At 40.5% G+C, this 56,287-nt stretch carries 48 protein-coding genes and 6 tRNA genes (1 of these 54 running past the window's edge); 28 read left to right on the top strand and 26 right to left on the bottom strand.

Annotation, left to right across the window (positions count from 1 at the left end; all coding sequences use genetic code 11):
* Window positions 1–134 precede the first annotated feature (134 nt).
* Window positions 135–839: a YggS family pyridoxal phosphate-dependent enzyme gene (locus BKG94_RS00790; RefSeq protein ID WP_077433271.1), complete on the bottom strand. Its 705-nt coding sequence runs from the start codon at window positions 837–839 to the stop codon at window positions 135–137.
* Window positions 840–1,145: 306 nt separating this feature from the next.
* Here BKG94_RS00790 and thrA point away from each other — a divergent pair, with 306 nt between their 5' ends.
* The 8 genes from thrA (at window position 1,146) to BKG94_RS00750 (ending at window position 9,198) form a co-directional block, all read left to right on the top strand.
* A complete protein-coding gene (thrA, locus tag BKG94_RS00785; RefSeq protein WP_077433269.1) occupies window positions 1,146–3,593 on the top strand; it encodes a bifunctional aspartate kinase/homoserine dehydrogenase I in 2,448 nt (815 codons plus the stop codon).
* A gap of 11 nt (window positions 3,594–3,604) precedes the next feature.
* The gene (gene thrB, locus BKG94_RS00780) at window positions 3,605–4,549 is read left to right on the top strand and encodes a homoserine kinase (RefSeq protein WP_077433267.1); all 945 of its coding nucleotides are present in this window, start codon (window positions 3,605–3,607) and stop codon (window positions 4,547–4,549) included.
* 79 nt (window positions 4,550–4,628) lie between these two features.
* Entirely contained in the window at window positions 4,629–5,903 is a 1,275-nt protein-coding gene (gene thrC / locus BKG94_RS00775; protein WP_077433265.1) for a threonine synthase, read from the top strand.
* A 48-nt stretch (window positions 5,904–5,951) separates the two neighbouring features.
* Window positions 5,952–6,659 (top strand): 4'-phosphopantetheinyl transferase family protein, encoded by a 708-nt coding sequence (locus BKG94_RS00770; protein WP_077433283.1) that lies wholly within the window; start codon window positions 5,952–5,954, stop codon window positions 6,657–6,659.
* 124 nt (window positions 6,660–6,783) lie between these two features.
* The gene (gene hflK / locus BKG94_RS00765; protein ID WP_077433263.1) at window positions 6,784–8,004 is read left to right on the top strand and encodes an FtsH protease activity modulator HflK; all 1,221 of its coding nucleotides are present in this window, start codon (window positions 6,784–6,786) and stop codon (window positions 8,002–8,004) included.
* The gene (gene hflC / locus BKG94_RS00760) at window positions 8,004–8,891 is read left to right on the top strand and encodes a protease modulator HflC (RefSeq protein ID WP_077433261.1); all 888 of its coding nucleotides are present in this window, start codon (window positions 8,004–8,006) and stop codon (window positions 8,889–8,891) included. Before hflK ends, hflC begins: the two co-directional genes overlap by 1 nt.
* A 142-nt stretch (window positions 8,892–9,033) precedes the next feature.
* Window positions 9,034–9,109 (top strand) — tRNA-Gly (locus BKG94_RS00755).
* Window positions 9,110–9,111: 2 nt separating this feature from the next.
* Window positions 9,112–9,198: transfer RNA gene (locus BKG94_RS00750), tRNA-Leu, on the top strand.
* Window positions 9,199–9,478: 280 nt separating this feature from the next.
* On the opposite strand, the gene BKG94_RS00745 is transcribed toward BKG94_RS00750, so the two are convergent.
* The 10 genes from BKG94_RS00745 to yiaK form a co-directional block, all read right to left on the bottom strand.
* Window positions 9,479–10,927, bottom strand: coding sequence for an FGGY-family carbohydrate kinase (locus BKG94_RS00745; RefSeq protein WP_077433259.1), 1,449 nt, complete (start codon window positions 10,925–10,927; stop codon window positions 9,479–9,481).
* 12 nt (window positions 10,928–10,939) lie between these two features.
* Window positions 10,940–11,827 carry an SMP-30/gluconolactonase/LRE family protein gene (locus tag BKG94_RS00740; RefSeq protein WP_077433257.1) on the bottom strand — a complete coding sequence of 296 codons (888 nt, stop codon included), beginning with the start codon at window positions 11,825–11,827 and terminating at the stop codon, window positions 10,940–10,942.
* A 132-nt stretch (window positions 11,828–11,959) separates the two neighbouring features.
* The gene (locus BKG94_RS00735; protein WP_077433255.1) at window positions 11,960–13,069 is read right to left on the bottom strand and encodes an ABC transporter substrate-binding protein; all 1,110 of its coding nucleotides are present in this window, start codon (window positions 13,067–13,069) and stop codon (window positions 11,960–11,962) included.
* Window positions 13,070–13,086: 17 nt separating this feature from the next.
* Complete coding sequence (locus BKG94_RS00730; RefSeq protein WP_077433253.1) at window positions 13,087–14,133, bottom strand: ABC transporter permease; 1,047 nt, start codon at window positions 14,131–14,133, stop codon at window positions 13,087–13,089.
* A 60-nt stretch (window positions 14,134–14,193) separates the two neighbouring features.
* Window positions 14,194–15,702, bottom strand: a complete 1,509-nt coding sequence (locus BKG94_RS00725) for a sugar ABC transporter ATP-binding protein (RefSeq protein ID WP_077433251.1) — start codon at window positions 15,700–15,702, stop codon at window positions 14,194–14,196.
* A gap of 169 nt (window positions 15,703–15,871) precedes the next feature.
* Window positions 15,872–16,858 (bottom strand): TRAP transporter substrate-binding protein, encoded by a 987-nt coding sequence (locus BKG94_RS00720; RefSeq protein ID WP_077433249.1) that lies wholly within the window; start codon window positions 16,856–16,858, stop codon window positions 15,872–15,874.
* A gap of 72 nt (window positions 16,859–16,930) precedes the next feature.
* Window positions 16,931–18,211, bottom strand: coding sequence for a TRAP transporter large permease subunit (locus tag BKG94_RS00715; protein WP_077433247.1), 1,281 nt, complete (start codon window positions 18,209–18,211; stop codon window positions 16,931–16,933).
* The gene (locus tag BKG94_RS00710) at window positions 18,208–18,690 is read right to left on the bottom strand and encodes a TRAP transporter small permease (protein ID WP_077433245.1); all 483 of its coding nucleotides are present in this window, start codon (window positions 18,688–18,690) and stop codon (window positions 18,208–18,210) included. The genes BKG94_RS00715 and BKG94_RS00710 overlap by 4 nt, the downstream gene beginning before the upstream one ends.
* Before the next feature lie 9 nt (window positions 18,691–18,699).
* Window positions 18,700–19,164, bottom strand: a complete 465-nt coding sequence (locus BKG94_RS00705; RefSeq protein WP_077433243.1) for a NanQ anomerase/TabA/YiaL family protein — start codon at window positions 19,162–19,164, stop codon at window positions 18,700–18,702.
* Between the two features lie 89 nt (window positions 19,165–19,253).
* Entirely contained in the window at window positions 19,254–20,252 is a 999-nt protein-coding gene (yiaK, locus tag BKG94_RS00700) for a 3-dehydro-L-gulonate 2-dehydrogenase (RefSeq protein WP_077433241.1), read from the bottom strand.
* Window positions 20,253–20,481: 229 nt separating this feature from the next.
* Here yiaK and BKG94_RS00695 point away from each other — a divergent pair, with 229 nt between their 5' ends.
* Window positions 20,482–21,276 carry an IclR family transcriptional regulator gene (locus tag BKG94_RS00695; protein WP_077433239.1) on the top strand — a complete coding sequence of 265 codons (795 nt, stop codon included), beginning with the start codon at window positions 20,482–20,484 and terminating at the stop codon, window positions 21,274–21,276.
* A gap of 130 nt (window positions 21,277–21,406) precedes the next feature.
* On the top strand, window positions 21,407–23,047 hold the full coding sequence (locus BKG94_RS00690; protein WP_077433237.1) for a phosphoethanolamine transferase: 1,641 nt from the start codon (window positions 21,407–21,409) through the stop codon (window positions 23,045–23,047).
* 105 nt (window positions 23,048–23,152) lie between these two features.
* On the opposite strand, the gene ycaO is transcribed toward BKG94_RS00690, so the two are convergent.
* Window positions 23,153–24,916, bottom strand: a complete 1,764-nt coding sequence (ycaO, locus tag BKG94_RS00685; RefSeq protein ID WP_077433235.1) for a 30S ribosomal protein S12 methylthiotransferase accessory factor YcaO — start codon at window positions 24,914–24,916, stop codon at window positions 23,153–23,155.
* A 92-nt stretch (window positions 24,917–25,008) separates the two neighbouring features.
* Window positions 25,009–25,737: a class I SAM-dependent methyltransferase gene (locus BKG94_RS00680; protein WP_077433233.1), complete on the bottom strand. Its 729-nt coding sequence runs from the start codon at window positions 25,735–25,737 to the stop codon at window positions 25,009–25,011.
* A 20-nt stretch (window positions 25,738–25,757) separates the two neighbouring features.
* Here BKG94_RS00680 and gloB point away from each other — a divergent pair, with 20 nt between their 5' ends.
* The 7 genes from gloB (at window position 25,758) to BKG94_RS00645 (ending at window position 29,138) form a co-directional block, all read left to right on the top strand.
* On the top strand, window positions 25,758–26,459 hold the full coding sequence (gene gloB, locus BKG94_RS00675) for a hydroxyacylglutathione hydrolase (RefSeq protein WP_077433231.1): 702 nt from the start codon (window positions 25,758–25,760) through the stop codon (window positions 26,457–26,459).
* A gap of 133 nt (window positions 26,460–26,592) precedes the next feature.
* Window positions 26,593–27,915 carry a glutamyl-tRNA reductase gene (hemA, locus tag BKG94_RS00670; RefSeq protein WP_077433281.1) on the top strand — a complete coding sequence of 441 codons (1,323 nt, stop codon included), beginning with the start codon at window positions 26,593–26,595 and terminating at the stop codon, window positions 27,913–27,915.
* 4 nt (window positions 27,916–27,919) lie between these two features.
* Window positions 27,920–28,630 (top strand): phosphodiester glycosidase family protein, encoded by a 711-nt coding sequence (locus BKG94_RS00665; protein WP_244156992.1) that lies wholly within the window; start codon window positions 27,920–27,922, stop codon window positions 28,628–28,630.
* 120 nt (window positions 28,631–28,750) lie between these two features.
* Window positions 28,751–28,827: transfer RNA gene (locus tag BKG94_RS00660), tRNA-Met, on the top strand.
* Window position 28,828: 1 nt separating this feature from the next.
* Window positions 28,829–28,913, top strand: a tRNA-Leu gene (locus BKG94_RS00655).
* 29 nt (window positions 28,914–28,942) lie between these two features.
* Window positions 28,943–29,017: transfer RNA gene (locus tag BKG94_RS00650), tRNA-Gln, on the top strand.
* A gap of 46 nt (window positions 29,018–29,063) precedes the next feature.
* Window positions 29,064–29,138: transfer RNA gene (locus BKG94_RS00645), tRNA-Gln, on the top strand.
* Window positions 29,139–29,226: 88 nt separating this feature from the next.
* On the opposite strand, the gene prfC is transcribed toward BKG94_RS00645, so the two are convergent.
* Entirely contained in the window at window positions 29,227–30,807 is a 1,581-nt protein-coding gene (prfC, locus tag BKG94_RS00640; protein WP_077433228.1) for a peptide chain release factor 3, read from the bottom strand.
* Between the two features lie 175 nt (window positions 30,808–30,982).
* Here prfC and BKG94_RS00635 point away from each other — a divergent pair, with 175 nt between their 5' ends.
* Complete coding sequence (locus BKG94_RS00635; protein WP_077433226.1) at window positions 30,983–31,849, top strand: phosphoribosylaminoimidazolesuccinocarboxamide synthase; 867 nt, start codon at window positions 30,983–30,985, stop codon at window positions 31,847–31,849.
* 187 nt (window positions 31,850–32,036) lie between these two features.
* A complete protein-coding gene (gene argG, locus BKG94_RS00630) occupies window positions 32,037–33,371 on the top strand; it encodes an argininosuccinate synthase (RefSeq protein ID WP_077433224.1) in 1,335 nt (444 codons plus the stop codon).
* A gap of 49 nt (window positions 33,372–33,420) precedes the next feature.
* Here the strand turns inward: argG and ribA are convergent, their stop codons facing one another.
* A complete protein-coding gene (gene ribA / locus BKG94_RS00625) occupies window positions 33,421–34,080 on the bottom strand; it encodes a GTP cyclohydrolase II (RefSeq protein ID WP_077433222.1) in 660 nt (219 codons plus the stop codon).
* 69 nt (window positions 34,081–34,149) lie between these two features.
* Here ribA and BKG94_RS00620 point away from each other — a divergent pair, with 69 nt between their 5' ends.
* The 3 genes from BKG94_RS00620 to BKG94_RS00610 all read left to right on the top strand — a co-directional run bounded on the left by BKG94_RS00620 (window position 34,150) and on the right by BKG94_RS00610 (window position 37,455).
* Window positions 34,150–34,869 carry a phosphatase PAP2 family protein gene (locus tag BKG94_RS00620; protein ID WP_077433220.1) on the top strand — a complete coding sequence of 240 codons (720 nt, stop codon included), beginning with the start codon at window positions 34,150–34,152 and terminating at the stop codon, window positions 34,867–34,869.
* Window positions 34,870–34,930: 61 nt separating this feature from the next.
* The gene (gene nagK / locus BKG94_RS00615) at window positions 34,931–35,845 is read left to right on the top strand and encodes an N-acetylglucosamine kinase (RefSeq protein WP_077433218.1); all 915 of its coding nucleotides are present in this window, start codon (window positions 34,931–34,933) and stop codon (window positions 35,843–35,845) included.
* 176 nt (window positions 35,846–36,021) lie between these two features.
* Window positions 36,022–37,455, top strand: a complete 1,434-nt coding sequence (locus BKG94_RS00610; protein ID WP_077433216.1) for an alanine/glycine:cation symporter family protein — start codon at window positions 36,022–36,024, stop codon at window positions 37,453–37,455.
* A gap of 29 nt (window positions 37,456–37,484) precedes the next feature.
* On the opposite strand, the gene BKG94_RS00605 is transcribed toward BKG94_RS00610, so the two are convergent.
* From BKG94_RS00605 to BKG94_RS00595, 3 genes are all read right to left on the bottom strand, one after another.
* Window positions 37,485–38,678 (bottom strand): Bcr/CflA family multidrug efflux MFS transporter, encoded by a 1,194-nt coding sequence (locus BKG94_RS00605; RefSeq protein WP_077433214.1) that lies wholly within the window; start codon window positions 38,676–38,678, stop codon window positions 37,485–37,487.
* A 1-nt stretch (window position 38,679) separates the two neighbouring features.
* Complete coding sequence (gene rsuA / locus BKG94_RS00600; protein ID WP_077433212.1) at window positions 38,680–39,378, bottom strand: 16S rRNA pseudouridine(516) synthase RsuA; 699 nt, start codon at window positions 39,376–39,378, stop codon at window positions 38,680–38,682.
* Window positions 39,379–39,483: 105 nt separating this feature from the next.
* Window positions 39,484–40,107, bottom strand: a complete 624-nt coding sequence (locus BKG94_RS00595; protein WP_143538876.1) for a DUF1919 domain-containing protein — start codon at window positions 40,105–40,107, stop codon at window positions 39,484–39,486.
* A gap of 191 nt (window positions 40,108–40,298) precedes the next feature.
* Here BKG94_RS00595 and BKG94_RS00590 point away from each other — a divergent pair, with 191 nt between their 5' ends.
* Window positions 40,299–42,569: an NADP-dependent malic enzyme gene (locus BKG94_RS00590; RefSeq protein WP_077433210.1), complete on the top strand. Its 2,271-nt coding sequence runs from the start codon at window positions 40,299–40,301 to the stop codon at window positions 42,567–42,569.
* Window positions 42,570–42,629: 60 nt separating this feature from the next.
* Here BKG94_RS00590 and cmoB read toward each other — a convergent pair whose 3' ends face one another.
* A complete protein-coding gene (cmoB, locus tag BKG94_RS00585; protein ID WP_077433208.1) occupies window positions 42,630–43,595 on the bottom strand; it encodes a tRNA 5-methoxyuridine(34)/uridine 5-oxyacetic acid(34) synthase CmoB in 966 nt (321 codons plus the stop codon).
* Window positions 43,596–43,763: 168 nt separating this feature from the next.
* Between cmoB and rng the strand changes: the two genes are divergently transcribed.
* A complete protein-coding gene (gene rng / locus BKG94_RS00580) occupies window positions 43,764–45,239 on the top strand; it encodes a ribonuclease G (RefSeq protein ID WP_077433206.1) in 1,476 nt (491 codons plus the stop codon).
* 69 nt (window positions 45,240–45,308) lie between these two features.
* On the opposite strand, the gene BKG94_RS00575 is transcribed toward rng, so the two are convergent.
* Window positions 45,309–45,806, bottom strand: a complete 498-nt coding sequence (locus tag BKG94_RS00575) for a YbhB/YbcL family Raf kinase inhibitor-like protein (RefSeq protein WP_077433204.1) — start codon at window positions 45,804–45,806, stop codon at window positions 45,309–45,311.
* A gap of 173 nt (window positions 45,807–45,979) precedes the next feature.
* Entirely contained in the window at window positions 45,980–46,972 is a 993-nt protein-coding gene (gene rsmC, locus BKG94_RS00570; RefSeq protein ID WP_077433202.1) for a 16S rRNA (guanine(1207)-N(2))-methyltransferase RsmC, read from the bottom strand.
* Between the two features lie 110 nt (window positions 46,973–47,082).
* Between rsmC and BKG94_RS00565 the strand changes: the two genes are divergently transcribed.
* Genes BKG94_RS00565 through rimI form a run of 3 tightly spaced genes read left to right on the top strand, consistent with a single transcriptional unit; the run spans window position 47,083 to window position 48,516 of the window.
* Window positions 47,083–47,661, top strand: coding sequence for a hypothetical protein (locus tag BKG94_RS00565; RefSeq protein ID WP_077433200.1), 579 nt, complete (start codon window positions 47,083–47,085; stop codon window positions 47,659–47,661).
* A 5-nt stretch (window positions 47,662–47,666) separates the two neighbouring features.
* Window positions 47,667–48,071 (top strand): DNA polymerase III subunit psi, encoded by a 405-nt coding sequence (locus BKG94_RS00560; protein ID WP_077433198.1) that lies wholly within the window; start codon window positions 47,667–47,669, stop codon window positions 48,069–48,071.
* 4 nt (window positions 48,072–48,075) lie between these two features.
* Entirely contained in the window at window positions 48,076–48,516 is a 441-nt protein-coding gene (gene rimI / locus BKG94_RS00555) for a ribosomal protein S18-alanine N-acetyltransferase (RefSeq protein ID WP_077433196.1), read from the top strand.
* A 38-nt stretch (window positions 48,517–48,554) separates the two neighbouring features.
* Here the strand turns inward: rimI and fdhE are convergent, their stop codons facing one another.
* The 4 genes from fdhE to fdnG all read right to left on the bottom strand — a co-directional run bounded on the left by fdhE (window position 48,555) and on the right by fdnG (window position 54,244).
* Window positions 48,555–49,466, bottom strand: coding sequence for a formate dehydrogenase accessory protein FdhE (gene fdhE / locus BKG94_RS00550; RefSeq protein WP_077433194.1), 912 nt, complete (start codon window positions 49,464–49,466; stop codon window positions 48,555–48,557).
* 64 nt (window positions 49,467–49,530) lie between these two features.
* Complete coding sequence (locus BKG94_RS00545) at window positions 49,531–50,241, bottom strand: formate dehydrogenase subunit gamma (protein WP_077433192.1); 711 nt, start codon at window positions 50,239–50,241, stop codon at window positions 49,531–49,533.
* Window positions 50,234–51,157, bottom strand: coding sequence for a formate dehydrogenase subunit beta (gene fdxH, locus BKG94_RS00540; RefSeq protein WP_077433190.1), 924 nt, complete (start codon window positions 51,155–51,157; stop codon window positions 50,234–50,236). The genes BKG94_RS00545 and fdxH overlap by 8 nt, the downstream gene beginning before the upstream one ends.
* 3 nt (window positions 51,158–51,160) lie before the next feature.
* The gene (gene fdnG / locus BKG94_RS00535; RefSeq protein WP_143538875.1) at window positions 51,161–54,244 is read right to left on the bottom strand and encodes a formate dehydrogenase-N subunit alpha; all 3,084 of its coding nucleotides are present in this window, start codon (window positions 54,242–54,244) and stop codon (window positions 51,161–51,163) included.
* 269 nt (window positions 54,245–54,513) lie between these two features.
* On the opposite strand from fdnG, the gene fdhD reads away from it, so the two are divergent.
* Window positions 54,514–55,326 (top strand): formate dehydrogenase accessory sulfurtransferase FdhD, encoded by an 813-nt coding sequence (gene fdhD, locus BKG94_RS00525; protein WP_077433184.1) that lies wholly within the window; start codon window positions 54,514–54,516, stop codon window positions 55,324–55,326.
* A 76-nt stretch (window positions 55,327–55,402) separates the two neighbouring features.
* Here the strand turns inward: fdhD and BKG94_RS00520 are convergent, their stop codons facing one another.
* Window positions 55,403–56,287, bottom strand: partial view of an ABC transporter substrate-binding protein gene (locus BKG94_RS00520; RefSeq protein ID WP_077433182.1) — the 3' portion only. Its footprint extends 156 nt past the window's final position; the window shows 885 of its 1,041 coding nt (coding positions 157–1,041); the start codon falls outside the window, past its right edge; its stop codon occupies window positions 55,403–55,405.

Genomic DNA, 56,287 nt, shown 5'->3' with positions numbered 1-56,287 from the left:
TTTTTATATTTACGACATAGAGTCATCCCCTGAGCTGAAAGGTTCGGGGGATTTTGCTTTTTGGCATATTGCTATCGTGGGCAGTTTAGAGATAAAGGGATATAGTATCCCTTGCGGGTTTGGATTGATAGGCACTATTTGGGGGAATAATCTCGTGCACCAAAAATTGCCGTACCAATTCTAACTATCGTTGAACCACATTTTATAGCACTTGGCATATCATCCGTCATTCCCATTGAAAGCGTATCGATTTGCCCGTTTGGAAAGGCTTGTTTAAGTTGTCCAAATAGTTCCGCCATTTTTTTGAAAGTATTTTCTTGCTCGGCAACATTTGGAGTCGGAGCGGGAATTGCCATTAAACCGCGTAGACGTAAGTGCGGTAGATTTTCAATGTGTTTGGCAAGATCGAGCATTGATTCAGGTTGAATACCGGATTTACTATCTTCATCGCTGATATTAATTTGAATCAGCACATTTAGCGGGGCTTTATTTTGGGGTCTTTGTTCATTCAACCGTTCGGCAATTTTCACTCGATCAAGCGTTTGCATCCAGTCGAAATACTCTGCTACCAAACGACTTTTATTGGATTGCAAAGGTCCAATAAAATGCCACTCAAGCTTAATCTTTTGTTGTTCAAAATATTGAATTTTTTCCACACCTTCCTGCACGTAATTTTCACCAAAGGCAATTTGTCCCGCCTGATAAGCTTCTAAAATATCGGAAACCGGTTTGGTTTTAGAAACAGCCAGTAGCTTTACCTCATTTAAAGGTCGATGAGCTTGAACACATCCCTCATGAATACTTTCCTGAATGTCTCGTAAGTTATGTTGAATGTTCATTGGATTCTCCTTATTCAAAGTGCGGCTAGTTTACACGAAATTTAATGACTTGAAAAAAATTCAGTTAAATTGTTATTTTATGTTTGACAACTTTATGAAATTTCGGTATTTCTTAGCGCATTCGTTTTGAAAGATAAAACACAATGAAAATTAACCGCACTTTTACCGCTATCATTATTATGATGACCATTACGATGTTTAATGGCGCGGGTTAATGCACGAAAAATGGAATATCGAAAACCCGCAATTCAACTGAATGCGGGTTTTTTATCGGTTTAAAATAAAATATTTCTAGGAGAATCAATTATGCGAGTACTCAAATTTGGCGGCACTTCCCTTGCGAATCCGGAGCGTTTTTCTCAAGCCGCAAGACTTATTGAGCAGGCTCATTTAGCGGAGCAGGCTGCAGGTGTATTATCAGCCCCTGCTAAAATTACTAACCATCTTGTCGCCCTTTCTGAAAAAGCTGCTTTAAATCAACCCACCGATACTCATTTCAATGAATCCCTTGAAATTTTCTATAATATTATTAATGGATTGTATGCCGAAAATAATCAATTTGATTTAGATGGTATGAAAGCCTTAATCGATGCTGAATTTTCTCAAATTAAGGGATTATTAGAAGAAATTCGTCAAGCGGGTAAAGTGGAAGATGCGGTGAAAGCGACGATTGATTGTCGTGGTGAAAAACTTTCAATTGCAATGATGAAAGCTTGGTTTGAAGCCCGTGGCTATGAGGTTCATGTTATTGATCCGGTAAAACAATTACTTGCAAAAGGAAATTATTTAGAATCTTCCGTTGAAATTACAGAATCGACCAAACGTGTGGATGTGGCAAGCATTGGAAAAGATAAAGTCGTATTAATGGCGGGTTTCACTGCAGGTAATGAACAAGGTGAACTCGTGCTTTTGGGACGTAATGGCTCTGATTATTCCGCAGCCTGTCTAGCTGCCTGTTTAGATGCGAGTGTCTGTGAAATTTGGACAGATGTTGATGGTGTTTATACTTGTGATCCCCGTTTAGTGCCGGATGCACGCTTGCTACCAACCCTATCTTACCGCGAGGCAATGGAGCTTTCTTATTTTGGTGCAAAAGTGATTCACCCACGAACTATTGGTCCATTATTACCGAAGAATATCCCTTGTGTCATTAAGAATACCGGTAATCCGTCCGCACCGGGATCAATTATTGATGGTAATGTGAAAGCTGAAGGTTTGCAGGTAAAAGGCATTACGAATTTAGATAATTTGGCAATGTTTAATGTTTCTGGACCTGGAATGCAAGGAATGGTTGGTATGGCGTCTCGTGTATTCTCGGCGATGTCGAGTGCAGGGATCTCAGTGATTTTAATTACACAATCTTCGTCTGAATACAGCATTAGTTTCTGCGTACCGGTCAAGTCGTCAGAACTGGCAAAAATGGTGCTTGAGAATGAATTTTCTGATGAACTTAGTGCGAGCCAGTTAGAGCCTATTGAAGTGATTAAAGATATGTCTATTATTTCTGTCGTGGGTGACGGAATGAAACAAGCTAAAGGCATTGCTGCCCGTTTCTTCTCTGCTTTGGCTCAAGCAAATATCAGTATTGTGGCGATTGCACAAGGCTCCAGCGAGCGTTCTATCTCCGCCGTTGTGCCACAAAATAAAGCAATTGAGGCTGTGAAAGCTACCCATCAGGCACTTTTTAACAATAAGAAAGTCGTGGATATGTTTTTAGTTGGTGTAGGTGGTGTAGGTGGCGAACTCATTGAGCAGGTAAAACGTCAGAAGGAATATTTGGCAAAGAAGGACATTGAAATTCGGGTTTGTGCCATTGCAAACTCCAATAAAATGATGCTTAATGAACAGGGTTTAAATCTGGATAATTGGAAAACCGACCTTGAAAATGCGACACAGCCTTCCGATTTTGATGTATTACTTTCTTTCATTAAGTTACATCACGTGGTGAATCCGGTATTTGTGGATTGCACATCGGCAGAATCTGTGGCTGGGCTTTATGCTCGAGCTTTAAAAGAAGGTTTCCACGTTGTGACACCAAACAAAAAAGCGAACACACGTGAATTGGAATATTACCACGAGTTACGCAAAAATGCCCAAGCCGGTCAACATAAATTCCTCTATGAAACAAATGTAGGAGCGGGATTGCCGGTAATTGAAAACCTACAAAATTTATTGGCTGCCGGCGATGAATTGGAACGTTTTGAAGGGATTTTATCAGGTTCGCTCTCTTTTATTTTCGGAAAATTGGAAGAAGGAATTTCTTTGTCAAAAGTGACCGCACTTGCTCGTGAAAAAGGATTTACGGAGCCTGATCCGCGTGATGATTTGTCTGGGCAGGATGTGGCCCGTAAACTGTTAATTTTAGCTCGTGAAGCAGGATTAGAGTTAGAGCTTTCCGATGTAGAAGTAGAAGGCGTCTTGCCAAAAGGTTTTGCCGAGGGGAAATCTACTGACGAATTTATGGCAATGCTGCCACAGCTTGATGATGATTTTAATGCTCGAGTAGAGGCTGCAAAATCAGAAGGTAAAGTATTACGTTACGTGGGACAAATCAGCGAAGGAAAATGTAAAGTTTCGATTGTCGCAGTGGATCAAAACAATCCGCTTTACAAAGTGAAAGACGGTGAAAATGCCCTTGCATTCTATACGCGTTATTATCAACCGATTCCGTTATTATTACGTGGTTATGGTGCAGGCAATGCCGTTACCGCAGCGGGTATTTTTGCCGATATTTTAAGAACATTACAACATTAACAGGAGTCCCGATGTTAAGAATCTATGCACCGGCATCCAGCGCAAACATTAGTGTAGGCTTTGACACGCTAGGAGCTGCAATTTCTCCTATTGATGGTTCATTATTAGGTGATGTTGTTCAAATTGAGGAAATCCCAAGCGGTTTTGAATTGGAAAGTGCGGGCTATTTTGTCCGTAAATTACCGAAAGAACCGCAAAAAAATATCGTCTATCAAGCCTATGTATTATTTATCGAGCGTTTGAAACTACGTGGAATTCAAGTGAAATCGCTACGTTTAACACTCGAAAAAAATATGCCTATTGGATCGGGATTAGGGTCGAGTGCCTGTTCAATTGTCGCAGCATTAGTGGCATTGAATCAGTTTCATGATGAACCCTTTTCTAAAATGGAATTGCTTGAAATGATGGGGGAATTAGAGGGGAGAATTTCAGGCTCTATTCACTATGATAACGTTGCGCCTTGTTATCTTGGCGGCGTACAGTTTATGGTACAGTCGCTCGGTAATATTTGCCAAAAACTGCCGTTTTTCGATCACTGGTATTGGGTGTTGGCTTATCCAGGGATTGAAGTTTCTACTGCTGAAGCTCGGGCAATTCTACCGAAAAGTTATACCCGACAAGATGTGATTTCCCATGGTCGTCATTTAGGCGGTTTTGTTCATGCTTGTCATACACAGCAGGAAAATCTTGCAGCGATTATGATGAAAGATGTCATCGCAGAGCCTTATCGTGAATCATTATTGCCTAATTTTGCAGAAGTAAAACAGGCTACGCGTGATTTAGGTGCATTAGTAACGGGGATTTCAGGATCGGGGCCAACTATTTTTTCTATTGCACCGGATCTTCAAACGGCGACTAAATTATCGACTTATTTGGAAAATCATTATTTACAAAATAACGAAGGTTTTGTGCATATTTGCAAGGTTGATAATCAAGGGGTAAGAAATTTAGCCTAGTGCAGGAGAGCCTTAGGCATAATTTCAAAACGAGATAATTTTTAATCTATTTTATTTATCATTTATAAACGGTTTAACAATGAATTTATACAACATCAAACACCCGGAAGAACAAGTTAATTTTGCCCAAGCCGTGCGTCAAGGGCTTGGGAAAGATCAAGGCTTATTTTTTCCGGAAACCATTCCAACATTAACCAATATCAATGAATTATTGGATTTGCCGTTGGTTGAACGCAGCCAAAAAATTCTTTCCGCTTTAATTGGTGAAGAATTGCCCGCAGACAAGCTAAATACCATGGTAAAAAATGCCTTTACTTTTCCTGCTCCTTTAGAAAAAGTCGAAGAGAATATTTATGCCCTTGAGCTTTTCCACGGACCAACCTTAGCGTTCAAAGATTTTGGCGGACGTTTTATGGCTCAAGCGCTTGCTAATGTGCGTGGCGATGGCAAAATTACGATTTTAACGGCAACCTCAGGGGATACCGGTGCGGCGGTGGCTCACGCCTTTTATGGTTTAGAAAATATTAATGTGGTGATTCTATACCCGAAAGGAAAAATTAGCCCACTACAAGAAAAATCATTCTGTACCCTTGGGGGTAATATTCGCACTGTTGCCATTAACAGTGATTTTGATGCCTGTCAAGCATTGGTTAAACAAGCCTTTGACGATGCAGAATTGCGAGAGGCTATCGGGTTAAACTCTGCCAATTCCATTAATATCAGCCGTTTATTGGCTCAAATTTGTTATTATTTTGAGGCGGTGGCTCAGCTGCCAAAAGAAAAACGCAATAATGTGGTTGTTTCCGTACCAAGCGGGAATTTCGGTAATTTAACTGCAGGATTAATTGCAAAAACCTTAGGTTTACCGATTAAGCGTTTTATCGCTTCTACTAATGCCAATGATACTGTGCCGCGTTATTTACAATCCGGCAAATGGGAACCGAAAGTGACTGTTGCGACACTTTCTAATGCGATGGATGTTAGTCGCCCGAATAACTGGCCACGAGTGGAAGAGTTATTTAAGCGTAATGGTTGGAATTTATCGGATTTAGGTTCGGGGATGCTGACTGATGCGCAAACGGAACAAACCCTAAAAGCATTGTATGCTGAGGGATATACTTGCGAACCTCATGGTGCGATAGCTTATCAAGTATTGAAAGATCAGCTTAACGATGATGAAACAGGAATTTTCCTTTGCACGGCACATCCGGCAAAATTTAAAGAATCTGTTGAGCGAATTTTGAATCTCGAATTACCTTTGCCGGAAACATTAGATAAGCATAATAAGTTGCCGCTACTTTCCGATGAAATGGAAAATGATTTTGCGAAACTACGTGCTTATTTACTCAAATGATAAAAAAGTGCGGTTAATATGACCGCACTTTCACTTTTTAATTGTTTTATGACAACATTAATTGCTTACGCCAATATTCAACAACCTTTTCCTTTTGATGAAATTCCACCCGAAATTGTGCCGGAAAGTTTGATTACCCTACAATCTGAAAATCCACGAGTGCGTCAACGCCATCAATGCCAGAAATTAGCTCATTTCCTACTCTGGAAATTACTGAAAACAGTAGGGAAAAATACCGCACTTTTAGGAAAAATTGAACGTACAGAGAGCGGGAGACCTTATTTTCCAAATGAAACAATTGATTTTAACATTAGCCATTCGGCTGATTGGGTTGCGGTTATTTTGCAAAACAGAGCGGAAAAGAAAAGTACGGTTGGCATTGACATCGAATTTCCAAAACAGCGATATTTTCTTGGATTAATGCAGCATTTCGCACCGGGAGATGAGGTCATGTGGTTTAGCCAACAATCGGATATTGAAGGGACATTTTATCGGAGCTGGTGCTTACGTGAAGCCATATTAAAATCACAAGGCGTGGGTATTGTGAAATTATCGGAAGTACGCCATTTACCTCACGAATTAAAAATTTTTTCGGATTATTGTCCACAGGGTAAACTTTTTTTCACCAATGAACTGCCTTTTTACTTGGCTGCTTTTACCAATCAACTTAAAAATCAACCGCACTTTTTACATTGGAATGGGAAAACGCTTAAGCAAAAAACGCTCGATCGTCTCATTCAGTATGAAGTAAATTAAATAGAGAAATATTTAAATCATTAAGGGGGATTTTATTCTGGAAATGCCTTGTATTTTGATAGACGAGCCCCCATTATTCCGATAAACTCGTAACAATTTTTTGACAAATGGAGAATCAAACGACATGTCGCAGAATTCAGGACAGGATCCTTGGGGCAAGCCGGGGCAGAGCAATGAGCAAAAGCCTGGAAACTCATCAAATAACGGATGGGATTCAAATCAAAACCGTGGAAATCAGGAACAATCTCCACCGGATATTGAGGAAATTTTTAATAATTTGCTGAAAAAACTCGGTGGCGGTAAAAAGGGCGGTCAAAATAATGGCAGTTCTAATAACAATAGGCCTTCAGCTCCAGTTAATTGGGGTAAAGCGTTACCAATTGCCGTTGCATTAGGGGCAATTGTTTGGGGCGCTAGCGGCTTCTACACTATTAAAGAGGCTGAGCGTGGAGTCGTTCTGCGTTTTGGAGAATTGCACTCTATTGTTCAACCTGGCTTAAACTGGAAACCGACTTTTGTGGATAAAGTCTTGCCGGTCAATGTAGAACAAGTAAAAGAGTTAAGAACTCAAGGGGCAATGCTCACCCAAGATGAGAACATGGTAAAAGTGGAAATGACCGTGCAATATCGTGTTCAAGATCCGGCGAAATATCGTTTTAGCGTGACAAATGCTGATGATAGCTTAAATCAGGCAACGGACAGCGCATTACGCTATGTAATCGGTCATATGACGATGAATGATATTCTTACAACCGGTCGAGCGGTAGTGCGTGAAAATACCTGGAAAGCCTTGAATGAAATCATCAAACCTTATGACATGGGGCTTGATGTTATTGACGTGAACTTCCAATCAGCACGTCCGCCGGAAGAAGTCAAAGACGCATTTGATGACGCGATTAAAGCACAAGAAGATGAACAACGCTTTATTCGTGAAGCGGAGGCCTATGCCCGTGAAAGAGAGCCGATTGCACGTGGTGATGCACAACGTATTTTGGAAGAAGCAACGGCTTATAAGGATCGTATCGTTCTAGATGCGAAAGGGGAAGTCGAGCGTCTGCAACGCTTATTGCCGGAATTTAAAGCGGCACCTAATTTATTGCGTGAGCGTTTATATATTCAAACTATGGAAAAAGTGATGGCTAATACACCGAAAATTATGTTGGATGGAAATAACGGTAATAATTTAACGGTATTACCTCTTGAACAAATTATGGGAAAGAGAAATGAATCAAAAGTACAAAGTGCGGTTGATTCTGCGCCGGTTTTAACTCAACCTGAAAATCAATCAAGTCATCCTAAAAACAATAATACTGCTGAACCGGTTCGCCAAGGGAGATTCAATTAATGCGTAAATTTTTATTACCCGTTATTTTAGTCATCGCTGCGGTGATTTATTCAAGTGTGATTGTTGTCGCCGAAGGTACGAGAGGCATTATGCTGCGTTTTAACAAAGTGCAGCGTGATGCGGATAATAAAGTCGTTGTTTATGAACCCGGCTTACATTTTAAAGTACCGCTTATTGATAGCATTAAGGTACTGGATGCACGTATCCGCACTTTAGATGGTTCTGCGACACGTTTTGTAACCGTAGAGAAAAAAGACTTACTGGTCGATTCCTATGTGAAATGGAAAATCAGTGATTTTGGTCGCTTTTATACTTCAACCGGCGGCGGAGATTACAGCCAAGCTGCGAGTTTATTGAGCCGCAAAGTGAACGACCGTCTGCGTTCTGAAATCGGTTCGCGTACCATTAAAGACATTGTTTCAGGTACTCGAGGCGAATTAATGGAGGGGGCGAAAAAAGCCTTGAATTCTGGACAAGACAGTACGGCTGAACTTGGAATCGAGGTGGTTGATGTGCGTGTAAAACAGATCAACTTACCGGACGAAGTTTCTTCTTCAATTTACCAACGTATGCGTGCAGAACGTGATGCAGTCGCACGGGAACATCGTTCACAAGGTAAGGAAAAAGCGGCTTTTATTCAAGCTGATGTAGATCGTAAAGTTACCCTGATTTTGGCAAATGCCAATAAAACGGCGCAAGAATTACGCGGTTCGGGTGATGCGGCGGCGGCAAAACTGTATTCCGATGCATTTTCACAAGAGCCACAATTCTTTAGTTTTGTGCGTAGCTTAAAAGCCTATGAAGAGAGCTTTTCAAATCCGGATAATATGATGATCTTGAAGCCGGACAGCGATTTCTTCCGTTTTATGCAAACGCCGAGTAAATAACTTGAAATAACATAAAAGTGCGGTCTATATAAGCCGCACTTTATTTTTGAATTTTTTTTAATCAATCAATCCGTTTTTTACCATTTCTATTTGACAGTATTTCATAAATCAGTAAAATACGCCCCGTTGTCTCAATGACAAAGCGGGAATAGCTCAGTTGGTAGAGCACGACCTTGCCAAGGTCGGGGTCGCGAGTTCGAGCCTCGTTTCCCGCTCCATTGCCCGAGTGGTGGAATCGGTAGACACAAGGGATTTAAAATCCCTCGCCTTTCGAGGCGTGCCAGTTCAAGTCTGGCTTCGGGCACCATTTAAATTATCCACAAAATCAATAAGATAGTCGCATTAAGCGGCTTTTTTTATACCTGAAATTTACAGACCACTTAAAAGATCGTGATTAGGAATAGTTGGATTGACCCATATATCTAATTCCTAAAATTGAAGATTTAACAGATTTATAAAATATCAATGATAGAAAGAAAAGCCTAACGGGGTTGTTAGGCTTTATAAATTTCTTTGTTTTCGCAGATAATATTTATCTGGTAAATACTTCGGACTTTTATCTATTCTTAAATGATTTGTCTTATAGACTACAACAACGTTTTTAATGCCTCAATCAAGCGGACATATTTAGCATATTTTTCCTGATATGATTGATAGTTATCGGGGTTGGGATAAATTTTCCGCATGTTGTCAGCCAGTTTAATTGGCGTTTCTTCCGCACTTTGCATTGCCATTAGTGCTGCACCTAAACAACCCGTTTCTTCCGTTGTGGGGATTTCTAACATCATTCCAGTTAAATCAGCCAGCATTTGTAACCATACATTGGACTTTGTCGGTCCACCGGTAATTCTGAGGACATTGACATCAGGAAAGCGCTGTAACATTCGGTTTAAATGATACATTGCACTGAATAGTACACCTTCATAGACGGCTTGCATCAGGTGCATTTGAGTATGGTGAGATTGTATGCCGTAGAATCCTGCTTGCATTCCGAGCCCGGCATTCGAACCGTACAGGAAAGGAACAAATAGTACGGAGCTTGAGGAGGGTGGCAATTGTTCAATACCTTTATTAATTTGATGATAATCTAAATTCCATTGCTTGATAAACCATTCTAGATTGCCGGCGGATGTTGGGCTGGCTTCATGGACTAAGAATTTCCCTTTTTCCGCATAGCGTCCGTAAACGAAAGGGATAGTTTGATTTGGGTCAATATGATCCGTCACACCGCTGACTACCGACCAAGTACCTAAAACCACATTAAGTTTTTTCTCATCATCCAATCCGGCACAAAGTGCGGTAGAAATTACATCAAATAATCCACCTACTACCGGTGTACCTTCCATTAAGCCTGATAATTGGGCAGCTTCATAAGTCACATAACCTGCCACTTGATCGGGGGCGATAATGGGTGGCATCTTCTCAAGAATACCGGACAATCCAAGGATTTCTGCGAGTTCATCTTCATATTTACCGCTTTCCATATTATACAAATTGGACTCGGAAATATTCGTTTCTTCGCAATGTAACTCACCGGTTAAACAAAAGCGAAGATAATCGTGCGACATCAATATTGAACCGATTTTGGCATAGCGTTCAGGCTCATTTTCTTTTATCCAACGTAAAATGGAAACAGGATGCCCTGTCCACAAAGTTTGCCGAGTGATCGGGTAGAGTTTTTCCGGTATCCCTTCTTGTTGCCATTGACGTACGATATTTAAAGAGCGTTGATCAGAAGATAGGATGGCTTTACCAAGCGGTTTTTTTTGTTTATCTAATAAAAATGCCCCTTTTCCTTGGGCGGAAATTCCGACACCTTTAATTTGCTCTGGGTTAACCTTGCTTTCTCTTATTGTTTGGCGTATGACTTCAGCACAAATCAGCCATAATTGTGTCATATCTCGTTCTGCGTAGCCTGCTTTTTCACTGATGACCTCAACATTTTTACGCATGCAAGCGGACATATTGCCCTGTTGATCGAATAATGCGGCTTTAATAAAGGTTCCCCCACAATCGATGCCAAGATAATAATTCATGCTGATTCCTTATTATTCAATAGTTAGTTTGTATAAGCTGTTGGTTGAGGTGATAAATAATGTTTTTTGATCATCCCCAAAAGTGCAGTTTGAAGTCGTTTTACCTACAATAAAGCGCCCTAAATATGTTCCATCCGATAATAAAACAAGAATTCCGTTTTCACAGCTGCAATATATGACTCCTTGTTTATCAATTTGTAAACCATCCGGAATACCCGGATTAATTTCTGCTACATTACGGCGGTTTTTCAAACGTTTTCCTTCCACATCAAAAACGACTAAATGATGCAATCCTTCTTTTTCAAATTCAACAGCGGACATATCGGCAACAAAGAGTTGTTTTTCATCCTGCGAGAATGCCAAACCATTTGGACGCATTACATTAAAAGTAGCAATATTGATTTCATCTGTTTTAGGATCGTAACAATAAACATAGCAACCGATAATTTCACTTGGCGATTTTTTTCCTTCTGCATCACTTAAAATACCGTATGGTGGATCGGTAAACCAAATTGTACCATCGGATTTTACGACAAGATCATTTGGGGAATTGAAACGTTTTCCTTCCAGCTTATCTACTAAAATTTGTACATTACCTTGTTTATCGGTTTTACTGATTGCTCGTCTGCCATGTTCGCAAGTAATCAGATTTCCTTCCATGTCAAGGGTATTACCGTTAGCGAAATAAGACGGTGAACGTAATACTTGTGTACCGTTTTGTTTTGTCCAACGATACAGGGTGTTACCTTTCACATCACTAAAAATGACCGCTTGTTGTTGGGGTAACCAAACCGGGCCTTCTGCCCAGACTGCATTAGAAAAAAGCTCATCCAGTTGGAATTTCGTGCCAACTAACGTGTAGAAACGTTCGTCATAAATTTCAGTTGTAAATATTGCCATATATATTGTTCCTAACGGTTTTTATCTGTAAAACAGAAGGGGAGGATATAGAAAAACACTACGATTTTTGACCGCACTTTATCCTCATCCCATTTTATTTAGGATTATCCCCTTCTATTGAACAACGTTTCTTTATTTCACACCCCAAATGGTTTTATAAGCTTCTTTATAACCGTTTTGTGGGTCATAAAGATTTTTATCACCACCGTCAAAAGCAACATTTTCTTGAATAACAAGGTGTGCCGGTGTGATATAACCAGATGGTTTTTCTTTAGAGAAGGCACGGTTTAATTCATCAACCAATTGCCAACCATGTAAATTAAGTGGTTCCGGAACAGTAGCGAACTGTTTATCGTTATTACGAATACGTTGATAAGCTGTCACGGAACCATCTCCGGCAGAAATGTTATATGGCATTTCCCCTTTATTGGCGGAACGTAATGAAGGTGACATAAAATCAAAATATAAGTCGTTGATCGCTAATGTATATTGCAAGTCATCACCATATTTTTGCAATAGACTGAATGTTAGGCTAGGCATACGGCTAGAGGTATCTGCTAATGGTGTATCGATAAATTCTAATACTTTACAGTCTCGACATTTTTCAATAACTTCTTTCATCACATTAGCTTTACGCAATGCGATTTCATATAACGAATCCGTCAGAATCACGACTTTTGCTTTTCCGTCAGATTTTGCGACTGCTTGTAGAGCGGAAAGTCTGGCGATTTCATCAGAGTCAGAGGTTACATTATAGAAAATATTGTATTTGTCATCAGGACCCGGTTGTGGAGAGGCGTGCCATGCCACTAAAGTAATGCCGTTTTTACTTGCTTTTTGTAGTGGAATTTTTGCTACGTTTGGATTCCAACCACCAATAACAATCGCATCCGGTTTTTTTGCAATGGCTTGATTTAATGCGGCTAATTGGTTATTTACTGTACCTGCCCCATCCAATACATCAAATTTCCAACCGGCAACGTTTGAGGCTTCTTTCATGCCGTCAATTACTCCTAAAACACCACCGTTTTTCATATCAGATGCGATAAAAATAATGCTTTTACCTTGTTGTAGTTGAGGACCTGTTGTCGGACCATCCCACTTTTCCTGTTTTGCGGTTGCTGCAGCGACTTGTTTTTTAGCATCTTCAACGAAGGGATCATTAGCTAATACATTGTTTGTGAAAGAAATTGCAGCAAGTGTAGCAACTGCAGTTAAGGTTTTACGAAAGAAATGTTTCATAGAGAGCTCCTATTGAGTTAGTTAGACACTTTCTTTTGGATGGATTTTTGGTTAAGCAAGCGTTTACGTTGTGCATAGCCTGCAATAGTGATGGATAACAAGAGTGTCGCACCATTAAATAATGGTTCAACCCAGAATGCGCCACCAAATTGCTGAATACCTGAAATACCAATTGCGAGTATTGCGATACCGACAACTGTTCCCCACACATTAATTCGGCCTGGGCGGATAGTCGTACTTCCTAGAAAAGCACCAACTAAGGCGGGTAACAAGTAGTCCATTCCCACACTCGCTTGACCGACTCCTTGTTGTGCGGAGATCAGTACGCCGGTAAATGCGGTGAGAACGCTGGATACAACGAAAGGTACAATCGTATATTTTTTGATATTAATTCCGTTGAGGCGTGCTGCTGTCGGATTTGCTCCTACCGCATACATACAGCGTCCGGTTGGTGTATGTTCGGTGATAAGCCACATAATAACGGCGACGATTAATACGTAGAAGGCTGAAATAGGAATTCCAAAAATTTCCGTGCTGTTTAGTGCAATAAAGCCGTCAGGTAGATCGCCGACAATTTGTCGCCCGCCTGAATGCCATAGTGCCACGGCATACAATACAGTACCAGAGCCGAGTGTTGCCACAAAACTGTCAATATCGGCTAAGGCGACCAAAATACCGTTCAACAAACCGTAGAGGGCGGCAATGGCTAACACGATCAAAATAGCCACAGGCCAAGAAAAACCGAATTGTACCTGTAAAGTGATGACCAAAATATGCCATAGCACGATGCCGAAACCCACGTTTAAGTCGATTTTCCCGACAATCATCGTTGTTGTTGCGGCTAATGCGAGTAAGGCAATTTTAGATTTACTTTCCAAAATAGCGTTTAAAGTGAGCATTGAAGCAAAAGAATCGGTAGTAAGTGAGAAAATAATCACTAACAGCACACAAAGCCAGAGTAATCCATAACGAGTTAGCATTTGTGTAAACCACGCCATAAAACCATCACGGGAAATGGATACCGGTTGTTCAAGTGCGGTCGATTTTATATTAGTTTGAGCCATACAGCCTCCAAAGAAAATATAAGGGGATTGAGCGGGAAAATTCTCACCCTGAATTTATTTTTATGCGGCTTTAGATTGGGAATCCGAAGCCAATGCAAGTAAATTAGCAAACGTAATCTGTTCGTTTTTTAATTCTCCGGCAATATCACCACGGTTAAATACGAGTGCCCGATTACATAAATGGGCAATTTCTTCAAAATCAGTGGAAATCACGATAATTGCAATGCCTTCACCAAGCGCTTTATTGAGTAAATCGTAAATTTCTGCACGGGCACCTACATCGACTCCGGCTGTTGGGTCTTCTAAAATTAGGATTGGCGTATTTAGATGCATCCAACGTGCCAATACAATTTTTTGTTGATTACCGCCGGATAATGCGCTGGCATCAATAAATAGGTTCTTCGGACGAATATCGAATAATTTGAACCAACTCTCACTTAACTCGTCTTTGCGTTTATACCATTCGAGTGGAGAGTGTCCGCTTAAAACCGGATTAATAAACAGATTTTCAGTCGTCGTTCTGTTCATAAAGACACTTTCATGAGTACGATCACCGGCAACCAGAGAGATACCTTTATAAATCGCATCTTGCGGAGAGCTTGCCAGATAAGGTTTATTGTCCAAATAAATCGAACCTTGATCTAAATTGCGTAATCCGAATAGCAAACGACCGATTTCTTCCTGACCGGCACCGCGTAATCCGGCTAATGCAATCATTTCACCTTTATGTAAATTAAAGGAGACCGGGCCGGTATCACCGACAACTACGTTATCTAATCGTAGAATTTCATCGGTGTTCTCTGGAAGCGGAATGCGTTGTTTACCACGACTTTCTTCACCAACAATAGCTTTTACCAAGCCTTTCACGTCATAGTCTTTTGTTGCGCCTTCTGCGACAGGAAAACCATCTCGCATTACTAAAATACGATCAGAGATGGCAATAACCTCGTCTAAACGGTGGGTTACATACACCATGCCCACACCTTGTTCCCGTAAACGGTTTAATACAACAAATAAATGTTCTACGTCGCTTGCCGGCAGGGAGGCGGTCGGTTCGTCTAAAATTAAAACTTCAGCATTGACTGCAATTGCTCGGGCAATGGCAAGCAGCGCTTTTTCTGTTCTGCTGAGATCAAAAACACGAGTATCAGCAGATAATTTAATGCCGACATAATTCAATGCCTGCTGCGCCTGTTTGTGAATTTTTGCCCAATCAATCAAACCGAAACGGCGTGGAAATCCCATAACAAATGCCATATTTTCTGCAATAGTCATCCACTCGATTAAGCCGAGATCCTGATGGATAAAAGCGATAGGCTGTTTATTAGAATTAGCAAGAGATTGTGCGGATTGAATTTTCTGATTATTGAATAAAATTTCACCTTCATCACAATTGTGGATACCGGCCAAAATTTTGATTAAGGTAGATTTTCCGGCACCATTTTCACCTAATAGAGCCACAATCTCCCCTTTATGAATATCAAGACTGACATCATTAACCGCAATGTTTCCACCAAAGCGCTTAACAATATGCTGCATACTTAATATCGGTTGTGTGTTTGAAGTCATATTTCCTCCATTTGAGGAATAAGTAACAAATATAAATCCAACTCGTACTTACTTATCGTGTAGAAAAGTGCGGTTGTTTTTTCAATCGTTTTAAAATTTAACGTCAGTGTGATGTCCAAACAGAAAACCACATCACACTGGAATTAATATTAAATTTTAGGATTCGGGATTATTGAGCCAATGCATCAATTTTATTGACTAAATCGTCACCATGTTTTTCAATGAAGGATTTACGAACATCTGCTTCAATTACCGCTTTGAATGGTGCATTATCCACATTATCAATCACTTCGATACCGGCTTTACGTAATTTTTCCACGATGTCTTTTTCGTTTTGTACATTCAGATCACGTTGATACTGTCCCGCTTCTTTAGCTGAATCCAAAATTGCTTGTTGCAATTCAGGCGATAAGCCGTCGAATTTAGCTTTGTTCATTACTACGATGAGCGGAGTATAGCCGTGGTTAGTTAAACTTAAGTATTTTTGTACTTCGTAAAGTTTCACTGACCAGAAAATACCGATTGGATGTTCTTGGGCATCGACGGCGCGAGTTTCAAGTGCGGTGTAAAGTTCTGATAATGGCATTGGTACAGGATTACCGCCTAACAAACTAAATGCTTGAATATACATTGGGTTTTGATTGGTACGTATTTTTAGCCCTTTAATATCTTCCGGTTTATTAACCGGGTGTTTGGAGTTGGAAAATGCACGGAAACCTACATCCCAAAAAGCCAGTCCTTTTAATCCTTGTGCTTCAAGATCTTTTAATAAGCCTTGACCGATTTCACCGTCCAGCACTTTATAAACGTGTTGGCGATCTTTAAAAATAAACGGGATATCAATGACGTTTAATTTTGGTTCTAAACCGGTAAAGTTTGGAGAACCGGACATTTCCAAATCAATTGTACCGCCACGTACAGCACCAATCATGGTTTGAGCATTGCCTAATGTACTATCCGGGAAAAGGCTGAGTTTAAGTTCACCTTTTGTTTTTTCTTTTAATAATTCATTGAATTTTTTAGCGGCGATATGTTGAGTGTCACTGCGTGGTGCTTCATAACCGAAACGTAGCGTCGTTGAGGCACTTGCGCTACCGGCAAATACAGCCATTCCCGCCGTCAATGCGACTAAGGTTTTTAGATTGAAAAATTTCATATTGTTTCTCCTATAGAAATTAAGCGTTTTTCAATGCTGCCATAAGTGGTTAATGACAGCGTTATTTTAATTTTATGCAGACATCCAATTGAGAGGCTCGATAATTAATGATGGAACAAAGATAAAAAGAAATAGTAATGCGATCATCATTAATAAATAAGGTAGAACCCCTTTGGCAGCCTGCTCGAAAGGCAATTTTGATACGCCGGTAATCACATTGAGTACGTTACCCACAGGTGGAGTGATCAGACCGATAGAAGTGTTCAGAATGAACAATACACCAAAATATATCGGATCAATTCCGGCTTCCTCAACTAACGGCATTAATACCGGCGTCAGAATTAACACAGTTGGCGTTAAATCCATCACCATACCGATAACAAATACAGCAATCATAATAACGATTAATAGCATGGTTGGATTGTCAATGAGTGGTTCTAACAATTCCGTCATAGCTTGAGGAAGTTCGGCAACCGTGATTAACCAACCGGTGACGTTTGCGGCGGCGACTAGGAACATGACGACTGCCGTTGTTTTCGCTGCAGCTAAAATGACAGGGTAGAGATCCTTAAGTTTTAACTCGCGATAGATGAACAATGACACGAATAGGGCATAGAATGCGGCTACTGCACCGGCTTCAGTTGGAGTAAACATACCGGAACGGAATCCGCCGATAATAATGACCGGTAACATCAGCGCCCAGATACTGTTTTTGAAAGAAATACAGAGTTCTTCTCGAGTTGCTTTAGAAAATGTCATTAAATCCAAGCGTTTTGCTTGCCACCACCACAGCGAAGCAAGGCATACCCCCATTAAAATACCGGGGAAAATACCGGCTAAGAACAATTTGGTGATAGATACGCCACTTGCGACGCCGAAGATAATAAATGGAATTGATGGAGGAATAATTGGCGCAATAATCCCCGCAGTACCGATTAAGCCTGCTGATTTATCTACCGGATATCCGGTAGTCTTCATCATTGGGAGCAACATTGCCGCAACTGCAGCGGTATCCGCGACTGCTGAGCCGGAAAGACTCGCCATGATCATTGCGGCAAGAATAGCAACAAACCCCAGTCCTCCACGTTTATGACCGACCAGTTTCATTGGTAAATCAATAATTCGTTTGGATAAACCGCCTCCATTCATAATTTCACCGGCAAGAATGAAGAATGGAATTGCCATTAGCGAAAAACTGTCTGCTCCACTAACGATTTGTTGGGCGAGAATTTGGGCATCAAATAAATCTAAATGCACCATTAGGGCGATACCGCATACCAACAAAGAGAATGCCACGGGAATACCGAGCATAATTGAACCCAGTAAAACAGAAAGGAAAATTACTACGGTCATTTTTCTTCTCCTTTAACTAAGAGGGTTAATGTGGAAATAAAACGAGTTAATATCAGAATTCCGAATAATACACCGGCAATCACACTGGCAAGATAGGTGATCCCTGTAGGAATACCAGAGATTGGTGCGATGTTATTGATGTTTAACTGAAACTGTACCCAGCTACCTTTTACAATTAAATAACTGCAGAAAAACATAATTGCATCAGTAAAAAGATGAAGAATCTTACGTTTTTTCTTGGATAAACGCTCTGTGAGCATGGTAACGCTAACGTGTTGATTTTCACTAAAAGCAAGAATTGCTCCTAAGAATGTTAGCCATACAAACAAATAGCGGGAAACTTCTTCGGTAATGTTAATGCTACTGTTAAAACCGTAGCGTAAAATTACGTTAAGAAAGACTAAGCAAGACATTATGCTGAGTATAGTTACTACTAACACTTCAAGTAGCTTGCCGGTATAAATCGCGAGAGATTTCATCATTCGCTCCTAAAGTTCACTAATGGCAATTTTTACGACGACTTTACGTATTTTTTCCGATTGACCATCCATAGAAGCGGGGCGATGAATATCTTCAGGAAAAAAGACGGCAAAATTGCCCGGACGCATGATCAGTTCTATTTCATTCTGCATATCGGTATAAAATAAAATATCACGCTCCGTATCATAATCTTTTGCAATCGGGTTATTACCTAAATCCGAAGCAACGCCAATTCGCTCTTTGCCGGAATGGAGATATTGCACATCAAGATATTGACGGTGAACTTCCGGTAAAATATCAGATTTGTCTTTTGTTTCTAAATCTAATACTTGCGCATAGATTAGATCACCTTTAATAGGATAACGTCCCACTTCCATACTATCGAAATTAGTCGAAGCCAAATAATCCAAGGCGGTTTGGATAGCCACTGGATATTCTTTCTTATTAACTTTAGATATATGCCCAAAAAACATAGATGCCTCGTTTATGAAACTCCGTAAAAATTGACCGCACTTTTATGCCTCGGTGCTGTCATCTCAAAGAGAGACAACACCGAATGTGGCTACAATGATTTTAATTTTGCCCAAACCGTATCATCTACCGGGATACCATTCGCTTTGTTATCAGCCAAGATAGTGGTGAATTCATGACCCGGTAAACGAACTTCGACATTTGGATCGGCACGCTCGGCAGTTTTCACATATTCCATGATACGCTGAAGTTTGGCATCTTTAGTCGTACCATCAATTAAGCGATCAACTTCAATTGCAATAAATACTTGAGAAACGCAGTATTCATCATCTTTATCTTCTGTTACTGCTGCGGTAGATTCACCATTAGAGAGTAATGTTGCAATCATATCCAATACGATAGACAAACCTGAGCCTTTCCAGAATCCCATTGGGAGTAGGCGGCGGTTTTTTTCTACCGTTGCCGGATCACGGGTTAAATTACCCTCATCATCAAAGCCTGCATCCACAAAAGTTTGACGACCTGCCAAACGATGAACTTCAAGCATACCGTATGAATACATGGAGCAAGACATATCTACCATAGTGATAGGGGTTGTTGGAATCGCAATAATTAGTGGGTTAGTACCGATGCGACACTCTTTCGCCCCCCAAGGTGGCATCACGGCTAACGCATTTGTCCAACAAATACCGATGTAACCTTTTTCTGCCGCTTGCCATCCGTAACTACCGCCACGCATCCAGTGATTGGCATTACGCAAAGCTACCACGCCAATACCATGCTGTTGGGCGATTTCCATTGCACGATCCATCATTTTTTTGGCGGTTAGATTGCCAATTGCTTGATGAGCATCCCATTGCTCAATAGCACCTAAAGAAAGCTCTTTGGTTGGTTCGGCTTCAGGCACGATATCTCCGTTTTCCAGCTGCTGAATAAAACGAGGAAAACGGTTTACCCCGTGTGAATATGCACCTGCTTGAGTCGTATCGGCAAATAAAGTAGCACAATCTTCGGCGATATCTTCACGCATATGACGTGAAAGCAAAATACGTTTAAATTCAGCTTTTAATTCATTGTAAGAAACTCTCATATATACCTCTTTATTTCATATAGTGGATTTACGTTTCATAATTTAAGATCTCAACACTATAATGTCAATAAATGCACAAAATAATAATTTCATTAAAATCATATAGTTATATATTATTTTTGGAATTTGTGATCTTGATCACAATGTCTGTAAATAGAGTTTCAATATATAAAACGATATTATTATAATGTTGACACTAATAAAAAATTTACTCGGAAGGATAGGTGATATGGCAAGCGAAAAGCCAAGTGGAAATCAGAGTTTAATTCGTGGATTGCGCATTCTTGATATTTTAAGCAATTTCCCCAACGGTTGCCCTTTAGCAAAACTGGCTGAGATAGCAGAGCTAAATAAAAGTACGGTACACCGCCTGTTGCAGGGATTGCAAAACGAGGGATATGTACAATCTGCCGGTTCGAATGGTAGCTATCGTTTAACGACCAAATGTTTGAGCCTTGGTCATAAGGTTCTTTCTTCATTAAATATCATACATATTGCAGCGCCACATTTAGAAAAATTGAATTTAACTCTCGGAGAAACCGTGAATTTTTCAAAGCGAGAGGGAGAAAGGGCGATTATGATTTATAAGTTAGAGCCAACAGTCGGTATGATTAGAACAAGGGCATATATTGGGCAACATCTCCAATTATACTGTTCTGCGATGGGGAAAATTTATCTTGCCTACGATAAAAACAGTGATTACTTAGACGAATACTGGGCATCTCATCAAAATGTTATTCATAAGCTTACCCATAATACTATAACGGAATTGGGAGAAATGCGTGAAGAATTAGAGGACATTCGTAGAAAGCGCTATGCAATGGATAAAGAAGAAAATGAGTTGGGCGTAGTATGTCTTGCCTGTCCGATATTTGATTTCTGCGGTAATGTAGATTACTCAGTTTCTGTTTCAATGTCGGTTTATAAATTACAGCAACTAGGCATTCAATTTTTTATTAAAGAAATCGCTCAAACGGCCCATGATATTTCCCTTGAACTGGGTTGTTTTTCCTCCGATAGCTAATTAAAGAAATATTTATAATTTCGCATAAAAATTACATTAAAATCGACCGCACTTTAAATGCTTAAAATTGTCTGAGGGTTCGCTCTGTATTATTTACTCAGATCTATACTTAATTTAACAAGGTTTTTTTATGCGATTTTCACAATATTTTTTTAGAAAGTTTTCTCTTTCATCAACGGCACTTATTGTTTTAGTTTCACTTTATTTTACACTGGTTTTAAATTATCAATTTTATAAAACGATATTAAAAATCCATCCTTTTACAGGCAATTCTGAAGACTATTTTTTATTTACAGTACCACTTTTTGTTTTTTTCACACTCAATGCGGCATTTCAGATCATTAGTTTACCAATTCTACATAAAGTGGTTATTCCATTATTTTTAGTCATTAGCGCAGCAATTAGTTATCAGGAAATTTTCTTTGGTATTTATTTTGATAGTAACCAGCTGAATAATGTAATTCAAACGAATTTTGCCGAAAGTTCTCGAATGATCACGCCAGCTTATTTATTATGGATTTTTGCCTTAGGAATTATTCCGGCTTGGTTATATATTCGTACACAAGTGAATTATCGTCGTTGGTATAAGGAAATTTTAGTTCGTTTAGGAATGATTGTACTTTCCAGCGTAGTTATCGTCATTATTGGGAAATTTTATTATAAGGACTATGCATCGTTCTCGCGCAATAATAAAGAAATTGTACATTTGATTGTGCCGTCGAATTTTATCGGTTCAACGATACAATTAGTAAAGAAAAATTATCGAGCGAATTTACCGTTTACGGAAATCGGTATGGAGACATCTGTTGAAAAACCGGATACATATCGTCATGTAACGATCTTAGTGGTAGGAGAAACTACACGAGCACAAAATTGGGGATTAAATGGTTATGCCCGTCAAACTACACCAAAATTGGCAGCTCGTGATGATATTATCAATTTTAAAAACGTCTCAAGTTGTGGTACAGCAACGGCAATTTCCGTACCCTGTATGTTTTCTCGTTATCCTCGTTCTGATTACAATGCGACTAAGGCGGCAAATGAAGATAATTTACTCGATATTTTACAACGTGCCGGTGTTGATGTTTTATGGCGTGATAACGACATGGGCTGCAAAGGCGTATGTGAACGTGTTCCTACACAAAATCTGACGGAATTAAATTTGGCTGACTATTGCAAAAATGGCGAATGTTTAGACGAAATTTTATTAAAAGATTTAGATAAAGAACTGAATAAATCGGACAAAGACACAGTAATCGTATTACATACGATAGGCAGCCATGGACCGACTTATAACGAACGCTATTCCAAAGCTTTTGAAAAATTTACCCCGACTTGTGAAACCAACGAAATTCAAAAATGTTCAAATGAACAATTAGTGAATACTTATGATAATGGCATTCTCTATATTGATAATTTTTTGAATGAGGTAATTAAACTTTTAGAGCAAAAAACAAATTGGGAAAGTATTATGTTTTATGTTTCTGATCACGGAGAAAGTTTAGGTGAAGATGGTATTTATTTACACGCTGCACCTTATGCTATTGCACCGGAATATCAAACCAGAGTTCCTATGGTAATGTGGTTTTCACCGGCATGGGCAAAAAATGAAGGCTTTGATTTAAACTGTTTACGTAAAAATGCTGAAACCCAAGAATATTCTCACGATAATTATTTTCACACGATTTTTTCAATGTTAGATATAAAAAACGATTTAAGTGTTTACGATAAAAAACTTGATATTTTGGCTCAGTGTAAAATTCAAAAATAAATATATCCATTCGGTATTTAAGCATAATCAAAATAGGCGGAATAACTCCGCCTATTTTTCTGCCAAATTAACGCCCAATTTCTTTATTAATGAGCTAATGGTTTATTATTTCCAATTTTCACCTTTGGCTTTTTGTAGTTTCGCATAAGCGTTTAACAGGGCTTGATGTTCTTTGAAATTTTTCAATTGTTCATCGCTTGCCGGTAGGTTATAGAAAGGATTACCTTTTTCTGCAGTCGCCGCCCAAGCCTGTTTCACGGCATCTTTACCGTACATTTTTTCGAATACGGTGCGATATTGCATCGGATCACGGTTTTTATCTAAATGAAGTTCGATAATGCTGATCAACGCACGGTAATAATTGGCACGTTCCGCCGTGAAAACGGAAGCGTTCATATTCAGTGTCCAGTTTGCCCAATCTAATGCTTGCTCCAACTCGCCTAAAGCCAAGTGTAGCATCGATTTTAACTCACCGATTCGTAATGTTGTCCAACCGCTGGTTTTAGGCGCAACAATGCCGATAAATTCACGTACACGGATGGCATCGTCAATATTTTGGTTATCCAATTCTTCCAATAATTCTTGGTAAGTCGCCGAATCATGATGCCAATTCGGTAAATCAAGCAGAATTTCACGCCAATCCATTCCCATATTGTTATTGGCGTAGATTAAATCATCTACCGGATAAATATCCGACATACCCGGTACGATAATGCGGCAGGCATACACATCTAAATGGCTATAATCCATAATATAGACTTCTTTATTTTCCGCACGGAAAATCGCCATTAAATTTTCATATTCTTCTTGGGTTGTGCCGGAAAAATCCCAATCGACAAATTCATAGTCAGGCGTTTGTTTGAATAAATCCCATGAAATCAAACCGCTGGAATCAATAAAATGGGTTTCTAAATTGGCATGATCGGCAACATCTTCATTGTTGAAAGAAGGTGGAGCGAATACATCCAAATCTTTCAAACTACGACCTTGCAGCAGTTCCGTCACCGTACGTTCTAATGCCACTTGGAAATTAGGGTGTGCGCCAAAAGAGGCAAAGCATGTGCCATTATTCGGATTCAGCAAGACGACACAAATAACCGGATACTTCCCACCTAAAGAGGCATCAAAGGCATAAATCGGGAAACCTTCTTCCTCTAATTTAGCGATAGAGGCTTGGATAGAAGGATAGCGATCCATCACCTCTTTTGGAATTTCCGGCAAGCTAATGGCTTCCGCAATGATTTTATTTTTGACATAGCGCTCAAAAACTTCTGATAAGCCTTGCACGCGGGCTTCAAATTTGGTGTTGCCCGCCGACATTCCGTTTGATACATAAAGATTAGCGATAATGCTTTGCGGAATATAGACGGTTTGTTCATCGGACTGGCGAACATAAGGCATTGCCACAATGCCACGATCATAATTGCCTGATTGTAAATCTACTAACAATTCCGGCGTGAGTTCGCCTTCCGGATCAAAATAGTTAAGCAAATGATCGTCTAAAATCCCCTCCGGTAAGGTGCTTTCATCTTCAATGGAAAACCACTTTTCACTTGGATAATGAACGAAATCACCGTTCGCAATTTCTTGTCCTAAATAAAAATCCGCAAAGAAATAGTTGGTGGAAAGACGCTCAAAATATTCACCCAATGCGGAGGCTAGTGCGGCTTTTTTGCTTGCACCTTTGCCGTTAGAGAAACATTGTGGACAATCTTTATCACGAATATGTACCGACCACACATTCGGTACGGGGTTTAGCCAAGAGGCTTCTTCAATGTTAAAACCAAGTGCGGTCAATTTTTGCTGAAATTTGGCAATACTGTCTTCAAGTGCTGCGTCTTTGCCGGGAATAAAGGTTTGTTCAATCATTTTTGTTCCTAAATCAAGATAAAAGTGCGGTGAATAATAGGGGAGTTTTGCGAAGGGAGCAAGGATTGATTTTCACTTTGTGGGGGAATTTTTTATTTACTATCGGGCGAAATTCGATAAGGAGAAATATCTTCTTGAAAGGCCTCGGACGGTTGCAAAAATGTGGGAATTTTTGACCGCACTTTTTCCGTATTCAGCGTGAGCGGGTAAGTTCGTTTTTGTGCCACAATCAGGGTTAAAGGTGAAAACAGCGTGCCGTGTTGATGTTTTATGGAAAGATTTTTTCGTTCCATAATTTCAAAGTGAAGTAATTCCAACCAATCAATAATGCGCCAAGTCGGATATTGACGGAAGGGGTAATTGCCGAGCTTTTGTTGGAAAATCAGCGGACTGAGGGGATTAAACAAAGAGAGAAATAACCAACCATCGTCAGCCAGTACACGATGGGTTTCCCGTAAAATTTGATGGGGGTCTTGGGAAAAATTGAGTGTATTTGCCAGAAAACAGGCGTTGATTTCTTGTTGAATCAGGGGTAATTCGGTGGGGACTGCTTGAATTAAGCTTTTGTTTGGCGATAAAAGTGCGGTTAAATTTTGAGAAATTTTTTCACTGATAAGAATTTGGTGATGTATCGGTATTTCAGTGGGGATTTCTGCACTTAATGCCCCAATTTTAGCGATTTGATAGCCCCAAATTTTTGATACCCAAGGAGTCAATGCATGCTTTAATGCGTTACAATAGGCTTCACCTTGTGGCAGCTGTTGCCAACTTGTCGGTGATATAAAGGGACGTTTTGCTTTTGCCTGCCAATTGATGATCATAAATAAATTAGTGAGGAATTATGTTAATTGCGCTGCCAGCGTTGAATGACAATTATATTTGGCTTTATCAACGTGAAAATTTACCGATTATTATTGTCGATCTACCGGAAACGGACAAGCTCTTTTCGTGGATTGAACAACATCCTTTTCCGATTGAAGCGGTTTTATTGACCCATGAGCATGATGATCACACTCAAGGTGTGGCGAATTTCAAACAGCGTTATCCGAACGTACCGATTTATGGTTCGCAAGAATGTGCGAAAAAAGGGGCAACAGAGATCATCAATGAAGGGGAAATTATCACGCCGAATTATCGTATTCAAGTTATCCCAACTGGCGGACATACGGCACAGCATGTGAGTTTTGTGGTGGACAATCACCTGTTTTGCGGTGATGCGTTATTTTCTGCCGGTTGTGGGCGTGTTTTTACCGGTAATTACGCCCAAATGTTTGAGGGCTTGTCACGCCTGAAAGCATTACCTGCTGAAACCGTTGTTTGTCCGGCTCATGAATATACGTTGAGTAATTTAGCTTTTGCAGAAACGGTGATCGCAGATAAAAGTGCGGTCAAAAATTACCGCACTTTGGTGGAAAAACTTCGTTCGGAAGGAAAGCCGAGTCTGCCCACAACCTTGGAATTGGAAAAATCCATTAATCCTTTTTTGCAGGCGACAACGTTAGAAGATTTCACTATTTTACGAAAAGCAAAAGATATCTTCTAACTCTTTTGTGTTATTCTTGATGGTTTGTTGTTTGTGGATTTGCTCAATGTTGCACAATTCATTAGAATAGCGCATTAATTTTGTATTGAGTATTGTGCCGTATCTTGAAAATACGGTGATTTCTAAATGTATTATGACCCTTCTTGTTCTTGGCATTAATCATAAAACCGCTTCAGTTTCGGTGCGTGAGAAAGTTGCTTTTTCCGATGAAAAGCGACATCTTGCCTTACAACAAATTCAGCAACAAAATCTTGCCGAAGGGGCCGTGATTCTTTCAACCTGTAATCGCACGGAAGTCTATTTGCACCATCGACAAATTTCACCGCAAGAATGTGATAAATGGCAGCAAAATGTAGAAAATTGGTTTGCAGATATTCATCAACTTTCTTTGGCGGAACTTTCCTCAAGTATTTATACCCATCAAAACCTACACGCTGCTAATCACCTTATGCGGGTGGCTTGTGGCTTGGATTCGTTAATCTTAGGCGAACCGCAAATTTTGGGGCAGGTTAAACAGGCTTTTCAAATTACGGAAGCCTATTATCAACAATCGAAAGTGGCGCTCTCAAGTGAATTTTCCCGCTTGTTTCAAAAAACCTTTTCTACCGCGAAGCGTGTGCGCACAGAAACCAATATCGGTGAGAGTGCCGTATCGGTGGCGTATGCCGCTTGTAGTTTGGCCCGTCAAATTTTTGAATCCTTGCATGGCGTAAATATTTTATTAGTCGGGGCAGGGGAAACCATTGAATTGGTGAGCCGCCATTTGTTACGCCATGGCGTGAGAAGATTAATGATCGCAAACCGTACTGTGGCAAAAGCGGAGTTACTCGTCGAAAAATTGGCAAGCAATACTTCTATTGAAGTTTTTTCCCTTGATCAATTACAAGATGCGCTGAATCAAGCGGATATTGTGATTAGTTCAACAGGGAGTCCGAATGTGCTCATTGATCAAGAAATGGTGAGTCTTGCTCAGAAAGAACGGCACTATTCTCCGATGTTGCTAGTCGATATTGCGGTTCCACGTGATATTGATGAGACGGTCGCTAAATTGGATAGTGTTTACCATTATACGGTTGATGATTTACAGGATATCATTCAGCGTAACTTGAACCAGCGGGAGCAAGCCTCAAAACAGGCGGAAGGGATTATTGCGCAAGAATGCGAAGATTTCTTTGAATGGTTGAAAGTGCGTCAATTTTCCAATCTGATTAAGCATTATCGTGAAGATGCGGAGCAGATGCGCCAAGATTTATTGGAAAAAGCCTTACAACATTTGCAACAGGGCGATAATGCGGAAGCCGTGTTGCAGGAATTAAGTTATAAATTAATGAATAAACTGATTCACGCACCTACGCAAACCATGCAATCTATGATGAAAGCAGGCAATGCGGAGGGGTTACATTTATTTTCTAATACGCTTAATCTTTCACATCCTCTTGATGAAAAAAAGAATTAAATTTTTGACCGCACTTTGTGGCTTTCTCGCATTGTCTACGATGGCGGAATATCGAACTTTTACCGATGCAAATATTACCTATGGTATTTTTCACGCCAAACCGGAAGAAGTGCGTCTGCATTGGCGGGATAGCGAAGGTCAAAACTACCATTCTCTTACTAATCTAAAGCGTGTCTTACAAAAAGATTACCAAATCAAAATGCTCATGAATGCCGGTATTTATAGCAAAAATAATACGCCGGCAGGGTTATGGATTGAAAATGGTCAAGAATTAAACCCGTTGAATAATAAACGGGGAAAGGGGAATTTTCATGTTCAGCCTAATGGTGTATTTGCTTTAGTGGGTAAGACGCCTTACATTCTGACGACGAATGCCTATCAAAAAAAGCGATTAAAACCGACATTTGCTATGCAATCCGGACCTATGTTGCTCATTGAGGGGAAGATAAATCGTCAATTTAGAGCCGGTTTGGAAAGTTATCATAAACGTAATGCAGTATGCTTGGATAAGCAAAACCGACTGTTTTTTATTTTAACGACATCAGGAAAACCGAATCTTTATACATTCAGTCAGGGATTACAAAAAATAGGCTGTTACCACGCCTTGTACTTAGACGGGACGATTTCTAATTGGTATATCCCAAATATATTTAACAGTTTTCATTGGCATCATTTTGTCGGAATGATTTCTGTGACCGAAACGGATAAAAAATAACAAAAGCGTTTTTTTTATAATCAACTGAACCTAAAAATCGGGATTTTTACAAAAAATGATTGACGAGGTAGAGGCAAATCAGCATAATACGCTCCGCAAAGCCGATATGGTTAGCAAGATGGCTACATAGCTCAGTTGGTTAGAGCACAACACTCATAATGTTGGGGTCGCAAGTTCGAATCTCGCTGTAGCCACCATGCGGGACTGGCGAAATTGGTAGACGCACCAGATTTAGGTTCTGGCGCCGAGAGGTGTGTGGGTTCAAGTCCCTCGTCCCGCACCATTTATCGCTTTGTAAGTCAAAATAGTAGTTGGGGTATCGCCAAGCGGTAAGGCACCGGGTTTTGATCTCGGCATCCCTAGGTTCGAATCCTAGTACCCCAGCCATACTATCCTAAATTTTCTATATTCTTCGCAAAAAGAATCTCTCTGTTGGGGTATCGCCAAGCGGTAAGGCACCGGGTTTTGATCTCGGCATCCCTAGGTTCGAATCCTAGTACCCCAGCCATCTTTATTTTGAATATTTCACTTTAAATTCAGTTTTTTAGTTCAATGGAAATAAAAATGCGATCAAAGTCGACCGCACTTTTGTTTTTTTAATGTTCACGAGTCTTGAAGAATTCCACATCAGGATAACGTTCTTGGGCTAAATTCAAATTCACCATGGTTGGGGCGATATAAGTGAGATTATCACCGCCGTCTAGGGCTAAATTTTGCTCGTTTTTACGTTTAAATTCTTCAAATTTTTTGGCATCGTTACATTCTACCCAACGGGCTGTGGCAACGTTCACATTTTCGTAAATGGCTTCTACGTTGTATTCCGTTTTCAGACGGGAAACTACCACATCAAACTGCAATACCCCCACTGCGCCTACGATTAAATCATTATTGATTAGTGGACGGAATACTTGCACCGCACCTTCTTCGGAAAGTTGAACTAAACCTTTTAGCAACTGCTTTTGTTTGAGGGGATCTTTCAAACGAATCCGGCGGAATAATTCAGGGGCGAAATTTGGAATACCCGTGAATTTTAAATTTTCACCTTGCGTAAAGGTATCGCCAATTTGGATCGTACCGTGGTTATGTAAGCCGATAATATCGCCGGCATAGGCTTCTTCTGCGTGCGAGCGATCCCCTGCCATAAAGGTTAAGGCATCAGAAATTACCACATCTTTACCGATACGAACGTGCTTCAGTTTCATGCCTTTTTCATATTTACCGGAAACCACGCGCATAAAGGCGACACGGTCGCGGTGTTTTGGATCCATATTAGCTTGGATTTTGAACACAAAACCGCTAAATTTTTCTTCTGAACTTTCTACCGTACGGGTGTCTGCTTGACGAGCTTGTGGTTTTGGAGCCCATTCCGTTAAACCGTCAAGGAAGTGATCCACGCCGAAATTACCCAGTGCAGTTCCAAAAAATACAGGGGTTAATTCACCTTTGATAAAGGCATCATATTCAAATTCATTGCTTGCCCCTAGCACTAATTCTAACTCATCACGCAACTGTTGGGCTAAATCATCGCCGACAGCCGCATCTAGATCCGGATTATTCAGTCCTTTTACAATACGGATTTCTTGAATGGTTGAACCTTGTCCGGATTGATATAAATAGGTTTCGTCTTTGGTGAGGTGATAGACGCCTTTAAATAATTTACCGCAGCCGATAGGCCAAGTGATTGGTGCACAACGAATTTGCAGCACGTTTTCCACTTCGTCCAGTAATTCCATTGGGTCACGAATATCACGGTCAAGTTTATTCATAAACGTGATAATCGGCGTATCACGCAGGCGGGTGACTTCCATTAATTTAATCGTACGTTCCTCAACCCCTTTTGCGGAGTCAATCACCATAAGGCAACTGTCCACTGCGGTTAAAGTGCGGTAAGTATCTTCGGAGAAATCTTCATGTCCCGGCGTATCAAGTAAATTCACCAAGCAGTCATTATAGGGAAATTGCATTACGGAGGTGGTAATCGAAATTCCACGTTGCTTTTCCATTTCCATCCAGTCGGATTTTGCGTGTGCCGCCGCGCCTTTACCCTTTACCGAACCGGCAGTTTGAATAGCATTACCGTATAAAAGCACTTTTTCGGTAATCGTGGTTTTACCCGCATCGGGGTGGGAAATAATCGCAAATGTTCTGCGTTTATTCACTTCTTGAGGATAAGTCATGATCTTCTCTTGTTCGTTAAAAAATGTCCGTTATTCTCTCTGATTTTGGCATTTTGCTCAAATTAAATTAATAAATTCATCGAATTTCATTATTTTTTCAAAAATAGCAAACGTTTGCTTAAAAAGTGCGGTACAATACGCACCGATTTTTACCGCAATAAAAAAGGTGTAAACCATGACACAACAAATTCTCAGTCTGAAAAAAATCTACTCAGGCAAAGTACGCGATCTTTATGAAATTGATGATAAGCGAATGTTGATGGTCGCCACAGATCGTCTCTCGGCATTTGATGTGATTTTAGATGATCCCATTCCACGAAAAGGTGAAATTCTGACACAAATTTCTAATTTTTGGTTTAACAAATTAGCACACATTATGCCTAATCATTTCACCGGTGATTCGGTTTATGATGTGTTGCCGAAGGAAGAGGCGGATTTAGTGAAAGACCGTGCTGTGGTTTGCAAGCGTTTGAACCCGATTAAAATTGAATCCATAGTGCGTGGCTATTTAACCGGAAGCGGATTAAAAGATTATCAACAAACGGGCACGATTTGTGGTTTGAAATTACCGGAAGGCTTGGTGGAAGCCAGCAAATTGCCTGAGCCGATTTTTACCCCTTCAAGCAAAGAGGAAGTGGGAAACCACGACATTAACATCAGCTATGAAGAATGTGAAAAATTAATTGGCGCAGATTTGGCGGCGCAGGTAAAAGAAAAAGCCATCGCGCTTTATACGGCGGCGGCGGAATATGCCCTCACCAAAGGCATCATTATTTGTGATACCAAGTTTGAATTTGGCTTGGACGAAAACGGCACGCTAACGCTGATGGATGAAGTATTAACACCGGATTCTAGCCGTTTTTGGTCGGTTGATACTTACCAAGAGGGTATAAATCCCCCTTCTTTTGATAAACAATTTGTACGTGACTGGCTAGAAAATAGCGGTTGGAACAAACAACCTCCGGCTCCTAGAGTGCCTACCGATGTTATTGAAAAAACGGTAGCGAAATACCAAGAAGCCTTGGATCTTTTAACTCAGTAATTTTTATCATCCCTGCCTAAACAGCAGGGATTTTTATGAATGAAAAGCAAATGATCAGAATCTAAAAATTGTCCGATGAATATTGAAAACCACTAGACAATCGACAAAAGTGCGGTTATATTTGTTTGCGTTTTTATTCAGATTAAATGATTAAATATTCAATCAAATGTTAAGTAAGGGAAAAAATATGTCAAATACCATTTTACAAAATTTACCAAAAGGGCAGAAAGTGGGTATCGCCTTCTCCGGCGGTTTGGATACCAGTGCAGCATTACTTTGGATGCGTCAAAAAGGTGCGGTGCCTTATGCTTACACCGCGAATTTAGGTCAGCCTGACGAAGATGATTATAATGCGATTCCTAAAAAAGCGATGGCTTATGGCGCAGAAAATGCCCGCTTAATAGATTGCCGTGCACAACTTGTTCACGAAGGGATTGCCGCCATTCAATGTGGTGCATTTCACATTTCAACAGGCGGTATTCCTTACTTTAATACCACACCGCTTGGTCGTGCCGTAACCGGTACGATGCTTGTTGCTGCAATGAAAGAAGATGATGTGAATATTTGGGGCGATGGTTCCACGTTCAAAGGGAATGATATTGAGCGTTTCTATCGCTACGGTTTATTAACCAACCCGAAATTAAAAATTTATAAACCTTGGTTGGACGATCAGTTTATTCACGAACTTGGTGGCCGCTTTGAAATGTCGCAATTCTTAATTGAAAACGGCTTTGATTACAAAATGTCAGTGGAAAAAGCCTATTCAACCGATTCCAATATGCTTGGTGCAACCCATGAAGCGAAAGACTTGGAAGAATTGAGCACCGGTATGAAGATCGTTAAACCAATCATGGGTGTTGCCTTCTGGGATGAAAGCGTTGAAATCAAAGTGGAAACCGTCACTGTAACCTTTGAAGAAGGTGTACCGGTCGCGTTAAACGGTCAACGTTTTGATGATGCGGTAGAAATGATGCAAGAAGCCAATCGTATCGGTGGTCGTCATGGTTTAGGGATGTCTGACCAAATCGAAAACCGTATTATTGAAGCAAAATCCCGTGGTATTTATGAAGCGCCGGGAATGGCATTATTACACATCGCTTACGAGCGTTTAATCACCGGTATCCATAATGAAGATACCATTGAGCAATATCGCATTAACGGCTTACGTTTAGGTCGTTTATTGTACCAAGGTCGTTGGTTTGATCCGCAAGCGTTAATGTTGCGTGAAACAGCACAGCGTTGGGTAGCGAAAGCCATTACCGGTACGGTTACCCTTGAATTACGCCGTGGTAACGATTTCACTATTTTAAATACGGAATCACCGAATTTAACCTATGAAGCAGAACGTTTAAGTATGGAAAAAGTGGAAGATGCGCCATTTGATCCAATCGATCGTATCGGTCAATTAACTATGCGTAACCTTGATGTTGCCGATACTCGTGGAAAATTGGGTATCTATGCGGAAACCGGCTTGCTCGTGTCGAATAAAAATTCTGTTTTGCCACAACTAGGCAAGAAATAGCACTAAATTGATATGAATAACCGCACAAAAGTGCGGTTATTTTTTTGCTTTATTTTTTATCAAGAATCACTTCTTCTTGGCAATGTGGACAATTCATTAAATGTTCTTCATTATTATGCACAATGTAATGCCCCATTTTTTTGGCTTTTGTATCTAAGTATTTCGTATTGTAACGATTTTCACCAACATTTAATGGTACACGCTCAACAACATTAATCCCGGCCTTTTTCATGGTTTCCACCTTTTCAGGGTTATTTGTCATTAAACGTACTTTCTTTACCCCTAATAATTCAAACATATCGGCACAGACTTCAAAATTGCGTTCATCCGCTTTAAAACCGAGGGCAAGATTTGCTTCAATCGTATCCATCCCCTGATCTTGTAGTGAATAAGCACGAATTTTATTAATTAAGCCGATGCCACGTCCTTCTTCACGGTGATAAATTAAAACGCCACGACCTTCTTCCTCAATCTGACGAAGTGCAGTGGCAAGTTGGAAACCACAATCACATTTTAAACTATGGAGGGCATCACCGGTTAAACATTCGGAATGAATGCGGGCTAAAACAGGTTCATCACTATTTGAAATATCGCCCATTACTAATGCAACATGTTCTTTTTTCGTATCAGGAAACTCAAAACCTACCATCTTAAAAATACCGTATTCGGTAGGCAAATTGGCTTGAGTTACCAGCTGAATTTTTGTCATAAAGCTATCCTTATTCATTTTCATTTCTGCTAAAATGCGCACTTTATTCTTTATTATTAAGGGGTGAGCATGTTTAAGAGGCTGTCATTATATACGTTATTACTTTGTCTTGTACCATTTTTTATGTGGGGATTTTCCTATCAATGGCATGGCAATGGGCAATTAACGGAAGCGGACTATTGGCTTTATTTGCTAACTGAAACCGGTAGTGTGCCTTATGCTCTTATTACTTGTGCTGTGTTTGCATTGATTTTTGGTATTTTGTTCAAAAATCGTAAACAATGGATGCTAGGCGTGGCTGTGATGGCATTTTCTGTGGTGGCAACTCAAGCAGTGAAAACAGGTTTAAAAGCGGTTTTTAAAGAGCCACGCCCGTTCACGGTATATTTAGCGGAACAAACCAATCAAACTACAGAAAACTTTTATGAAAATGACCGCACTCAGCGAGCTATGATTGCAAAAAACTTTTATTCTACGCAGCCAGATACGCCGGCTTGGCTTGTAAACCACTACGAAAATGAAACAGGTTATTCTTTCCCGTCAGGGCATACCATTTTTGCTGCGACTTGGTTAATGCTTGCCGTAGGATTTACCCAATTATTGGGTAACCGTTCGTGGAAAGCGAAGTTATTAGTAGGTGTTATCGCTATATGGAGCCTGCTGATGTTGATTAGCCGCGTGCGTCTGGGGATGCATTATCCGATCGATCTTTTTATTGCAACAATTTTTGCCTGGATAGTGAATCTCGTTATTTTTGGTTTTTTACAGAAAAAACGATCTTCATCATAAAATGAAAAGCAAAGAGCGGTTAGAATCTCACTTAATATATTTTTAGTGATAGGAGTAGATTATGTACTATGGTTTGGATATCGGTGGCACAAAAATTGAGCTTGCGGTATTTAATAAGAAGTTAGAAAAACTGTATTCCGAGCGTGTTCCTACCCCAAAAACGGATTACGATGAGTGGCTTAATGTGATTGTGGATTTAGTCAATCGTGCTGACGAGCAATTCGGCGAGCGTGGCACCGTTGGACTAGGCGTACCGGGATTTGTTAATCAACAAACAGGGCTTGCGGAAATTACCAATATTCGTGTGGCGGATAACAAGCCTATTTTACGTGATCTTTCCGAACGTTTAGGGCGTGAAGTGCGGGCAGAAAATGATGCGAATTGTTTTGCTTTATCTGAAGCGTGGGACGAAGAAAATCAACAATATCCTACTGTGCTCGGGCTAATTCTCGGCACAGGATTTGGTGGTGGTTTTGTGTTAAATGGGAAAGTGCATTCCGGGCAAGTGGGAATGGCGGGGGAGCTGGGACATTTACAATTAAATTATCACGCCCTGAAATTGCTTGGTTGGGATAACGCACCGATTTATGATTGCGGTTGTGGCAATAAAGCTTGCTTAGATACTTACCTTTCCGGTCGTGGATTTGAAATGTTGTATCATGATCTTAAAGGTGAAAAATTATCTGCTCGTGAAATTATTGATGCCTTTTATCGTGGTAAAGAAAGTGCGGTGGATTTTGTCAATCTTTTTGTGGAATTAGCGGCGATTTCTATTGGCAACATTATCACAGCGTTCGATCCGCACATGATCGTACTGGGTGGGGGATTATCTAATTTTGATTATTTATATGAAGCCTTACCAAAAGCCTTGCCGGCTCATTTAATGCGTACGGCAAAAGTACCGCCAATTAAGAAAGCCAAACATGGTGATTCCGGCGGTGTACGTGGTGCCGCAGCATTATTCTTAACTAAATAATTTTTAAGGCGCATGAATTTTTCATGCGTCTTTTGTTTTTTATCTAATAATTATCCATTTTATTAAATAAAATCTTCTCAAGAGCCATTTCTTTTTAATATTTTTTGATAAATATCGTTTTTCTTTCTCTTTTTCTCTACAATTCCACCTCTTTATTTTCATTTGAGAGGAGAACTATGGAACTAATTCATTATTTAGAACAATTATTAGTATGGATTGTTGATCATCTTGATGGGCCGCTCTGGAATTTGACCATTGTGATTTTACTTGGTGTCGGTTTGTTTTTTACTATTACAACGGGCTTTGTGCAGTTACGCTTATTCCCGGCGAGTATTCGGGAAATGTGGTTTGGACGGGCGGCAGAGGGGAGCTCTTTAACTCCTTTCCAAGCCTTTGCAACAGGGCTTGCCAGCCGGGTTGGCGTGGGGAATATTGGTGGGGTTGCCACCGCCATCGCTCTTGGCGGAGAAGGGGCGGTATTTTGGATGTGGATCACCGCTTTTATTGGAATGTCGAGTGCTTTTGCCGAATCCACCTTGGCACAGTTATTTAAAATTCAGGATAAAGACGGCTCATTTCGTGGTGGACCAGCTTATTATATGGTGCAGGGATTGAAATCCCGTAGTATGGCGGTAGCCTTTGCCATTGCACTGATTTTTACTTTTGGTTTTGCTTTCAACTCCGTGCAATCAAATTCCATTGTAGAAGCCACACGTAATGCTTGGGATTGGCAAGGTGAGTATGTCGGTATTGCGTTGGTGATTTTAACTGCCGCTATTATTTTTGGTGGAATTAAACGCATTGCCGTGATTTCCAGCAGTCTTGTACCGATAATGGCATTGTTCTATCTCATTATGGCAGTGATTATTCTGGGTATGAACATTGAATTGGTGCCAACGGTGATTAATAACATCATCAAAAGTGCCTTTACCTTTGATGCAGCGGCAGGCGGTTTCTTCGGCGCGATGGTGTCTAAAGCCATGATGATGGGGATTAAACGTGGTTTATTTTCCAATGAAGCCGGTATGGGGTCAGCCCCCAATGCCGCAGCGGCAGCCCATGTGAAACACCCGGTTAGCCAAGGTTTAGTCCAAATGCTGGGCGTATTTGTGGACACGATGATGGTGTGTACTTGTACAGCTATCGTGATTTTACTTTCAAATAATTATGGCGGTGAAGCGCTTAAAAGTATTTCTCTCACACAAAATGCCTTGCAATATCATGTGGGTGAGTTTGGTCTGCATTTCCTTGCCTTTATTCTATTGCTTTTTGCTTACTCTTCTATTATTGGTAACTATGCTTACGCAGAAAGTAATATCCGTTTTATTAAAAATAAACCGTGGTTTGTGTTGTTATTCCGTTTAACTGTTCTGTTTTTTGTTTATTTTGGTGCCGTGCGTTCCGGTAATGTGGTGTGGAATTTCGCCGATACGGTGATGGCGGTGATGGCAATTCTCAATTTGGTGGCAATCGTGCTGCTTTCACCGATTGTATGGACACTCTTGAAGGATTATCAGTGCCAACTTAAAGCCGGAAAAACACCGGAATTTAAAATTGAAGATTATCCCGAATTGAAAAAACGGGTGCTTGAACAAGAAACTTGGAAATAAAAAAGTGCGGTCAATTTTGACCGCACTTTTTACTCTTTCAAATTCCGATAAGTCAAAAAATAATAAGCTAATACCGCAATCACCACACAGGCCCCCATGGTGAATAGCATCGGAGCGGCGGTATCCATTTTCATGGTGGCAACTAAGCTTCCCATTACCGCTCCGGTGGCAAAACGCACGCTACCTACCAAGGAATTAGCGGTACCGGACATAGTCGGGAATTTTTCTAAAATAGATGCCATTGCATTAGAAGAAATCAGTGGATTTTGCCCGACAAAAAACGCCACACCTAACGCCATTGACCAAAAACCGAAATCAAAAAGTGCGGTTAAAATAAGCCACATTCCCGATAAAAACTGAATTGCAATGCCTATGCGTAACATCGTTTCGGCACCAACTTTTATTACAAATCGTCCGTTAAGGAAAGAGGCAAAAGTCATAATGGCGATATTTAGCATAAAGAAATAACCGAATTGATCGACAGGAATACCGTAAATCCCGATATATACAATGGAACCGGCTGTCACAAAGGCAAATAAACCGCCAAAACCAAAAGAGGCGGCGAACATATAGCCCAATACCTCTTTTTGTTTCCAAAGGCTCATAAAGTTTCGGGCAATAATGTTCAAACGGAGTGGGATACGATTTTCTTTTTTGTGGGTTTCAGGAATGATAAAAAATACCAACAATGCAGATAACGCTCCCATTAACGAAATGACATAAAAAATAGCGTGCCAGTGGAAATATTTTACGATATACCCCCCAATGATTGGCGCAACGAGTGGTGCAATCATAAAGACCAATGTGATGGTGGACATCACTTTTGAGAGTTCGTTTTTACTAAATAAATCCCGCAATAATGCGCCTGAAAGTACTACAGGTGCTGCCCCAAAGAAACCTTGCACAAAACGAAGTGCGGTGAAATTTCCGATAGAATTGATTTCTGTTAGAACTAATGCCGTGATTGCCCCGATAATCACGCCAAGTAGGATGATCGGTTTACGCCCGAAACTATCACCGAAAGGTCCCCAAAATAACTGCCCGAATGCCATGCCATAGGCAAAGGCGGTGAGGGTGTGTTGGACTTGTTCCGGGCTGATTTTGAGATCTTTGGCAATTTCTAAAAAAGAGGGTAAATACATATCGACGCCAAAAGGCGGTAGCATAGATAAAATGCCGAGGGTCATAATAAAAATAAAGGTAGGTTTTATTGTTTTGCTCATATTATTTTACCAAACTGTCTATTTCTGATTGTGTGAGAGGGCGGTATTCGCCTTCTTCTAGGTTTTCGTCCAGCACCACTGCACCGATTTTCCAGCGGTGCAATCCGACAACTTTATTGCCGAGGGCGGCGAACATTCGCTTAACTTGGTGATAGCGTCCTTCTGAGATGGTCAGATTGACATTGTAATCATCTAAAATTTCAAGTTTTGCGGGTTTCGTGGGTATTTTTTCTCCACGTAATAGGATTCCTTCTACAAAGGTCTGTGCATAATGAGGTTCAACCGGATCTGCAAGGGTCACCAGATAGGTTTTATCACAATGGTGTTTCGGGGAAGTAATTCGGTGTGACCATTGTCCGTCATCGGTGAGTAAAACAAGCCCTGTTGTATCTACATCTAAACGTCCGGCACTGTGTAATTTTCCGGCAAGCGGGTAATCAAAAAATTGATAAATAGTAGGGTAGTCGCCATCATCATTTGAACATACGCAGCCTTGTGGCTTGTTCAGCATAAAATATTGTCCGTTTTCCAGCCAGGTGAGTAAGGTTTCTTCAAAGTAAATTTCATCGTCCTGTGAGATTTTGCGGGCACTATTTTTTTCAATTTTACCGTTAATTTTGACCGCACTTTGGCGAATGGCTTTGCTGGCTTGAGAGCGTGTTAAACCGGTATTTTCGGCTATAAATTTATCTAATCGCATAAGATTTCTCGTTTTTATTATTTGAAGGTGTTTTACACAGATCTGAATCTGTGGGTAGGAAAAGAAAAATAAAAACACCCTTTGGGATTGGGGGATAATGATAAACTAAGTTTGATTAAACCAAGCTACATAATCAAATTGATCATAATATTTCATACTATTCCAACCTGAAAAGGCAAATAAATCACCCACTTGATTTTGCTGTTCAAAGCCTTTTATATAAAAAGCCGAATGTAATTCGGGGTAAGGTTTGTGGGTAAAAACCACTTTATTTTTGAATGGAAGCTGATCAAAGGCGACAAGATCTTCATAAGCAATGCCTTGTTCGCCGTCTTTATCTGTCATGATGATAAACAAATTATCCCGATTGATCCGAGCCGAGCGGGTTTGCCATTTTTCTCTTGCTTCCTGCTCATCATGATAATGCATGAAATGAATTTCAATATCTGCCAATTTTCCGATTGGGTAGTTTTTTTCCGAAGCAATAAACTCAAGGGATTGTTGTTGATAAAAATCAATATCTTGTAAATAACGAATAAAGTTTTTAGGACTTAAATAAAGATTAACAAAAGGTGAATTAAAAGGTTCGCCGAGATCATGCAAAATAAATGCACCTACACAGTTGGCAGACATCACAGTCATACCATGGTTTTTTAAACGTGATCTGAGTTGATAATTAATTGATTTTCTTTGCAGTTGATTCACTGCCGTTTTGATTTTTGATAGCAATGGCGTTCTCCCCTGAACTGCCGTATGCTACTCTCTTTAATCAGTTAGTTCAACCTATAATTTTTGTAAAAGATTTGTGAAAATTTGCGGTTCATCACAAATTTGGGAGAAAAAAGGGGGTATAATCAAGCCGTTTTTTCGATTTGGTTTTGAATGAACCAAGTTCCGTATCACAACAATGGAGTATTTATATGAGCGAACAACTACGCCAAGCAGCATTGGATTTTCACGAGTTTCCTATTCCCGGCAAAATTGAAGTTACCCCCACCAAATCATTGGCAACCCAGCGCGATTTAGCCCTTGCTTACTCTCCAGGTGTGGCGGAACCATGTTTAGAAATTGAAAAAGATCCGTTGGCTTCTTATAAATATACCGCACGTGGCAATTTGGTTGCGGTGATTTCAAACGGTACGGCAGTTCTTGGACTAGGCAATATCGGTGCACTTGCCGGTAAACCTGTAATGGAAGGAAAAGGCGTCTTATTTAAAAAATTTGCCGGTATTAACGTATTTGATATTGAAGTGAATGAACATGACCCGGATAAATTAGTCGATATCATCGCTTCTCTTGAGCCTACCTTTGGTGGTGTAAACCTTGAAGATATTAAAGCACCGGAATGTTTCTATATTGAGCAAAAATTACGTGAACGTATGAATATTCCCGTATTCCATGATGATCAACACGGTACGGCAATTATTAGTGCAGCAGCGATCATTAATTCACTTCGTATTATCGGTAAAAAAATTGATGAAGTGCGTCTCGTAGCATCGGGAGCAGGGGCTGCGTCTATTGCTTGTTTGAATTTATTGCTTTCTCTTGGGATGAAACGTGAAAATATCACCATTTGTGATTCAAAAGGCGTGGTCTATAAAAATCGTGGTGATCGTATGGATCAAACGAAAGAGGATTATGCGATTGAAGATAACGGTTGGCGTACCTTAGCGGATGCCATTCCAAATGCCGATATTTTCCTAGGTTGTTCAGCAGCAGGCGCATTGACCCAAGATATGGTAAAAACCATGGCAGCACACCCGATTATTCTTGCTTTGGCAAACCCAAATCCGGAAATTACTCCACCGGAAGCAAAAGCCGTGCGTCCTGATGCGATCGTTTGTACAGGTCGTTCAGACTATCCAAATCAAGTTAACAATGTGCTTTGTTTCCCATTTATTTTCCGTGGTGCACTGGATGTTGGCGCAACCACAATTAATGAAGAAATGAAACGTGCGGCGGTTTATGCAATAGCTGATCTAGCGCTTGAAGAGCAAAATGATGTGGTGACTTCCGCTTATGGGGGAGAAGGCGCAACATTTGGTCCAGAGTATGTGATTCCACGTCCGTTCGATCCTCGTTTAATTGTTCGTATTGCTCCGGCTGTGGCAAAAGCCGCAATGGATTCAGGTGTCGCAACTCGACCAATCTTGGATTGGAACGAATATATTGAAAAATTGACTCAGTTCGTTTACAAAACCAGTTTGTTCATGCGTCCGATCTTTAGCCAAGCAAAATCATCAAAACAACGTATTATTCTTGCGGAAGGGGAAGAAGCGAAAGTCTTACATGCGGTACAAGAGATAGTTTCAATGGAACTTGCCCTGCCAATTTTAATTGGTCGTAGAAATGTAATTGAGGAAAAAATCAAAAAACTGGGTTTACGCTTAGAGGTTGGGGTCAACGTAGAAGTAGTGGATAATGAAAATAATCCACGCTATGAAGAATGTTGGAAATATTATTACGACCTGACAAAACGCAAAGGCATTACGCCGGCAATCGCTAAACGTGTTGTGCGTTCAAATACGACAGTGCTTGCCTCTGTTTTAGTAAATTTAGGCTATGCAGACGGATTGGTATGCGGTTTGTTTGGTTCTTATGGTAAACATTTAGACTCCATTAAAGATATTATCGGTTTAAAAGATGGGGTAAAAACCGCTGCAGCTTTAAATAGCCTTGTATTACCAAGTGGTAATGTGTTCTTAACGGATACCCACGTGAATGATGACCCAAGTGCGGAAGAATTGGCTGAAATTACTTTAATGGCGGCAGATGAAGTGCATCGTTTTGGTATTGAACCGGCGGTTGCCTTGCTTTCTCACTCCAATTTTGGTTCATCGAACACGCTAGGCGCACCAAAAGTACGTGATGCGTTGAAGATTGTTCAAGAACATAATCCACAGTTAATGATTGACGGTGAAATGCGAGGGGATATTGCGCTTTGTGCGGCACAACGCAATGAAGTTATGCCGGACAGCCCGTTAAAAGGCTCGGCAAATCTGTTGGTATTCCCTAATTTAAGCGCAGCACGTATTAGTTATAGTTTATTGCGTGGAACTACCACGGCGGTTACAGTTGGCCCAATCTTGATGGGAATGAATAAATCAGCCCATATTTTAAACCCAAGCGCCTCAGTTCGCCGAATTATTAACATGGTTGCTTACGCGGCAGTACAAGCACAGCAAGATTAAGTGCGTAATTGGCATTTGTACAATGGAAAGTGCGGTTAAAATTAACCGCACTTTTTTGTTTTATTTATTGGCTAAAATAACTGCTCTTTTAGGCGCAGGATAGCCTTCAATCGTTTTACTCGGATCATTCGGATCGAGGAAATCAATCAGACTTTCGTTTTCCAACCAATCGGTTTTACGCTGTTCTTCCACGGTTGTTGGGGCTACATCGACACAGCGAACATGAGTAAACCCTACTTTTTCCAACCAGTTAATTAATGCGGCAACAGAGGGAATAAAGTAAACGTTTTTCATTTTGGCATAGCGATCGGAAGGGACGAGAACGGTATTGGCATCACCATCTACCACAAGGGTTTCCAACACTAATTCTCCGCTTTTCTTCAATTGATTTTTTAGCTGAGTGAGATGATCGAGCGGTGATTTCCGGTGGTATAACACGCCCATTGAAAACACTGTGTCAAAGGCGGCGAGCGGTTGCATTTGCTCTATACCAAGAGGAATGAGGTTTACACGGCGATCATTATTGAGGAGTTTACGAACCGCTTCAAATTGGCAAAGGAAAAGTTCGGTAGGATCAATACCTACCACCATTTTTGCCCCTTCACCCAGCATTCGCCACATATGATAACCACTGCCACAACCCACATCTAAAATGGTACGATCTTTCAATGGAGCGAGGTGAGGAAGCACACGCTCCCATTTAAAGTCGGAACGCCATTCGCAATCCACATGAATACCAAATAAATGATAAGGCCCTTTTCGCCATGGCATAAGCTGTTTTAAATGATGAATAATGCGTTGTTTTTCGCCTTCTGAGAGGGGATAAGTGCGGTCGCATTTCACCGCATTTTTTAGATCGACAGTATCTGCGGTCAAATCAGGTAAAAAGTCGATGATTTTTGACCATTTCGCATAATCACCATGGGTTTGTTTTTCCCATTCTTTTATTTGGAGAGGAAGAGTTTCAAGCCAATCAGAGAGAGGACTTGTGGCGATTTGTTGATAAAAAGGGCGAAAATCGATCATTTTGCTTCCTTAAATAGGGTTTTTCGGCTTAATTGAGGTTATTGAGAATAATATGTTTCGCGTTAAACCAACGCACAAAATAACCTTAAAGCATATTGAAAATTTGAGAAAGGGCGCATTTTACCCTATTATGCTACTACTTAAAACAAGATTCAGAGACGATAGAGAATGGATGCCGTAGAATTATTGATGAATGTCACACCTAATGAAACCCGTATTGCATTAGTGGAAATGGGTGTATTAAAAGAAGTCCATATTGAACGCCAAGCAAAGCGTGGTATTGTGGGAAATATTTATAAAGGGAGGGTGACACGCGTATTACCCGGAATGCAATCTGCATTTGTGGATATCGGCTTGGAAAAAGCCGCCTTTTTGCATGCATCTGACATTGTATCTCATACTGAATGTGTGGATGAGAATGAACAGAAACAATTTAAAGTAAAGAGTATTTCAGAGCTGGTACGCGAAGGGCAGGATATTGTGGTACAAGTGGTGAAGGATCCCCTCGGCACAAAAGGCGCTCGTTTAACTACTGATATTACTTTGCCCTCCCGTTATCTTGTGTTTATGCCGGAAAATAGCCATGTGGGCGTATCCCAGCGTATTGAAAGTGAAGAAGAACGGGCGCGTCTAAAAGCGCTGGTGGAGCCATTTTGTGATGACCTAGGGGGATTTATTATTCGCACCGCGACAGAAGGGGCAACAGAGGAAGAACTTCGTCAAGATGCTGAATTTCTCAAACGTCTATGGCGAAAGGTGCTAGAGCGTAAAAATAAATATCCTACCCGTTCAAAAATTTATGGAGAGCCTGCGCTACCGCAGCGCATTTTGCGTGATTTCATTGGAACAACATTAGAAAAAATTCGTATTGATTCCAACTTTTGCTTTAACGAAGTGAAAGAATTTACTGATGAATTTATGCCTGAATTAAGCGATAAGCTTGTGATTTATACCGGAAATCAGCCTCTCTTTGATGTGTATGGGGTTGAAAACAGTATTCAACAAGCTTTGGATAAACGGGTAAATTTAAAATCCGGTGGTTATTTAATCATTGAGCAAACAGAGGCAATGACAACGATTGATATTAATACCGGCGCATTTGTGGGACATCGAAATTTAGAAGAAACCATTTTCAACACAAATATTGAGGCAACAAAAACCATCGCACAACAACTCCAATTACGTAATCTCGGTGGTATTATCATTATTGATTTTATTGATATGCAGCAGGAAGATCACCGAAATCGTGTGTTGGAGTCATTGCAAGATGCATTGGCGAAGGATCGCGTGAAAACTAATGTAAATGGCTTTACCCAGCTTGGTTTGGTGGAAATGACGCGTAAACGTACCCGTGAAAGTCTTGAACATATTCTGTGTGATGAATGTCCGGTGTGCCGTGGTCGTGGTCGGGTGAAAACAGTGGAAACTGTTTGCTATGAGATTATGCGGGAAATTATCCGTGTCTATCACTTATTTAGTAGCGAGCAATTTGTCGTGTATGCCTCTCCTTCCGTGTCGGAATACCTCATTAATGAAGAATCTCATGGGCTTCTTCCGGAAGTCGAAATGTTTATTGGTAAACGTGTTCAGGTGAAAACCGAACAATTTTATAATCAAGAACAGTTTGATGTTGTGGTGATGTAATAGACTTGATTAGGCAAAAAGAGCGGTCAAAATGGCCGCTCTTTTTTATAATGTTATGCTTTATTTTAGCTAAACATCATAAGTTCCCATCACTACTGCCTGCGCTAAAATATGCCCTTGCATCGCAAAATGGAGATCGTTGAAACGAAAACCCGGTTTGAGGTCGAGTTTGCTATCCAGAGCATAGACGATCAATTCATAGCGGTGTAAGCAATTTGGCGGCGCCATTCCACCGTAGGCTGAGGCTTCGTCAAGCTCAAATTTGCCTAATACGCTTGCCCAAGAGTTTGCGCCTTGCACATAGTCGGTAGCGCTTTGGCTTTCATTTTCTGCCACGCTTGTGCGTTCAAGATTAGCGATTAACCAGTGAATCCAGACAAAACCGCTGGCGGTGATCGCATCTTTGTCTTCAAGCACTACGGCGAATGATTTTGTACCTTCCGGTGCGTCTTTGATCTCAAAGGGAATGGAATAAGTGGGCATACCGTTTGGACTAAATTCTGTGCCTCGTTTGCCATATTTATCTTCAAATACACCATTTTTAATGGCGGAGCTGGTTACGATCATCATATTCTCCTTATTTTTTGTTGGTGAGTGGTAAGACGATACATTTAGCATATATTCATTGAGACTGTTAGCTTTTTGATTAAAAAATTACCCCGATAATTTCAGCAATAGCTTGGCGTTGTGCCATTGTTGCTTGGGTATTGGGATTATCATTTTTAGTGAGCATTCATTGATTAATTTTTTACGGAGTAAACCTTAAATTTTGAAGTTTTTGCCAGCACCTCAAATTCACCAAAATGTTGTTGCAATAAATCCGGATAAGGCAAAAATGCATTGGCAACAATACGGAGTTCTCCTCTTTGATTTAAATGCCATTTGGCGTGAGTAATCAGTGTTTTTACTGCACGATAGGCGGTATCGATGCCATCATGGAAAGGGGGATTGGAAATGATTAAATCAAATTTTCCCTCAATATCCGAGAAAACATCACTGGCAAAAACATCCGCTTCCAATTGATTTTCTGCAAGGGTCTTGCGGGCAGATTCCAGCGCCATGGCGTGAATATCGGTCATCGTGACAATTGATTTAGGATTCATTTTTTTGATCATTGAACCGATTACACCCGCACCACAGCCGAGATCAAGCACCTTGCCTTTGATCGGTTGATTGAGTGTAGAAAGTAATAGCGCTGTCCCCACATCCAATTCGTTCGCACTGAACACACCGGGTAAGCTGTGGACTATTAAGCTATTGAGTTGCGGATGTTGGTAGGTTTTCCAGAAAGTATCGAGTGAAAAGTGCGGTCGTTTTTTCAGCGAAAAATGATATAGACTACAACGGCGAGCGGAATCTATTTTGGCAATATCACCGAAAGGGGCGAGTATTTTTTCCACCGAGCGCACACCACAGCGGTTTTCTCCGATGATGAGTACTTCTTGCTCTTCCGCTGAATTGGCAAGGAGTTGCAAAAGTTGGAATTGGACTTCTTGTTTATTTTTTGTCCAATAATAAACGATAAGATCAGCCTTACCTTGAAATTCAATCGAAAATTTAACCGCACTTTGGGTGCGAGCATAGTCGAAATAGCAGCTCCAAACCTGAACAGATTGGCAATATTGTTCCAGTTTTTGTGGAAACTGATCGTTAATTCCGCCGGCAAGTAAAACAGATTTATGGTAAAAAAGGGGAAGATGGCGCTCTAAAACTTCGCTTTCAAGGGAAATCACGCTTTGAATCCTGTTGGTTATTGGTTAAAATTAGGCGTTATTCTAGCAAAGATAACTCTAATAAAACATTTTTCATTGGTTTTTAACCAATTTATTACAGGAATTATTTTATGAAAAAAATCGTACTTGCGACAGCAATGGTCAGTTTATTATCAGGTTGTCAAATCATTGATCAGATACAAGGTAAAGCGCAAGCCCCTTCTAAAGTTGAAGTTACACCGGAGCAGGTTGAAATGTTCAAAAAATTAGATGAACAATTTGAGCGCGTAAAAAAAGCCGGTACTGAAATTGAATTTAATGGCGAAAAATATGTGAAACAAACGAGAGCGGTAAAAGGCGATGATCCTCGTTTTATTAGCTTAGCTGTGAGTTTAGATCGTTCAAATCGTAAATCGGTCACCAGTGAAACTTTTTATCTAAAAGATCTTTCTCATGTTTCGACATTAACTAACCGATATTTGGATTCCAATAAAAAAGTTTGTGATTTGAAAACATTAAACGATGGTAATTCTTCTTACTATGCATGTGATGGTAATAATTTTCAGCGCTTTGTTGCTATAGTGCGTACTGAAAAAAATATTCTGTCATTTCGTAGTCTAAAAGCTTATCAACAAAAATTAACAGAAGCGGAAGAACATTCGGTTATTAAAAGCCTAATGAGCTACCCGTTTGATTCAATTTCTCGCTAATTAAAATGGAAAGACGCAATCTTCTTCTAAAAGAGATGGGGATAACTCAATGGAAACTTCACCGTCCTGAGGTATTTCAAGGGGCGGTGGGGATTACTGTGGCAGAGCATATTCGTTTTGTGGTGGTATCCGATGAAAATTTGAGTAAATATCCTTTATTTGAAGATGTATTAATGAGTCTTGAACTCAAGCAAGAAGATTGCCTATGTTTGAATTATGAACAAATTCAACATCTTGAGTTAAGTCATTCTGTGTATTATTGGTTACTCGCTGAAAATATGGAGAAAATTGACCGCACTTTACCTCATTGTTTGAATGCCGAACGGATCTACCGTTCGCCTAGCTATCGGGATTTTCAAGCCTCACCTTCTGCCAAACGTGAACTTTGGCAACAAATCCAACAAATTTAATCATATGCCTCAAATTTTTATTGTTGAAGAATGCGATTTTGAGCGTTTGTATGAGATTGAACAACAAGCGCATTTAGTACCTTGGTCTTTTGGAACATTAAAAAATAATCAAGGCGAGCGTTATTTAAATTTGAAACTGGTTAAAGATAATCGGATTATAGGGTTTGCGATTTGCCAAATAGTATTGGATGAAGCGACTTTGTTTAATATCGCTGTTGAGCCTGCTATGCAAGGAAAAGGATTAGGTAAATTACTTTTAAATGAGTTGATGATACAACTTAAAGAAAAAAATATCCAAACCCTTTGGCTTGAGGTACGGGAATCTAATCCTGCTCGTTGGCTATATGAAAAACAAGGATTTAATGAGGTGGATATCCGTAAAAATTACTATCCTATGCCTGATGGTAGAAGGGAAAATGCCGTTGTGATGGCGTGTTATTTGTAAAAGTGCGGTCGTTATTGGAAAAATAACGACCGTTTTTACTAGACTTCTTGCGCCGGGAAAAGGAATGGATTGAGGCCGCTACGGGAAAAACCTTTTTCTTCCATTTCTACGTCTAAGAAAATAGAGGCTAAATCATCGGCAAGCGCTTCCACGTTAGGATCTTTTTCTTGGAACATCATTTTCAAATAGCTTTCACAGCTACCGCAAGTTTCTGCACGGATCAAAGCTAATTCTTCATTTAATGACCACATTTCTAATTTATCGTGTCCATTGCAGTTAGTACATTGAGCGCGTACCAGATTCCATTCGCTTTCACATAAGGCACAGTGTAAGTAACGTAAACCCTGTGATGAGCCTATATGGATCATACTGGATACAGGGGCAGAACCGCAAACAGGGCAATAATGAATATTTTCCGTATTTTCCATACGGCTTGCATGAGGAATTTGCTGGGCTAATTGTAACCAATAGAGCGAAAGCGCAGCCCAAATAAATACTGCTTTATCACTACTGACTAAATTAAATTCTTCTGCCAACAGATTATCTGCCATCTGTTCTAATTCGGCTGTGCCGGCTTTTTCTAGGGATTCAATAGTCGCTAGCACTTGTTCATTTGCTTTGAGTTTTGTTTCATGCAAGATTTCGTTGAGATATTCACGCCAGATGCTATTACGTTTGAAAGTTTTTGCATTTAGTGGTGCAACCCCGGTGAGCTGCTCTAAGTTTTGTTTTTCGAGCGGATTTTTTTCTAATGTATTTAACTGACTTTCCACTACATCTGCAGCAAAAAGAAAATAATCAGCAAGTGGATGTTCTTTTGCTAATTCTCTTAAACGTTTTGCACGGCGTTGATAAAGATTTTTAGGATTAGCAAATAGGATAGCAGGTGTTTCGTAAGAGTTTGTTTTTTGTTGCTTAATTTCGGATTCTGATAGGATTTTTATACTCATAATGCCTCTTAAATAATAAAAAGTGCGGTCATTTTTAACCGCACTTTTGGAGTTCGTTTTTGACTTAGCCCGCAATACCTTTGAATAGGGCCTTAGGTTTTTCACCTTTTGTTTCACGTTCTCCGTCTTTTTCCAACTCTGGTAACACTTCTTCACGATACCAACGTGGGTGGTGTTTTTTTGCCCAACGAACGGTTACCCAGCCTTCCACAATACCGCGAATTGATCCTTTTACCCAAAACGCCATATACATGTGTACCATAATGCCGGTAAATAGCATAAAGGCACTAGCAGAATGGAGAAGGATTGCAATTCTTAGTACCGGAATTGAGAAGTAGTGTGAGAAATATTGACGCCACATAATGATGCCGGAAGCTAACAAGGTAAACATTGCCAAGATCAGTGTCCAGAACAACATTTTTTGACCAAGATTATATTTTCCGTTATCTGATACGGCGTGCTCATTACCTTTTAATACTTCTGTAATCCCTTTTAACCAGCGAATATCATTTTTCTCCGGAATATTGTGATGCCAATATAATGAACATAAAAAAATAAAGGCAATAAACATTAATATTCCGGTGAAAGGATGAATTGCGCGAGCAAGTTGCGGAGTACCCAAAATTTCTGTTAACCAAGCAAAATCAGGGAAAAAGAACGCTACACCGGTAAACATGGTCAGAAAGAATGAAATGACCAAAAACCAATGACTTAAACGAGCGGGAGTTCGATGACGAACGATACGAGTATCGTTAGTAATTTCAAATTTACTCATCTTTTTTTCCTCCGTGTTTATCTTCGTTCTCAAATTTTTCATGGTGATCTTCGACATCAGTTTCAACATTTGGACCGACAGTTAAGTAATGACCAAGCTCAGCTAAGGCTAGACCACCCATTGCGACAGCCGCAACCGGTTTTAGTACGTCTTTCCACAAGGTGACACTGAGATCGATTTGTGGATCTTTCGGGAGATCATTATAAAGTTCAGGCTTGTCTGCATGGTGTAGTACATACATCACATGTGTGCCACCCACACCCGGTGGATCATAAAGCCCGGCATTTTCATAGCCACGGGATTTCAGATCGGCAACACGTTGTTCTGCATAGATTTTCATTTCTTCTTTTGAACCGAAACGAATTGCACCTGTAGGACAGGTTTTGACACAGGCTGGCTCTTGACCGACAGACACACGATCAACACAAAGGGTGCATTTATATACACGATTGTCATCCGGATTCATTCGAGGAATGTTAAACGGACAACCTGCAATACAATAACCACAGCCGATACATTTATCGGATTGGAAATCCACAATACCGTTTTTGTATTGGATGATTGCACCCGGTGCAGGACAGGCTTTTAAACAACCCGGTTCTGAACAGTGCATACAACCGTCTTTACGAATTAACCATTCTAAACGATCGTTTTCTTCCACTTCATTAAAGCGCATGACTGTCCAGGCTTTGGCATTAAGATCAACGGGGTTGTCATAAACGCCTACGCATTTTGCATTGACATCGGAGCGGATGTCATTCCACTCCGAACAGCCCACCTGACAGGCTTTACAGCCGATACAGGTGGAAACATCAATCAGTTTTGCTACTTCAACTTTATGATCTCGTGCCTGTGGTGCAGGAGTGAGCCCTGAGGTGGCGGAGATCTTAATAATATCTTGAGATTGTACACTCATCGTTTATGCCTCCGCTTTCTCAATGTTTACCAAGAATGTTTTGTATTCCGGTGTTTGTGTATTGGCTTCACCCCAAGACGGCGTGAGAACGTTGGTGGAGAACCCACGATTTCCTTTACCGTTCAAGGCTTTCATATTCCAGTGAATAGGAATGCCCACATGGTGAACGGTTTTACCGTCAATTTCCAATTCTTTTAAGCGTTTGGTGACTACGGCAACCGCCTTGATATAACCACGTTTTGAGGTAATTTTCACCATATCACCTTTTTGAATACCTTTTTCTGCTGCTAATTTTTCGCCGATTTCCACAAATTGTTGTGGTTGGGCAATGATATTAAGTGCAGATTGTGCAGTCCAGCTGTGGAAATGCTCGGTTAAACGATAAGTCGTTGCCACAAATGGGAACTCTTTATTTGAACCGATAAATTCACGGTCTTCTTGGTAAATGCGCACGGTCGGATCCACTACCACATTTGGATGGAATGGGTTAGTATCAATCGGGCTTTCAACCGGCTCATAATGCTCAGGCATTGGACCATTGTTGATTTTATCCACAGCAAATAAACGACCTACCCCTTCGGCAGACATAATAAATGGACCTGTATCGGAACCCGGCGGTTGAGTACCATAGTCGGCAATATCAAACCAGTTCCAGTTTTTACCATTCCATTTGATTAACTGGCGGTGTTTATCCCATGGATTACCGTTAATATCCAAGGAGGCACGGCTATAAAGCACACGGCGGTTTGCCGGCCATGCAAATCCCCAACCGACGGTACAACCTAAGCCAGATGGATCTGAATTATCCCGATTAGCGGTTTGGTTACCTTTTTCCGTCCATTGACCTACATATAGCCAGTTACCCGATGTAGTGGTGCCGTCATCACGCAAGTGAGCGAATCCACTGAGTAATTGACCTTTTTTATACATCAGATTACCGTTTGGATCATAGAGATCTTCAAGGGCATAACCATTTAACTCTTTCGCTAATTCTTCCGCAGTTGGTGAGTGTGATTGTGCGTAATTCCACGTCATCGCTTCAAAAGATTCGATACCACGGCCACCTTCTTTTTTATAGAGTTCGTGCATTTCTTCACGAATCATGGAAAGAATATCCACATCCGGTAAGGCTTCACCCGGTTGATCACAGCCTTTCCAGTGCCATTGTGCCCAACGGCCGGAGTTGGAAATTGAACCGTCTTCTTCCGCGAAACAAGTGGTTGGTAAACGGAATACCTCAGTTTGAATGTCCGCAGGATTAACATTGTTTGACTCGCCAAAGTTTTTCCAGAATTCGGAACTTTCCGTTTGAAGTGGATCAAGCACGATTAAGAATTTCAACTTGCTCATACCGGCAAGGGTTTTATTCTTATTCGGTAATGAATTCAATACGTTAAAGCCTTGTAAAATCCAACCGTGTAACTGACCGTCATTCATTAATTTCACGTGTGTGATCGGATCGTAAAAACGATCGGTTTTCGGTAAGAAATCAAAGCCCCAACCGTTTTCTTTGGTCGCATTATCACCATAGAAGGTTTTCATCATACTCACAAAGAATTTTGAGGTATTACGGTAATAGTTGACTTGACCCGGAACGATGTCTTTTGGCGTAATCGCATTGATATACTGCTCATAAGATGAGTCTTTATCGTTTGGTAAACGCATATAGCCAGGTAGGGAAGTCGGTAACAATCCCATATCTGTCGTACCCTGTACGTTTGAGTGCCCACGTAATGCGTTAATACCACCACCCGGCATTCCCATATTACCTAATAGCAACTGAATCATTGCCATTGAGCGAATATTTTGTGTACCGATAGTATGTTCTGTAAAACCTAATGCATATAAATGCGTCATGGTTTTGTTTGGTGCGGAGGTTTTACCGATTTCTTCACAGATTTGTAAAAACAGTTTTTGTTTTACACCGGTTACACGCTCGACCATTTCAGGTGTGTAACGAGAAACATGATCTTTCAATACATTAATCACACAACGTGGATTTTGTAAGGTCATATCACGTTTAGCCTGACCATTCTCATCAAACTGATAATTCCATGTTGATTTATCATAGCTACGTTTTTCTGCATCGTAGCCTGAGAACAGCCCGTCTTCAAATTTAAAGCCTTCATTAACTAAGAAAGAGGCGTTGGTGTAGTGTTTAACATATTCGTGCTGAATCTTATCGTTTTCCAATAGGTAACGAATCACACCCATTAAGAATGCAATATCAGAACCTGAACGAATAGGAGCATGAAGATCAGCGACAGAGGCTGTACGATTAAAGCGTGGATCGATAACGATGATTTTTGCACCGTTTTTCTTCGCTTCAATTGCCCAACGGAAGCCAACAGGGTGGGCTTCGGCAGGGTTACCGCCCTGAACGATAATTAAATTGGCATTTTTGATGTCAACCCAGTTATTTGTCATGGCACCGCGACCAAATGATGGAGCAAGACTTGCTACCGTTGGTCCGTGTCAAGTATTCGCTTGGTTACATACCGGTACCATCCCGAGCATTCGAATCCATTTTTGCGTCAGTAACGCAGCTTCATTGCTCATGGCGGATGCGGTCATAATCCCTGTGGTTGCCCAACGGTTTACGGTTTTTCCGCTTGCATCGGTTTCGATAAAGTTAGCATCGCGATCATCTTTCATTAAGCGGGCAATACGTTTGATTGCATCCTGCCAAGAAATACGTTCCCATTTGTCGGAACCCGGTGCACGATATTGAGGATATAAAGAACGGCTTTCACTGTTTACATAATCAAGTGCGCCGGCGCCTTTTGGACAGAGTGCGCCACGGCTAATTGGATGGTCAGGATCGCCCTCAAGGTGAAATAATTTTGAACGAGTATTTGTACCGGTGTAGCTGCTTAAGCCAGTATGAGGTTTGCCTGTACTATAAAGCAACATACCGCAACTGACGGCACAATATGTACAAGTGTTACGGGATTCATAAGCGCGCAATAATTTATATTCACGCGGTGCCGCTAATGCGTTTGCCGGAGCAAAACCTAACATAGCAGCTGAAGTTCCCGCCATACCACCTGCACAGATCTTAAAGAACTTTCTTCTTGAGACCTGCATAATCACTCCTTTCAACAACAGATTGTTGAGATATTATTAGATAGTAAAGAAATTCATCTAGAAAATTTGGCTGATTTCGTTAGAATAACGTCAATCAATAGACTAAATTGTGTATAGAAAAACATCAATTTAAGTTTAACGTAGGATACCTATTTTTTTACGATAAATCCATAATCAAAATACAATATATCCACAAAAATGCGTGACTAAGATCACGAAATTGGCAAAAAATTAACATTTTTGTTACATAATTTATAGGCAGGTTATCAATGAATGGATTTATAGAACAATCCGTTAATTTTTTCAAAAAAACAAAAACATTAGAAAAACCAACCGCACTTTTACAAACAAAAAACGATTTTCTTGCTGTCGAAATTCCGGTTTCGCTTGTTTATAACGATATTTCCCATGCGGTGATGATGTGTTCCCCACAGGATTTAGAGGATTTTGCTTTAGGGTTTTCCTTAACTGAAGGGATCATTAATAGCGCTTCAGATATTTATGGGATTGACGTAATAGAAACATGTAATGGGATCGAAGTACAAATTGAGCTTTCTAGTCGTCAATTTATGGCACTGAAAGCCCATCGCCGTAATCTTACCGGGCGTACGGGGTGCGGCATTTGTGGGGCTGAGCAACTCAATCAAGTTTATAAAAAGTTGCCTAAATTGGATCGTACTTTTCAGTTGGATATAAATGTATTGGATAACTGTCTTTCCACATTGCAATCCCATCAACAACTGGGCAAACAGACGGGGGCAACTCACGCTTGTGCATTTTTTGACTTACAAGGTAAGATGCTCGCTATTCGGGAGGATGTTGGTCGTCACGTGGCATTGGATAAACTTTTGGGCTGGCATATTAAAGCGGGTAAGCCACAAGGATTTGTCGTTACTTCAAGTCGGGCAAGTTATGAAATGGTACAAAAGATTATTTCATGTGGTGTAGAACTTCTTGTTGCCATTTCTGCCGCAACGGATTTGGCGGTAAAAATGGCGGAAGAGCACTATTTGACATTAATCGGGTTTGTAAGAGAAGGCAAGGGGAATATTTACACCGGAAAAGAGCGGTTGATTTTTTAGGAGTTTTTATCAATAGATTGTTTCACGAATTCTTTCGTAAAAAGACGAGGCTGATTGAATCGCCTCGTCTTTTAGTTTATTCCCCTTTCACTTCTTTCATCCAACGGTCAATTAACCGTTTTGCTTCTTGATCCGAACCAAAGCGCACGAAATCAATATCAATTAGTTTTAATTTCATCGGATTCGGCAGATTTGGGTGCGATTTTGCATGAATATTGGTTGGTAACTGATAGGAATCCGCTTCACGCCATGGAATTTCTTGTGCTTCGGCAGAAAGAACAAAATCGATAAAACGTTTGGCATTTTCTAAATTTCGTCCATTTTTGATGATGCTTGCAGCGCCTAGTGTATAGCCAACCCCTTCACAAGGTAGAATACCAACAACCGGCGCGTCTTTGTCTCTTTCGCGTACATAGGCGTGCATAAAGCTAATATTCGCCGCCGTAGCACCTGTTGAAAGATTGCTGGTTGCCAATCCGCTTTTGGTGTATTGGTTGATATTCTTGTTTAAGGCTTTCAAGTAATCGAAAGCTTTATCTTCTCCCATAATTTCGATTAAGGTCGAGAGAATACTATATCCGGTACCGGATACACGTGGATCGGGGTATTGCACCAAATCTTTAAACTCGGGTTTGAGTAAATCCGCATAACATTGTGGTTTGTTGATATTTTTTTCGGCAAGCAATTTTTCATTAACACCGATACCAAGCTCCATCAAATAAATAATTGAACTGGTATCGCCACGCTCTTCGACTAATTTTTTAAATTGCGGCATGATGTTTTTCTGTTCAGGCGAACGATAAGTGGCAAGCAGCCCTGCATCTCGTGCTTGAAGATGAGGCTCAAAGGTTCCCCCATACCAAACATCTGCTTGTGGATTGTCTTTTTCAGCCTTGAGTTTGCCTAGCACGGTACCGGTGCTATGGCGCACAAATTGTGTTTCAACATTATATTTTTTGCT

The organism is Rodentibacter ratti (assembly GCF_002000485.1).
GTDB classification, from domain to species: Bacteria; Pseudomonadota; Gammaproteobacteria; order Enterobacterales; family Pasteurellaceae; genus Rodentibacter; species Rodentibacter ratti.
This window is presented reverse-complemented; position numbering and strand designations above follow the sequence as displayed.

What these genes read in the sequence shown, in the direction of transcription:
- BKG94_RS00790 (WP_077433271.1), bottom strand. Translation starts at nt 839, where the DNA reads ATGAACATTCAACATAACTTACGAGACATTCAGGAAAGTATTCATGAG.
- thrA (WP_077433269.1), top strand. Translation starts at nt 1,146, where the DNA reads ATGCGAGTACTCAAATTTGGCGGCACTTCCCTTGCGAATCCGGAGCGT.
- thrB (WP_077433267.1), top strand. Translation starts at nt 3,605, where the DNA reads ATGTTAAGAATCTATGCACCGGCATCCAGCGCAAACATTAGTGTAGGC.
- thrC (WP_077433265.1), top strand. Translation starts at nt 4,629, where the DNA reads ATGAATTTATACAACATCAAACACCCGGAAGAACAAGTTAATTTTGCC.
- BKG94_RS00770 (WP_077433283.1), top strand. Translation starts at nt 5,952, where the DNA reads ATGACAACATTAATTGCTTACGCCAATATTCAACAACCTTTTCCTTTT.
- hflK (WP_077433263.1), top strand. Translation starts at nt 6,784, where the DNA reads ATGTCGCAGAATTCAGGACAGGATCCTTGGGGCAAGCCGGGGCAGAGC.
- hflC (WP_077433261.1), top strand. Translation starts at nt 8,004, where the DNA reads ATGCGTAAATTTTTATTACCCGTTATTTTAGTCATCGCTGCGGTGATT.
- BKG94_RS00745 (WP_077433259.1), bottom strand. Translation starts at nt 10,927, where the DNA reads ATGAATTATTATCTTGGCATCGATTGTGGGGGAACCTTTATTAAAGCC.
- BKG94_RS00740 (WP_077433257.1), bottom strand. Translation starts at nt 11,827, where the DNA reads ATGGCAATATTTACAACTGAAATTTATGACGAACGTTTCTACACGTTA.
- BKG94_RS00735 (WP_077433255.1), bottom strand. Translation starts at nt 13,069, where the DNA reads ATGAAACATTTCTTTCGTAAAACCTTAACTGCAGTTGCTACACTTGCT.
- BKG94_RS00730 (WP_077433253.1), bottom strand. Translation starts at nt 14,133, where the DNA reads ATGGCTCAAACTAATATAAAATCGACCGCACTTGAACAACCGGTATCC.
- BKG94_RS00725 (WP_077433251.1), bottom strand. Translation starts at nt 15,702, where the DNA reads ATGACTTCAAACACACAACCGATATTAAGTATGCAGCATATTGTTAAG.
- BKG94_RS00720 (WP_077433249.1), bottom strand. Translation starts at nt 16,858, where the DNA reads ATGAAATTTTTCAATCTAAAAACCTTAGTCGCATTGACGGCGGGAATG.
- BKG94_RS00715 (WP_077433247.1), bottom strand. Translation starts at nt 18,211, where the DNA reads ATGACCGTAGTAATTTTCCTTTCTGTTTTACTGGGTTCAATTATGCTC.
- BKG94_RS00710 (WP_077433245.1), bottom strand. Translation starts at nt 18,690, where the DNA reads ATGAAATCTCTCGCGATTTATACCGGCAAGCTACTTGAAGTGTTAGTA.
- BKG94_RS00705 (WP_077433243.1), bottom strand. Translation starts at nt 19,164, where the DNA reads ATGTTTTTTGGGCATATATCTAAAGTTAATAAGAAAGAATATCCAGTG.
- yiaK (WP_077433241.1), bottom strand. Translation starts at nt 20,252, where the DNA reads ATGAGAGTTTCTTACAATGAATTAAAAGCTGAATTTAAACGTATTTTG.
- BKG94_RS00695 (WP_077433239.1), top strand. Translation starts at nt 20,482, where the DNA reads ATGGCAAGCGAAAAGCCAAGTGGAAATCAGAGTTTAATTCGTGGATTG.
- BKG94_RS00690 (WP_077433237.1), top strand. Translation starts at nt 21,407, where the DNA reads ATGCGATTTTCACAATATTTTTTTAGAAAGTTTTCTCTTTCATCAACG.
- ycaO (WP_077433235.1), bottom strand. Translation starts at nt 24,916, where the DNA reads ATGATTGAACAAACCTTTATTCCCGGCAAAGACGCAGCACTTGAAGAC.
- BKG94_RS00680 (WP_077433233.1), bottom strand. Translation starts at nt 25,737, where the DNA reads ATGATCATCAATTGGCAGGCAAAAGCAAAACGTCCCTTTATATCACCG.
- gloB (WP_077433231.1), top strand. Translation starts at nt 25,758, where the DNA reads ATGTTAATTGCGCTGCCAGCGTTGAATGACAATTATATTTGGCTTTAT.
- hemA (WP_077433281.1), top strand. Translation starts at nt 26,593, where the DNA reads ATGACCCTTCTTGTTCTTGGCATTAATCATAAAACCGCTTCAGTTTCG.
- prfC (WP_077433228.1), bottom strand. Translation starts at nt 30,807, where the DNA reads ATGACTTATCCTCAAGAAGTGAATAAACGCAGAACATTTGCGATTATT.
- BKG94_RS00635 (WP_077433226.1), top strand. Translation starts at nt 30,983, where the DNA reads ATGACACAACAAATTCTCAGTCTGAAAAAAATCTACTCAGGCAAAGTA.
- argG (WP_077433224.1), top strand. Translation starts at nt 32,037, where the DNA reads ATGTCAAATACCATTTTACAAAATTTACCAAAAGGGCAGAAAGTGGGT.
- ribA (WP_077433222.1), bottom strand. Translation starts at nt 34,080, where the DNA reads ATGACAAAAATTCAGCTGGTAACTCAAGCCAATTTGCCTACCGAATAC.
- BKG94_RS00620 (WP_077433220.1), top strand. Translation starts at nt 34,150, where the DNA reads ATGTTTAAGAGGCTGTCATTATATACGTTATTACTTTGTCTTGTACCA.
- nagK (WP_077433218.1), top strand. Translation starts at nt 34,931, where the DNA reads ATGTACTATGGTTTGGATATCGGTGGCACAAAAATTGAGCTTGCGGTA.
- BKG94_RS00610 (WP_077433216.1), top strand. Translation starts at nt 36,022, where the DNA reads ATGGAACTAATTCATTATTTAGAACAATTATTAGTATGGATTGTTGAT.
- BKG94_RS00605 (WP_077433214.1), bottom strand. Translation starts at nt 38,678, where the DNA reads ATGAGCAAAACAATAAAACCTACCTTTATTTTTATTATGACCCTCGGC.
- rsuA (WP_077433212.1), bottom strand. Translation starts at nt 39,378, where the DNA reads ATGCGATTAGATAAATTTATAGCCGAAAATACCGGTTTAACACGCTCT.
- BKG94_RS00590 (WP_077433210.1), top strand. Translation starts at nt 40,299, where the DNA reads ATGAGCGAACAACTACGCCAAGCAGCATTGGATTTTCACGAGTTTCCT.
- cmoB (WP_077433208.1), bottom strand. Translation starts at nt 43,595, where the DNA reads ATGATCGATTTTCGCCCTTTTTATCAACAAATCGCCACAAGTCCTCTC.
- rng (WP_077433206.1), top strand. Translation starts at nt 43,764, where the DNA reads ATGGATGCCGTAGAATTATTGATGAATGTCACACCTAATGAAACCCGT.
- BKG94_RS00575 (WP_077433204.1), bottom strand. Translation starts at nt 45,806, where the DNA reads ATGATCGTAACCAGCTCCGCCATTAAAAATGGTGTATTTGAAGATAAA.
- BKG94_RS00565 (WP_077433200.1), top strand. Translation starts at nt 47,083, where the DNA reads ATGAAAAAAATCGTACTTGCGACAGCAATGGTCAGTTTATTATCAGGT.
- BKG94_RS00560 (WP_077433198.1), top strand. Translation starts at nt 47,667, where the DNA reads ATGGAAAGACGCAATCTTCTTCTAAAAGAGATGGGGATAACTCAATGG.
- rimI (WP_077433196.1), top strand. Translation starts at nt 48,076, where the DNA reads ATGCCTCAAATTTTTATTGTTGAAGAATGCGATTTTGAGCGTTTGTAT.
- fdhE (WP_077433194.1), bottom strand. Translation starts at nt 49,466, where the DNA reads ATGAGTATAAAAATCCTATCAGAATCCGAAATTAAGCAACAAAAAACA.
- BKG94_RS00545 (WP_077433192.1), bottom strand. Translation starts at nt 50,241, where the DNA reads ATGAGTAAATTTGAAATTACTAACGATACTCGTATCGTTCGTCATCGA.
- fdxH (WP_077433190.1), bottom strand. Translation starts at nt 51,157, where the DNA reads ATGAGTGTACAATCTCAAGATATTATTAAGATCTCCGCCACCTCAGGG.
- fdhD (WP_077433184.1), top strand. Translation starts at nt 54,514, where the DNA reads ATGAATGGATTTATAGAACAATCCGTTAATTTTTTCAAAAAAACAAAA.